This window comes from Rhodohalobacter sp. 614A (assembly GCF_021462415.1).
In the GTDB taxonomy this organism is placed as follows: domain Bacteria; phylum Bacteroidota; class Rhodothermia; order Balneolales; family Balneolaceae; genus Rhodohalobacter.
Genome location: NZ_JAKEDS010000003.1, coordinates 173,015 through 230,390, shown reverse-complemented (window position 1 = coordinate 230,390; position 57,376 = coordinate 173,015). Strand labels below are relative to the sequence as shown.

At 41.5% G+C, this 57,376-nt stretch carries 58 protein-coding genes (2 of these 58 cut by a window edge); 22 read left to right on the top strand and 36 right to left on the bottom strand.

What is annotated here, in order from left to right:
* A protein-coding gene (locus L0B18_RS14815) for a hypothetical protein (RefSeq protein WP_234572576.1) crosses the window boundary here: on the bottom strand, positions 1-2,030 show its 5' portion. Its footprint begins 463 nt before the window's first position; 2,030 of the gene's 2,493 nt are visible here — the first part of the coding sequence; the start codon lies at positions 2,028-2,030; the stop codon falls past the left edge of the window.
* Between the two features lie 161 nt (positions 2,031-2,191).
* On the opposite strand from L0B18_RS14815, the gene L0B18_RS14810 reads away from it, so the two are divergent.
* On the top strand, positions 2,192-2,845 hold the full coding sequence (locus L0B18_RS14810) for an ECF-type sigma factor (protein WP_234572575.1): 654 nt from the start codon (positions 2,192-2,194) through the stop codon (positions 2,843-2,845).
* A gap of 46 nt (positions 2,846-2,891) precedes the next feature.
* A complete protein-coding gene (locus L0B18_RS14805; protein WP_234572574.1) occupies positions 2,892-5,444 on the top strand; it encodes a serine/threonine-protein kinase in 2,553 nt (850 codons plus the stop codon).
* Between the two features lie 31 nt (positions 5,445-5,475).
* Here L0B18_RS14805 and L0B18_RS14800 read toward each other — a convergent pair whose 3' ends face one another.
* From L0B18_RS14800 to L0B18_RS14770, 7 genes are all read right to left on the bottom strand, one after another.
* Positions 5,476-6,087, bottom strand: coding sequence for a CPBP family intramembrane glutamic endopeptidase (locus L0B18_RS14800; RefSeq protein ID WP_234572573.1), 612 nt, complete (start codon positions 6,085-6,087; stop codon positions 5,476-5,478).
* An 11-nt stretch (positions 6,088-6,098) separates the two neighbouring features.
* The gene (locus tag L0B18_RS14795; RefSeq protein ID WP_234572572.1) at positions 6,099-7,211 is read right to left on the bottom strand and encodes a Gfo/Idh/MocA family protein; all 1,113 of its coding nucleotides are present in this window, start codon (positions 7,209-7,211) and stop codon (positions 6,099-6,101) included.
* Between the two features lie 58 nt (positions 7,212-7,269).
* The gene (locus L0B18_RS14790) at positions 7,270-8,265 is read right to left on the bottom strand and encodes a putative nucleotide-diphospho-sugar transferase (RefSeq protein ID WP_234572571.1); all 996 of its coding nucleotides are present in this window, start codon (positions 8,263-8,265) and stop codon (positions 7,270-7,272) included.
* Positions 8,262-8,990 (bottom strand): sulfotransferase domain-containing protein, encoded by a 729-nt coding sequence (locus L0B18_RS14785; protein ID WP_234572570.1) that lies wholly within the window; start codon positions 8,988-8,990, stop codon positions 8,262-8,264. Before L0B18_RS14785 ends, L0B18_RS14790 begins: the two co-directional genes overlap by 4 nt.
* 133 nt (positions 8,991-9,123) lie before the next feature.
* The gene (locus L0B18_RS14780) at positions 9,124-10,071 is read right to left on the bottom strand and encodes a response regulator (protein ID WP_234572569.1); all 948 of its coding nucleotides are present in this window, start codon (positions 10,069-10,071) and stop codon (positions 9,124-9,126) included.
* A gap of 231 nt (positions 10,072-10,302) precedes the next feature.
* Positions 10,303-10,557, bottom strand: a complete 255-nt coding sequence (locus tag L0B18_RS14775) for a hypothetical protein (protein ID WP_234572568.1) — start codon at positions 10,555-10,557, stop codon at positions 10,303-10,305.
* A gap of 235 nt (positions 10,558-10,792) precedes the next feature.
* On the bottom strand, positions 10,793-11,443 hold the full coding sequence (locus L0B18_RS14770; RefSeq protein ID WP_234572567.1) for a phosphoribosylanthranilate isomerase: 651 nt from the start codon (positions 11,441-11,443) through the stop codon (positions 10,793-10,795).
* 98 nt (positions 11,444-11,541) lie between these two features.
* On the opposite strand from L0B18_RS14770, the gene L0B18_RS14765 reads away from it, so the two are divergent.
* Together L0B18_RS14765 and L0B18_RS14760 are read left to right on the top strand one after the other, a co-directional pair.
* Positions 11,542-12,066 carry a hypothetical protein gene (locus L0B18_RS14765; RefSeq protein ID WP_234572566.1) on the top strand — a complete coding sequence of 175 codons (525 nt, stop codon included), beginning with the start codon at positions 11,542-11,544 and terminating at the stop codon, positions 12,064-12,066.
* A 124-nt stretch (positions 12,067-12,190) separates the two neighbouring features.
* Entirely contained in the window at positions 12,191-13,324 is a 1,134-nt protein-coding gene (locus tag L0B18_RS14760; RefSeq protein ID WP_234572565.1) for a M23 family metallopeptidase, read from the top strand.
* Positions 13,325-13,488: 164 nt separating this feature from the next.
* On the opposite strand, the gene L0B18_RS14755 is transcribed toward L0B18_RS14760, so the two are convergent.
* The 5 genes from L0B18_RS14755 to L0B18_RS14735 form a co-directional block, all read right to left on the bottom strand.
* On the bottom strand, positions 13,489-13,830 hold the full coding sequence (locus tag L0B18_RS14755; RefSeq protein WP_234572564.1) for a hypothetical protein: 342 nt from the start codon (positions 13,828-13,830) through the stop codon (positions 13,489-13,491).
* A 136-nt stretch (positions 13,831-13,966) separates the two neighbouring features.
* Entirely contained in the window at positions 13,967-14,884 is a 918-nt protein-coding gene (locus L0B18_RS14750; protein WP_234572563.1) for an alpha/beta hydrolase, read from the bottom strand.
* Between the two features lie 60 nt (positions 14,885-14,944).
* Positions 14,945-15,505, bottom strand: a complete 561-nt coding sequence (locus tag L0B18_RS14745) for a DinB family protein (RefSeq protein WP_234572562.1) — start codon at positions 15,503-15,505, stop codon at positions 14,945-14,947.
* A gap of 115 nt (positions 15,506-15,620) precedes the next feature.
* Positions 15,621-15,770, bottom strand: a complete 150-nt coding sequence (locus tag L0B18_RS14740; protein WP_234572561.1) for a hypothetical protein — start codon at positions 15,768-15,770, stop codon at positions 15,621-15,623.
* Positions 15,771-15,800: 30 nt separating this feature from the next.
* Positions 15,801-17,309, bottom strand: a complete 1,509-nt coding sequence (locus tag L0B18_RS14735; protein WP_234572560.1) for a S41 family peptidase — start codon at positions 17,307-17,309, stop codon at positions 15,801-15,803.
* A gap of 82 nt (positions 17,310-17,391) precedes the next feature.
* Here L0B18_RS14735 and L0B18_RS14730 point away from each other — a divergent pair, with 82 nt between their 5' ends.
* Positions 17,392-17,814: a hypothetical protein gene (locus L0B18_RS14730; protein ID WP_234572559.1), complete on the top strand. Its 423-nt coding sequence runs from the start codon at positions 17,392-17,394 to the stop codon at positions 17,812-17,814.
* Between the two features lie 36 nt (positions 17,815-17,850).
* Here L0B18_RS14730 and L0B18_RS14725 read toward each other — a convergent pair whose 3' ends face one another.
* The 3 genes from L0B18_RS14725 to L0B18_RS14715 all read right to left on the bottom strand — a co-directional run bounded on the left by L0B18_RS14725 (position 17,851) and on the right by L0B18_RS14715 (position 19,266).
* Positions 17,851-18,237: a hypothetical protein gene (locus L0B18_RS14725; RefSeq protein ID WP_234572558.1), complete on the bottom strand. Its 387-nt coding sequence runs from the start codon at positions 18,235-18,237 to the stop codon at positions 17,851-17,853.
* Positions 18,238-18,257: 20 nt separating this feature from the next.
* Complete coding sequence (locus L0B18_RS14720; protein WP_234572557.1) at positions 18,258-18,773, bottom strand: hypothetical protein; 516 nt, start codon at positions 18,771-18,773, stop codon at positions 18,258-18,260.
* A gap of 109 nt (positions 18,774-18,882) precedes the next feature.
* Positions 18,883-19,266, bottom strand: coding sequence for a VOC family protein (locus L0B18_RS14715; protein WP_234572556.1), 384 nt, complete (start codon positions 19,264-19,266; stop codon positions 18,883-18,885).
* 211 nt (positions 19,267-19,477) lie between these two features.
* On the opposite strand from L0B18_RS14715, the gene L0B18_RS14710 reads away from it, so the two are divergent.
* Positions 19,478-19,804: a phage integrase N-terminal SAM-like domain-containing protein gene (locus tag L0B18_RS14710; protein ID WP_234572555.1), complete on the top strand. Its 327-nt coding sequence runs from the start codon at positions 19,478-19,480 to the stop codon at positions 19,802-19,804.
* Positions 19,805-19,818: 14 nt separating this feature from the next.
* On the opposite strand, the gene L0B18_RS14705 is transcribed toward L0B18_RS14710, so the two are convergent.
* Positions 19,819-20,256 carry a hotdog fold thioesterase gene (locus L0B18_RS14705; protein WP_234572554.1) on the bottom strand — a complete coding sequence of 146 codons (438 nt, stop codon included), beginning with the start codon at positions 20,254-20,256 and terminating at the stop codon, positions 19,819-19,821.
* A 153-nt stretch (positions 20,257-20,409) separates the two neighbouring features.
* Between L0B18_RS14705 and L0B18_RS14700 the strand changes: the two genes are divergently transcribed.
* The 6 genes from L0B18_RS14700 to L0B18_RS14675 all read left to right on the top strand — a co-directional run bounded on the left by L0B18_RS14700 (position 20,410) and on the right by L0B18_RS14675 (position 29,650).
* Positions 20,410-22,215, top strand: coding sequence for an AMP-dependent synthetase/ligase (locus L0B18_RS14700; RefSeq protein WP_304622021.1), 1,806 nt, complete (start codon positions 20,410-20,412; stop codon positions 22,213-22,215).
* 52 nt (positions 22,216-22,267) lie between these two features.
* Complete coding sequence (locus tag L0B18_RS14695; RefSeq protein ID WP_234572553.1) at positions 22,268-24,628, top strand: 3-hydroxyacyl-CoA dehydrogenase/enoyl-CoA hydratase family protein; 2,361 nt, start codon at positions 22,268-22,270, stop codon at positions 24,626-24,628.
* A gap of 102 nt (positions 24,629-24,730) precedes the next feature.
* Positions 24,731-24,994: a four helix bundle protein gene (locus L0B18_RS14690; protein WP_255695678.1), complete on the top strand. Its 264-nt coding sequence runs from the start codon at positions 24,731-24,733 to the stop codon at positions 24,992-24,994.
* A 32-nt stretch (positions 24,995-25,026) separates the two neighbouring features.
* Positions 25,027-26,211: a thiolase family protein gene (locus L0B18_RS14685; RefSeq protein WP_234572551.1), complete on the top strand. Its 1,185-nt coding sequence runs from the start codon at positions 25,027-25,029 to the stop codon at positions 26,209-26,211.
* Between the two features lie 157 nt (positions 26,212-26,368).
* Positions 26,369-27,220, top strand: a complete 852-nt coding sequence (locus L0B18_RS14680; RefSeq protein ID WP_234572550.1) for an SDR family oxidoreductase — start codon at positions 26,369-26,371, stop codon at positions 27,218-27,220.
* 114 nt (positions 27,221-27,334) lie between these two features.
* Complete coding sequence (locus L0B18_RS14675) at positions 27,335-29,650, top strand: S9 family peptidase (RefSeq protein WP_234572549.1); 2,316 nt, start codon at positions 27,335-27,337, stop codon at positions 29,648-29,650.
* Between the two features lie 21 nt (positions 29,651-29,671).
* Here the strand turns inward: L0B18_RS14675 and L0B18_RS14670 are convergent, their stop codons facing one another.
* The 5 genes from L0B18_RS14670 to L0B18_RS14650 form a co-directional block, all read right to left on the bottom strand.
* Positions 29,672-30,523, bottom strand: coding sequence for a hypothetical protein (locus L0B18_RS14670; RefSeq protein WP_234572548.1), 852 nt, complete (start codon positions 30,521-30,523; stop codon positions 29,672-29,674).
* Positions 30,524-30,600: 77 nt separating this feature from the next.
* Entirely contained in the window at positions 30,601-30,783 is a 183-nt protein-coding gene (locus L0B18_RS14665) for a PspC domain-containing protein (protein WP_255695677.1), read from the bottom strand.
* Between the two features lie 190 nt (positions 30,784-30,973).
* Complete coding sequence (locus L0B18_RS14660; RefSeq protein ID WP_234572546.1) at positions 30,974-32,743, bottom strand: M56 family metallopeptidase; 1,770 nt, start codon at positions 32,741-32,743, stop codon at positions 30,974-30,976.
* 3 nt (positions 32,744-32,746) lie between these two features.
* Entirely contained in the window at positions 32,747-33,124 is a 378-nt protein-coding gene (locus tag L0B18_RS14655) for a BlaI/MecI/CopY family transcriptional regulator (RefSeq protein WP_234572545.1), read from the bottom strand.
* A 111-nt stretch (positions 33,125-33,235) separates the two neighbouring features.
* On the bottom strand, positions 33,236-33,739 hold the full coding sequence (locus L0B18_RS14650; RefSeq protein ID WP_234572544.1) for a cytochrome: 504 nt from the start codon (positions 33,737-33,739) through the stop codon (positions 33,236-33,238).
* A 160-nt stretch (positions 33,740-33,899) separates the two neighbouring features.
* Here L0B18_RS14650 and L0B18_RS14645 point away from each other — a divergent pair, with 160 nt between their 5' ends.
* Genes L0B18_RS14645 through L0B18_RS14635 form a run of 3 tightly spaced genes read left to right on the top strand, consistent with a single transcriptional unit; the run spans position 33,900 to position 36,014 of the window.
* Entirely contained in the window at positions 33,900-35,111 is a 1,212-nt protein-coding gene (locus tag L0B18_RS14645) for a 2'-deoxycytidine 5'-triphosphate deaminase (RefSeq protein WP_234572543.1), read from the top strand.
* A 2-nt stretch (positions 35,112-35,113) separates the two neighbouring features.
* Complete coding sequence (locus L0B18_RS14640; protein ID WP_234572542.1) at positions 35,114-35,314, top strand: (2Fe-2S)-binding protein; 201 nt, start codon at positions 35,114-35,116, stop codon at positions 35,312-35,314.
* 4 nt (positions 35,315-35,318) lie between these two features.
* On the top strand, positions 35,319-36,014 hold the full coding sequence (locus L0B18_RS14635; protein ID WP_234572541.1) for an RsmE family RNA methyltransferase: 696 nt from the start codon (positions 35,319-35,321) through the stop codon (positions 36,012-36,014).
* Positions 36,015-36,066: 52 nt separating this feature from the next.
* On the opposite strand, the gene L0B18_RS14630 is transcribed toward L0B18_RS14635, so the two are convergent.
* The 8 genes from L0B18_RS14630 to L0B18_RS14595 all read right to left on the bottom strand — a co-directional run bounded on the left by L0B18_RS14630 (position 36,067) and on the right by L0B18_RS14595 (position 44,954).
* The gene (locus tag L0B18_RS14630) at positions 36,067-37,947 is read right to left on the bottom strand and encodes a S41 family peptidase (RefSeq protein ID WP_234572540.1); all 1,881 of its coding nucleotides are present in this window, start codon (positions 37,945-37,947) and stop codon (positions 36,067-36,069) included.
* Between the two features lie 151 nt (positions 37,948-38,098).
* Complete coding sequence (hslU, locus tag L0B18_RS14625; protein WP_234572539.1) at positions 38,099-39,514, bottom strand: ATP-dependent protease ATPase subunit HslU; 1,416 nt, start codon at positions 39,512-39,514, stop codon at positions 38,099-38,101.
* Between the two features lie 3 nt (positions 39,515-39,517).
* On the bottom strand, positions 39,518-40,072 hold the full coding sequence (gene hslV, locus L0B18_RS14620) for an ATP-dependent protease subunit HslV (protein WP_234572538.1): 555 nt from the start codon (positions 40,070-40,072) through the stop codon (positions 39,518-39,520).
* Between the two features lie 35 nt (positions 40,073-40,107).
* Positions 40,108-41,850 carry an Rne/Rng family ribonuclease gene (locus L0B18_RS14615; protein WP_234572537.1) on the bottom strand — a complete coding sequence of 581 codons (1,743 nt, stop codon included), beginning with the start codon at positions 41,848-41,850 and terminating at the stop codon, positions 40,108-40,110.
* Between the two features lie 389 nt (positions 41,851-42,239).
* Positions 42,240-43,508 carry a UDP-N-acetylglucosamine 1-carboxyvinyltransferase gene (gene murA, locus L0B18_RS14610; protein WP_234572536.1) on the bottom strand — a complete coding sequence of 423 codons (1,269 nt, stop codon included), beginning with the start codon at positions 43,506-43,508 and terminating at the stop codon, positions 42,240-42,242.
* The gene (locus tag L0B18_RS14605; protein ID WP_234572535.1) at positions 43,501-44,010 is read right to left on the bottom strand and encodes an acetyl-CoA carboxylase biotin carboxyl carrier protein subunit; all 510 of its coding nucleotides are present in this window, start codon (positions 44,008-44,010) and stop codon (positions 43,501-43,503) included. Before L0B18_RS14605 ends, murA begins: the two co-directional genes overlap by 8 nt.
* Positions 44,000-44,272 (bottom strand): hypothetical protein, encoded by a 273-nt coding sequence (locus L0B18_RS14600; RefSeq protein WP_234572534.1) that lies wholly within the window; start codon positions 44,270-44,272, stop codon positions 44,000-44,002. Before L0B18_RS14600 ends, L0B18_RS14605 begins: the two co-directional genes overlap by 11 nt.
* 169 nt (positions 44,273-44,441) lie before the next feature.
* Positions 44,442-44,954: a hypothetical protein gene (locus L0B18_RS14595; protein ID WP_234572533.1), complete on the bottom strand. Its 513-nt coding sequence runs from the start codon at positions 44,952-44,954 to the stop codon at positions 44,442-44,444.
* A 102-nt stretch (positions 44,955-45,056) separates the two neighbouring features.
* On the opposite strand from L0B18_RS14595, the gene L0B18_RS14590 reads away from it, so the two are divergent.
* Genes L0B18_RS14590 through L0B18_RS14575 form a run of 4 tightly spaced genes read left to right on the top strand, consistent with a single transcriptional unit; the run spans position 45,057 to position 47,931 of the window.
* Positions 45,057-45,398, top strand: coding sequence for an arsenate reductase family protein (locus L0B18_RS14590; protein ID WP_234572532.1), 342 nt, complete (start codon positions 45,057-45,059; stop codon positions 45,396-45,398).
* Positions 45,364-46,194: a DUF3108 domain-containing protein gene (locus L0B18_RS14585; protein ID WP_234572531.1), complete on the top strand. Its 831-nt coding sequence runs from the start codon at positions 45,364-45,366 to the stop codon at positions 46,192-46,194. The genes L0B18_RS14590 and L0B18_RS14585 overlap by 35 nt, the downstream gene beginning before the upstream one ends.
* Positions 46,190-46,630, top strand: coding sequence for a dUTP diphosphatase (dut, locus tag L0B18_RS14580; RefSeq protein WP_370647599.1), 441 nt, complete (start codon positions 46,190-46,192; stop codon positions 46,628-46,630). The genes L0B18_RS14585 and dut overlap by 5 nt, the downstream gene beginning before the upstream one ends.
* 23 nt (positions 46,631-46,653) lie before the next feature.
* Positions 46,654-47,931: an MFS transporter gene (locus L0B18_RS14575; protein ID WP_234572530.1), complete on the top strand. Its 1,278-nt coding sequence runs from the start codon at positions 46,654-46,656 to the stop codon at positions 47,929-47,931.
* Between the two features lie 9 nt (positions 47,932-47,940).
* On the opposite strand, the gene xrtX is transcribed toward L0B18_RS14575, so the two are convergent.
* Positions 47,941-48,486, bottom strand: coding sequence for an exosortase X (gene xrtX / locus L0B18_RS14570; protein WP_234572529.1), 546 nt, complete (start codon positions 48,484-48,486; stop codon positions 47,941-47,943).
* A 123-nt stretch (positions 48,487-48,609) separates the two neighbouring features.
* Between xrtX and L0B18_RS14565 the strand changes: the two genes are divergently transcribed.
* Both L0B18_RS14565 and L0B18_RS14560 read left to right on the top strand, forming a co-directional pair.
* Positions 48,610-49,650 (top strand): vWA domain-containing protein, encoded by a 1,041-nt coding sequence (locus L0B18_RS14565; RefSeq protein WP_234572528.1) that lies wholly within the window; start codon positions 48,610-48,612, stop codon positions 49,648-49,650.
* Between the two features lie 13 nt (positions 49,651-49,663).
* Positions 49,664-50,425, top strand: a complete 762-nt coding sequence (locus L0B18_RS14560; protein WP_234572527.1) for an HAD family hydrolase — start codon at positions 49,664-49,666, stop codon at positions 50,423-50,425.
* Here L0B18_RS14560 and L0B18_RS14555 read toward each other — a convergent pair.
* Positions 50,414-51,205, bottom strand: a complete 792-nt coding sequence (locus L0B18_RS14555; protein ID WP_234572526.1) for a copper resistance protein NlpE N-terminal domain-containing protein — start codon at positions 51,203-51,205, stop codon at positions 50,414-50,416. The genes L0B18_RS14560 and L0B18_RS14555 overlap by 12 nt on opposite strands.
* A gap of 40 nt (positions 51,206-51,245) precedes the next feature.
* Positions 51,246-51,734, bottom strand: a complete 489-nt coding sequence (purE, locus tag L0B18_RS14550) for a 5-(carboxyamino)imidazole ribonucleotide mutase (protein ID WP_234572525.1) — start codon at positions 51,732-51,734, stop codon at positions 51,246-51,248.
* A 239-nt stretch (positions 51,735-51,973) separates the two neighbouring features.
* Between purE and L0B18_RS14545 the strand changes: the two genes are divergently transcribed.
* A complete protein-coding gene (locus L0B18_RS14545; protein ID WP_234572524.1) occupies positions 51,974-52,999 on the top strand; it encodes an LLM class flavin-dependent oxidoreductase in 1,026 nt (341 codons plus the stop codon).
* Positions 53,000-53,068: 69 nt separating this feature from the next.
* Here L0B18_RS14545 and L0B18_RS14540 read toward each other — a convergent pair whose 3' ends face one another.
* From L0B18_RS14540 to L0B18_RS14530, 3 genes are all read right to left on the bottom strand, one after another.
* Positions 53,069-53,563 carry a YciI family protein gene (locus L0B18_RS14540; RefSeq protein WP_234572523.1) on the bottom strand — a complete coding sequence of 165 codons (495 nt, stop codon included), beginning with the start codon at positions 53,561-53,563 and terminating at the stop codon, positions 53,069-53,071.
* Between the two features lie 116 nt (positions 53,564-53,679).
* The gene (locus L0B18_RS14535; protein ID WP_234572522.1) at positions 53,680-54,168 is read right to left on the bottom strand and encodes a GNAT family N-acetyltransferase; all 489 of its coding nucleotides are present in this window, start codon (positions 54,166-54,168) and stop codon (positions 53,680-53,682) included.
* Between the two features lie 10 nt (positions 54,169-54,178).
* Positions 54,179-57,376 carry the 3' portion of a T9SS type A sorting domain-containing protein gene (locus L0B18_RS14530; RefSeq protein WP_234572521.1) on the bottom strand. The gene runs 1,017 nt beyond the window's last position, so the window shows 3,198 of its 4,215 coding nt (coding positions 1,018-4,215); its start codon lies off the right edge, out of view; its stop codon occupies positions 54,179-54,181.

Sequence of the window (57,376 nt, the reverse complement as noted above, 5' to 3'; positions counted from 1 at the left end):
ACTTTCGTTTCCCCGAAAAGCACTAACACCGGGGTAACAGCATCGACAGTACAATCGTAAAGGCCATCCTGAGCACAGACCGCATCTTTAAAAGAGGATCGGGTAGCCCAGTCTAATTTTACTCCAAGAGTTGGTGGATTGAAGCGCAGTCCGGAGGAGGGAAATTCATCTATATGATAGTTTTGTACGGGATCTCCATCAGTTTCCGGGGGAGATGTCGGTTGAAATTCAGATGCTTCTTCCGGTGTTGTTTCCTGGGTTGGTTTGGGTTCATCAGGATTTTCGGATGACTCAGGAGCAGCTAACGGTTCAATATCCAATAATTGATCGTAAGTGGTAATCTCGCCCCGGGCGATCTCCTCCGCATTTGTACGGCATTTATTTAAACACTCTTCGAGAAGATCTTCCAATTCATTTTTGTGGTTATTAAGTTGACTAAGCAACTGTCTGGCATCCCCAAGATTTGTGTTAGCCCGGTCAAGGTTTTCTTTGGCCTGACTTGCAGCTTCTTCGGCATCTTCAACCGCTTTTTCAAGTCGCTCTTCAGCTCTCTCTTTTGCCTCTTCATGTCTTTGAGGATCTCTTTGATTTTCCCAGTTTTCCATTGTCTCTTCGGCATTTTGTTCATCATTCATATAACGCCGCCAGTTTTCTCTGGCCATTTCTTTTTGAACTTCCAAGTCTGTAGTTGAAACCCGTCTGCCATTGCTTTCCACCCAGGCTTCTGGATTACGAAAATCACGCAGTTTATTTCGGGCTTGTTCAGCTTTCTTATCAGCATTTTCAACCTCTTTTTCTGCGTCTGTTACTGCATTCTCCAAGTCAGGGATCTTCTGTTCGTTCTCCGTAATTCTTTTGGTTACGGCCTCGAGATTCTGCCTGATTGGATCACAGATCGGGCATGTTCTCATTATTTCCCGGGCTTGCTGTTGAAGCCGCCTCTGTTCTTCTTCATATTTTTGGCGCGCTTCTTCCTGTCGCCGCTGTGCTTCTATTTCACGCTGACGTTTTTCCTGTTCCCATCGCTGTTGTTCTTCTCTTTCAGCACGCTGCTGTTCACGTTCTCTTTCTTCAGCAAGGCGTTTCTCTTCCTGAGTTGTATCAGGCGTGTAGGTTTTGGGCGGGGGAGGCGTCCGGATCGGATCTTTTACTTGATGCCATAGTGCACTTGAAGACGGTATAGCACGCGTACCGCAATGGGTTACTACATTCCATGTATTTGTCATCTGTGGACTGGAACCGAACCAGTTTCCGAGAAACGAACGAGATTTTACATGGCCTGTATTGGGATATAGCGGGGCAAAATCGTTATGCTCTGCTGCTTCCAGATTTCTTTCACGAAATGTATCGAGTATTTGATTGATACTTTCTGTGATGTAATCACCAACGGGTTGTCCTAAAGCAACCCCGTAGCCAAATCCACTTAGAAATCCACCGGCTGCTGATCCGTATCCTAATTTTTCAAAAACTTTTTCAACCCCTTTTTCCGCGAATTCCTTTGCTTTATCCTGAACTTTGCCTTCTATTTCATCTTCAACAATTTTCTTTATTTTTTCGACAACCTCATTAATTTCTTCAAGGCTTGAACTGTGCGTGGTTGATAGAACCCTGCAGGAACAATCCGATAACCGGATGCTATAGGGGCGTGTGGGGAGTTCCTTTCCATGATCAAAATTTCCTTCAAAACGTCCTCCCTTAGTGGCAAAGCGTGCCTGATTTCCATTATTGTAAAAAATGGCGACGTCACAGTTTCGGGGATTTCCTTCTGTATCAACAATGGTGAAAATCTCTTTCTTGATGATGTCAATTTCAGCCTTTTGATATTTTTCAATGAGATCTTTCAGCGTTTGAGCGTGCTCTTCTATTTTCTCTAAAGCAGATTCTTCGTCACCGTCTTGGGCAAAAACATAAAACGGAGACAAAAACAAGGCCAATAGAACGACAAAAACCTTAAGCTTCAAGCATTGAAAACAAGTGGAGGGATGGGCTAAAAAGCCGGACTCAATTTCTTTCTTTTTTAATGTATTCACGTGACCAAGAAATTTTAGGCGTTTGAGTATTTTTTCTACTTGGTTACGCCGGAAAAAAATCTAAAGTGATCATATTTTCTTTATAAGAATTTGATCTCCCATCTGTTGCTATTTTGGCTTTCCTTATTATTTTAAAATGGTTAAACAGAAAGGGATGTGAGATGGTGGGATCAATGGGTGGTAACAGATCAAATTTCGGCAATACCGCATATTCTAAGCAGGCAATTACTCAGCTCATAAAATCTGCTCAATCCGGCGATAAAGAGGTGGTAAATCAATTACTGCCTCTTTTGTATGATGAGATGCAGTCCATGGCCCATCAAAAGCTAAGGTTTGAAAGAAACGGCCATACATTAGACACCACTGCATTGGTTCACGAAACCTATTTTAAACTGGTAAATCATAACGAAGTCGAATGGCAAAGCCGGGCTCATTTTTTGGCGATATCAGCTCTGGCCATGAAGAGAATTCTCATCAACTATGCAGAGAAGAAAATGGCAGCCAAAAGAGGAGGTGAATTAGCAAAAGTTGAGCTGGACGACGTTGAGGGACAAATCGAGAATATGAGTGAAATGATGGCTGATGAAATTTTAGCCCTGAATGAAGCTCTGAAAAAAATGGAAGAGTTTAACCAAAGAGGAAGCCTCGTCGTGGAATATCATTTTTTTGGCGGACTAACGTGGAACGAAATCTCTGAAGTGATGGGAATCGCACCGATTACGGTTCGGCGCGCATGGAATGTTGCAAAGCTCTGGCTGAGAAGGGAGTTGAAGGAGACAAACATGCCGGGTTTGATTGTAAAAAGGCAAAAGTAAGAATCACACCTCTTATCAGAGGATTGTAAAAGCAAACCCTTTAGATATGAAACCTGAACGCTGGAAAAAGATCGAAACTCTGTGTCAGAAGGCTATGGCTCTTCAGGGGAAAGAACGAACAACCTACCTTCAGAACTCATGTACGGGTGATCTTGATCTTTTCGAAGAAGTCATGAGTTTACTTGATCAGGAGGAATCGACGCTTCTTGAAACTCCTTTCGTAAAAATTGAATCGTCAATGCTGTTTGCGAATGATAAGAGTGCTCCTGATGAGATGATCGGTCCCTACAAACTTATCCGGTTATTAGGCACTGGCGGAATGGGAAATGTATATCTGGCGGTGCGAAATGATGAAGAGTTTGAACGGTTTGTCGCTTTGAAAGTGATAAAAGAGGGGGTTATATCTGATGAAGTTTTGTCACGATTCATAAGTGAACGGCAAATTTTAGCCTCGCTTAATCATCCTCACATATCCAGGTTGTTTGATGGCGGTACAACGGAGAAAGGATTCCCGTGGTTTGCTATGGAGTATGTAGAGGGAACGCCAATCCCAGATTACTGTAAGCGCCATCATTCCAGTCTTTCCGAAAAACTTAACCTTTTTTTGAATGTCTGTGCTACCGTCCAGTATGCACATCAAAACCTGGTGATTCACCGCGATATAAAACCGCCCAATATTTTAATTACTGAAAACGGCCAGCCAAAATTGCTTGATTTCGGAATAGCAAAACTCATGGATCTGGAACAAGATCCAAGGGTGACTCAATATCAAAACCGGTTGATGACACCCGAATATGCTTCTCCGGAGCAGGTTAAACACGAACCGGTTTCTACAGTCAGTGATGTCTATTCTCTTGGCGTTTTATTATACGAACTTCTTACAGGAGAGCTTCCCTATCATTTTGAAAAGCGAACACCTGCACACATTGAACATGTGATCTGTAACCAGGAACCGGCGAAACCATCAGGTGTTTCGGGAGATCCCAATTTAAAAGGAGATCTTGATAACATCATATGGAAAGCGTTGAAAAAGAATCCGGATGAACGATATTCCTCGGTGGAACAATTTGCCGAAGATATTCGAAGATACCAAAAGGCACTGCCGGTGATCGCGCGTAAAGATTCGTTGGCATACCGCTCCAGGAAGTTTTTGCGACGCCATACATGGAGTGTTGGGGTTTCGATAGTGATGACGCTTCTTATTCTGACTTTTGCTACAGTTACCTACATTCAATCGAGAACCATTGAAGCAAGAGCTGTTGAAGCAGAAAATCAGAGAGACCGAGCCGAAGAAATAAGTGATTTTTTGGTTGATTTGTTTGCTTCTGTGGATCCTTCTGAAGCCCAGGATGAATCATTGACTGCTATCGAACTTCTGCATCGTGGCGCGGAACGGGTAGAAACCGAGCTTTCTGATCAACCCGCTCTTCAAGCTAATCTGTTTCTTGTAATCTCGGATGTTTACGAAAGCCTTGGCTTGTTTGACGAAGGGATTGATCAAGCAGAACGTGCACTTGCAATTCAAAAAAAACTGTATGGAGATACACATCCTGAAGTGGCAACAAGTTTAAATGCCATTGGTTGGATAAACCATGAAAAAGGTGATTTTGACAAATCGGATTCTTTGCTTCAAACAGCCTTGGCAATGCGATATGATTTATTTGGAAACGATCATCTGGATGTAGCTCGGACACTCAACGATTTGGCCGTTTTAAAACAATCTCAGGGAGATTTTACGGCAACAGATTCACTTCTCGTTCAGTCACTCGAAATTCGCAGAAACCTGCTTGGGGATGATCATGAATCTGTTGGAATCACGCTTAGTAATTATGCTGCTCTTCAATATGTAATGGGAGACCTTGAGGGAGCAATCGAATCGATGGATGAAGTATTGCGAAACTTCAGAATTAATTTTGGAGAAAAGCATTTGAGAATTGCCGTGGCTTTGAACAATCTCGGTGCTTTTTTATCGGCCAATTCAGAATTGGATAAAGCCGAAGAAGTCTATCGCGAAGCGTTGCAGATGCGGTATGATCTTGTGGGAGAGGAGCATCCTTCGATTGCTTTCAGCCTGGCACATTTGGGAAATCTATTGCGTGTAAAAAAAGAGTATGATGAAGCTGAAGAGATGATTCGAAAATCTCTTGAGTTGCGGATTAAACTGCTTGGGGAAGATCATGTAGTTGTGGGGCACAGTTACAGGGCTTTGGGAAACTTATATTTTGAGAAAGAAGAGTATGATGAAGCTGAGAAATACTTTGCCCTTGCTCTGAATACCTTTCGCAATCTGTTTCCTGAAGGCCATACGGATAATGCAGATGCGCTGCATTTGTTAGGAGAAGTATACCTGAAGATGAACGATCCATCGCGGGCTGAACCTGTTTTTCGTGAGGCAATGGAAACAAGGATTAAATTTTTTGCTGATGGAGATACACGAACAGCCGATTCGATGATCAAACTGGGTGTTTCTCTGGTTGACAGAGGTGAGTATATTGAAGCGAAAGAACTTCTGATAAACGGTATTGACATCATCAATCATTCCGGAAGAGACATGGCTCAATTAAAAACACTCGCAGAAGAAACGCTTGCGGGACTTTGATTTCGAGATAGACCGAAAGATTCAAATAAGCTTATCCTTCGATGACTTCCTTTTCTGATTCAATATCGTGTTTGATGCCATAGAGCACGACAACATCATAAATAAAATGGGCAGCAATGGCCGAAATCAAACCGAAATAAATAAAAAGCAGGCCCAGAACCATACTGAGTCCCAATGTAAAGAGAGAATAGAGAACATGAGTTGTTGATTGAACCCGGATGTAGCCGTGAATGCCGATGAAAAGGATTGATGTCCACCAAATACCAATCAACGGCTGGATAGCACCACGAAATAGAATTTCTTCAGAAATCCCGGCAATCAGGGACACATACATAATTTGGGCCGGCGACAGCGATAATTCTTTGATCTGTCGAATAATGGCATATTCGTCCAGGATTTCCTTAAATGATTGGAGGCGAATCATCAGAACTCCAGCCAACCCGATAAGTGCGCCGCTTCCGAGCCCGATTGCTGCTTGGACAAGAATATTGGAACCCCGGAAAAAGATGGCTGCGAGGTGACTTTCCTGTATAAACAGGATGATCAGGTTCCCGATAATAACCCAAATAACTCCGGATAGAATAGAAATGACGACTAATTTTCTGCCATCAATAGGTACTTCATTTTCAGAAAAATCTGACATAAAATGATTCTCTAATTATTCAGAATGATTGTTTCTCCTGATTCAGCCGACTTTTTTGCGGCTTCTAAAATTTTCATCACAATCATATTATTTTCAAGTGAAGACAAATCAGAATCTTTAATTATTACATCTCCTCTGACAACTGCAGCAAGATAACTAAAGGGATCGTTATCGGGATAATTGCGAGGTTCGAGAGAAGTTCTTTGAACCGGTTCTTCATGCGTTCGTGTTTCCATTGTTACGCTGTCAAGTGAAAATACATAACCTGTCTCGCCATAAACATACATATCTTTCCGACTGAATGGCCAGTTCCACGATGCCTGGATTATTCCCTGTACACCAGGATACGTGAGAATAATGGTCGCCTCATCATCCACCTTTGGGTATACATCCGGTTTATGAGTCTGGGTTACTGCGGTGACGGAAACCGGTTCCTGCCCATCCATCAACCACGTTATTAAATTAGCTCCATAGCAGCCAAAATCCATAATAGCTCCACCGCCATTGAGAATAGGATCTGTCAACCAGGATAGAAACTCATCACTAACGCCAATTTCTTTTGGGCCTTCATGCCCGTCGTTAACCACTACTTTTCTGATGTTACCGTAATCACTGTCATCTTCAAATAATCCTTTTACTTCATGATTACTCGCATACCATGTTGTTTCGTAATTGGTAATGAGATGGATGTCATGCTCCTCGGCAAGCTGTTTCATCTTTATAGCATGGTCAAGATTCACGGCAAGTGGTTTTTCAACCATCAGATGAATTCCCATCGGCGCAACTGTTTCAGTAAGTTTTAGGTGATCGAATGTGGGGCCAAAAGCGGTGACTGCTTCGGGCCGGGCTTGGTTTAGCATTTCGGAAAGATCAGTGAAATGCAATTCCGGGTCCAGGTCATACATCTCTTTATAGCGCAGCCAGAGTTCTTGATTTGGCTCATAAATCCCAACGATCATAATATCATTTTGATCATTCTCCCGACCAAACAGCCAATGGACATGATCGTGAGTTAAACCGGCTACTCCAATTCGGACAGGCTCGTTTTGTGCATTTGATGCGGTTGGATGGATTCCCATTAAAAAAATCAGGATAAGACAAAAGAATAAAATTTTGGAATACATGGGTCTGAATAGAATTTAAGTATGATTTCAAATGGAGTGTAAAACAAAAAATGCAGTATCACCACAATTTACTATCAAGGAGATGTTTGAAGCTATAATTAAGAGTCCGTTGTGTGTCAAGAACTTTCGTGAACGTATTCGGTTTTCTTAATACTCCAAATTCAGAAATTTTTTTATTGATAATGCGTCCATTTGCAGTTGTGTTAAGTAATTCTTCAATGGGATTCCGGCCATTATTATTTCTGAATTCTCTATGGTAATGTAATGAGCTCAGATTTTTAAAATTCTCAACGAGATCATCAGAATATGAAGGATTGATAAAAGAAAATATCTGATGGTTTAATGTGTCTTCCAACATTTTAACATTCAATTCCATTTGAGATATGGTTGCAGACAAAGTGGACTGTTCTACAAAAAAAAGACCGTGGTTTGGCTTTAACCCGGTTCGCATTACTTTCAGAAAATTCTCTTTCCATTTGTTGAACAGATTGAGTTGCGATTTTACAACCACGTGGCCGCTATTATAATATTCGAGGATTTCTTTATTGTCGCCGGTAGACCGAACTTTTCTTTCTACTTTCACGTCCAGTAATTCGTAGAGTTTGTTCCAGTAATCTGCATTTTCATCATTTGGATTTTCAGTACCAATATTTTTGCTGTCAACCGGCCGAATGATCAGATCATTGCCATGAAATTGGACTAGTTCAGTCGGCTCTTTCAGGAAAAAAATATCACTGTCGAGAAAGATCAAGTTTTCCGCTTTTGTATGGGTTTCTCGGTGGGCTGAGGCCAGCGGTTTATTGGCGAGAGGGTAATCTGCAAACTCTTTATTAAGCACGTCATCAATAATTTCAACCTCATATTTTTCAAAAAACCGAACGATTTTACGGCTGATCTTATGATGCTTTCGGGGTTGATAACTGAATATGGGGAGATCACGAAATTTGCCCCCAAAATTCCTGACAGACCAAACCAAAAGTCTGGACATCGCTTCAAGGTTGCCCTTTTCGGTACAAATAATAATTTCAGTATTCGGCAAAGCCTTTTTGCTCATTTTTTGATCTTTTCCTCATACAAACGCTTCATTTTCCTTCTTGATTTGAAGATTCCATAAATGACGTAGAACCTGGAAAAATGGAGAAATCTCTTTAAAATATTCGTCTCTTTTCCCTTCCGTATTTCAATATCAGGAATTTTGCTAAGCTCATTTTGAAACTTTCCATACATATTTTCGAGTTGACGGAGTGTTTCGCTGGAGATTTCTTTTTCCACAGAATTTCTCACTTTCCTTTCGGGAAACATTTCAAGAGCGGATTGTGGCAGTTCTAAGAAATCAAAAATAGCAGGCAGATTTTCATAAAGTGTTTCATAGCGTATAAACAGGATTGGATTCAAGCTCGTGCTGCGATACCAATTATAGAAATGGTTACAGAAACCAAACCTGTCAACGCCCTCGGTTGCATATTCCTCAAGGGTCATGGATTCTGGTATTGGAGAATTTATATTCGATCCCTGTTGAATTTTGATGGAGTGTAAATGATGAAAATTTCTATTGAACAACGAAATGGTCGCATGGATTGGATCACCAAACAAATAGATAAATTTCTGGGACGGTTTGATGGAAACAGGAGGGTAAGCGGTGTGCTTCAGGTTTCCCGTATCATGGAGGTGATTAATAGTTCTGAATTGTGACAGAAACTCCATAAAAAATGTTGTTCCGGCGCCTCCATACGAAGTAACCACCACATCCAAATTTGCAGGTACCAGAAATGCCTTCATCAATCCCTATTCCCTATAAGCCTCCATTTGCATGAAATGTACGTTCAAATTTGCCAATAAAAAAAGCTTAGCGAGTATTCAAAGGGGAGAGGAGTGGTAACGCTGTCTGGAAAACAGTTCTCTTGTCAAAAGTTTAAGCCTTATTCGAGTACAATTTTTGATAAAGGCCCCAAAGAATGGTACCGGTTTGAATTACAAAACGGGATAACAATTTATATTCTTTCGTCGTGAAGACCCGGTTTCTTTTTAAGATAACAAACCCGAACAGTGGAGTTTCTCCAGGGATAACCATGCCATTCGTTGTGAAGGTTTCTTTATCAATTTTAAAGAGAGGAATGCCAATTTCTGAACTCAATCCCAGCTCTTTGGATGTATCCGCAAAGACACCTTTTTTCTCGGAACGTGGATTATTTGTCATGTAAGGCCGTTTAGTTCGGGCCAAATCGCGGAAAGCTCGCTCAGACATCAATTCGTTTGGGCCGAAATTCTCGGGCTGTCGGTCGCCAATAGAGAGAATCAGGCTTGGCTTCGAGCTCTGAATTTTCCAGAATGATATGTAATCAATATCAAAAGAATTCATCAGTCCCACGGCAAGTTTGCGGCAGGCAGAAAAGAAATCACCATGAATGGACTCGGTCATGATTTTCTTGATGATCATCTTAAAGTCCTGCTTGTACCGTGTGGACATATGAAACTGCTTGCCTTCTTCGAGAAGGTTTGCTTCCAGCCGGAGAATGAACTCATCTTTATTGGAGAAGACAAATTCCTTGGACACAAAGTCTACCGCTCCAAGTTCTTTCGCTTTGATTTCTAATTCCTCGGTCGCTTTTCCAGTCATAACCATAACCGGGATACTTCGGAGCGCAGTGTCGGTCATAATCGATTCCAGAAGCTCTATACCGGAAAGCTGCGGCATTTGAATATCGAGCAATACAAGATTGATGGAGTGTTCAGCAATAAGGTCAATTCCTCTTTGGGCATTCTCGGCGAACATAAGCTTAAAGTCTTTGCCGAGCATAGCCTTAAGCAATACATGAGTGGATTTCTCATCATCAATAACCAAGATAGTTTGCTGCTTCATGTAGAATCGACTTTGAACCTTGCTAAATCTTATAAAAAAGCTGGCGTACGTGTTTCGCTAAATATATTAAAATTTTTTAAGCCACCGTGATCTTATTTCCAAGAATAAGATTGTTTTCTTTAATAAATGTTACATATAAAAAACGAAGATCACTGTCATCCGAGTATATACAGCCAACCTGTATCTTTCTGTTAAATAAATCAGATTGGTGATGACGAGATCAGTGATTATTTACGCTCTCTTAACCCACTTCATCATACTTATTTTCTTTGAAAAATAAAATTCATTAAGCACTTTTTTTGGGCTCTGAATCTTTTGACAAATCCTTCTTACAGATAGAGTAGCGGACTTCAATACTTGCAAAAAGTTCCGAAATAAATTTCTTCGGAAGTCATAATAATCCAAGTTTTCTAAATTGTTTTCCTCATCATTTTGTTGATCAGCATTTACTTCAAGAGGATAGAAGCTACGTGTTTTTTGATTCATGTAATGGGTATGTCTGGTAATTTATTGATTAAAGATTTAATCGAATCATTTTATGTACTGAAGTAGGCTCAATTACCATAAAAGGAGGGAGAACTTAACTTATTTAAGTTAGAATGAATACAATGAATAACGATCTAATTATTTGTTGCTCAATATGTTGATGTGTTTTATATAAAATAAATATAGATCATACCTTAATTATTTAAGTGCTAGAGAAATGATAATTTATATGCATCTATTTCATTATCATCGCCATAAATTTTTCAAGTTTTTGTGGATCTAGTGATCCGTTTGTGCGAACTCCACTACACACATCCACGCCAAAAGGCTGAACGGTATCAACCGCATTTTTTATATTTTCCGGATTTAAACCACCGGCGAGAAAAACAGGAATGGGTGATTGGTCTACAATTTTACGGCTGACCTTCCAGTTATGGACCCGGCCGGTTCCGCCAAGTTCTTTTATTTTCAAATTTGGGTTCCCACTGTCCAGCAGTAAGGCGTCGGCTTCATCAAAGAAAGATGCGGCTGTATCAATAGACGTTTCATCAAGTACATGAATCACCTGAACACGTTTTACATTTGGCAGATTGGCTTTCAGATATTCATGGGTTCCTCTTTTTGGTGTATCCACAATTTGGATGGTATTTGTAGCCGTTCTCAAATGATGTTTTACGATTGAGGGACCATCTGTTTCGCTCGTTAAAAGAAAAGTAGCTATTGGTGGAGGTACTTGGGCGGCGATCTGCCGGATGTTTTGGTCATCGATACATCCGGGCCCGCTTGGCATTTTGCCTACCAGCCCAATGGCAGAAGCCCCAAAATCGATTGCGAGTTTAGCTTCATGCTCAGATGAAATACAGCAGATTTTAATTCGGGGTTTCATGATTTAATAGATTGTCTTCGTCACAAACAATTCGGATTGAGGTGATGAATATTTACATTTCTAATTGTCATTTTATGATATCCACAAAAAGAGATCTTATGAAATATACATTTTTGTTCCTCGCCTTAAGTTTTGGTTTATCGATACAATGCCATTCTCAAAACGTAATGGATGATCGTGAACCCTCCGAATATTTTGATTTTTGGGTGGGGAAATGGAAAGTAAGCTGGGAGGAAGGCAATGGAATGGGTAAGGGTACAAATCACATCGAAAGAATCTTAGATGGTACAGTCATTCGGGAAAATTTTAGAATATTGGAAGGACAGAATACCGGATTTCAAGGCACCAGTATTTCTGTTTATCAACCAAGACTGAACCTATGGAAACAGGTCTGGGCCGACAACCAAGGCGGCTATTTCGATTTTACCGGTAAAGTTGACGGCGAGAAACGGATCTTTCAAACGGAAATTTCTGAACGTGAAGATGGCAGCAGAATCACTCAGCGGATGGTTTTCTACGATATCACAAATGGTTCTTTGACGTGGGATTGGGAGTCCTCAACAGATGGCGGTGAGACATGGACATTGAACTGGCGCATTTTCTATGAGCGAATGGATGAATGATGCAGTTCATTCCGAATATGACCACATATCTCATTGATCTGCTTTTTGACGGATGTATTGGAACAAGAGAGGCTTCATTCGGATTTAAGTGGATAGGATATCTGAAACTTATGGCCCATTATGTATGCTGTCCAGTCGTTACTTATTTCTATTAATTCTCGGTTTGATTCTGTTGGTTTCCTCGTGTACCAGGATTAAAGACCTGATTAATCCGCCTTCACCGAGAGAGGTTTACTCCCGGGAGTTCAATGAGAATCATCCGCAATTCAATGAATGGCAAAGAGCTTATGAAAGGAGTCTGGGGGATAGCCTTAAAATTTTGCCACCCTATTGGGAAATCGGCCACTTTCAAAGAAATGAGATCAATGTTTACAGTTATGAAATAGATTTGGAGCATGGAGAAATATTTCATTTTGAAATGGCGGCAGACTCTGTGAATGCCCGGATCTTTGTTGATTTTTTCCGTCAGACTGATGACAGTTTGAATAGCTATGAACTCGTAAAACAAAATGGGCCGGATGACAGAATGGTCCGTTTTGAAGTGAAGGATACGGGTATCTATAAAATACTGGTTCAACCGGCGCTTGATGTTCAAACCCCGTTTCGCATGCGGGCGTATACTCAGCCGTCATACCTGTTTCCAGTAGCCGGACACAGCAATTCGGCAATCAGAAGTTTTTGGGGTGATCCGAGAGATGCAGGACGAAGACAACATGAAGGCGTTGATATCTTTGCTCCGCGTGGCACTCCCGTTGTTGCTGCGACAAACGGGCGCATTCGTTATACAGGAGAACGCGGTTTGGGCGGAAAGCAGGTATGGCTGCGAACGGAATTGTTTGGCGGAAAATCTCTCTACTATGCCCACCTGGACAGTGTAGCGGTATCCGGTTCAGGAAGTGTGGATGTGGGTGATACGCTGGGATTTGTCGGGAATACGGGCAATGCCAGAACGACGCCTCCACACCTTCATTTTGGTATCTATGGGCGTGGCGGAGCGGTTAATCCTATGCCATTTATTTTTGAGAGAGAGCTACCAGAAATTCAAGAACTGGCCGATGAAACCGGTCAACGGCAACTGGTCGTGAATTCAGCTGTTGCCAACTTGCGGACAGCAGCATCTCTCGATGGATTAAAAATAGGAGAAGCCACCCGGGGTGATACTCTGCATGTTCTCGGACACGCCGGAAACTGGAGGCACATAAAAACTGAGCAGCAGATGAAAGCCTACATTCACGAAAGTTTGGTTCTTCCACTTTAAAGAGAAGGTTTAATCCCTGAAGATTCTTACTAATGAGATGAAAGAAGTGGATAACGTTTAGTAATTTTTTCCGTTGATCAAGCTATGGATTGCTTCGCTTTGCTCACAACGACTTCTTTTTTCATAGTTCTGTTTTGTGAACGTTCTGCTTCCATTCCCATCAATCAGTACTTCTTAATTCGAATAAACTCAATCTCGGGGAATGTAACTCCCCAACCCCTGACTGTTTCTTCTCCGGTTAACTTAAAATCGGCTTTAATTATCACTTCATGTTCTCCCTCGTCCAGATAATCGGAGTAGTCATCCGGTTCGCCCGGCGCGCCGTACTCCACCTCATCAACAATAAAAAGCATCCCGGCACCATCAGCAGCGGGTGGTCCATTCCAACTTAGCGTACCAATTTGATTACGGAAAACATCCTTTGAAGATTTTACATTCGTAGTGCTGCAAGCTGAAAAAAGAAGTGGGGCAACAAAAAGAATCAAAGCTAAAACTGTAGATTTCATACATGCTATTTTTTAGGTACTGCCAGATTGTTATTCTGATATTATATTCTCAATCATTCATGTCATGAGCATATCTTATCTACATACACTCGATGATTCTCAGATACCTATCCAAAACCTTTGTGAATCAACCTGTTTACTTATCCACATATTGCAACCAATCGTAAAGCCGGTCGGTCCAGCCTTGCAGATGTCCCTTGCCGAGACCTAATGCAAATCCGTGTCCACCTTCTGGATAGATATGCATCTCTGATGAAATTCCGTTCTCATTCAACGCTTTATAAAACATCAGGCTGTTTTGAACAGGTACAGCGGTATCGTCGGAAGCATGAATAAGGAACGTTGGGGGAGTCTCTTCTGTAACCTGCGTTTCATTGGAGTAATATTCAATCATTTCGTCGTCAGGATTATCGCCCAGTAAATTATTCAGGGAGCCCTGGTGTGTAAAGGATTCCTTCATTGTAATCACGGGATAAACCAAAATCATAAAATCGGGCCGGGCACTCATCGTATCGATAGAATCTTTATCGTCGATCGTCTCTTCACGGTTAAAATGTGTGCCAAGGGTAGAGGCCAGATGTCCGCCGGCCGAGAAGCCCATCACACCAATTTTATTTTCTGAAAGATTCCACTCTTCTGCATTTGCGCGAACAGTTCGTATAGCCCGTTTTGCATCCTGCAATGGAGCCTGGTGTGGAGTGACCACAGATCCTGATATTGGCAATCGGTATTTCAAAACAAAAGCAGCAATTCCTTTAGAGTTTAACCATTTGGCGATGTTCGTTCCTTCCCAGTCGTATGCCAGAATCCTGTATCCACCTCCGGGACAAATTACAACAGCCTGGCCTGTAGAATGCCTCTTGGTAGGTAGGTAAATCTCCAGTGTAGGTACCTGAACTTGTCCAATTCTGAGAATATCATTTATTTCGTGGATTTCTGTTTTGTCCGTTTGTTGGGAATTTGGAATCTCATCCGGCCAGAGCGGAAGTACTTTTTGGCCGTATGAAATATTGAAAGCAAAAAGAAAGATCAGGGACAGAGTAATTTTTTTCATATTTATAAATCGTTTATTGTTATCCACCAATAAAGAAAAATAAACTCAAAAACACATCTCCTAATCATCATAGATTGCACCTTTGGGATATAAATCCCCTTGTCCATTTACGTCACAAACCGAGGATTTCTTTGCTTTTTTGATCAGTTTATAGGCCCAGTCGTAATGGCTGGATGTTGCTGACACAAGGTAAGCTCCCAGAGATGTAGAGCCGGTCCATCGATAATGTTTCTTTTCAAAAAGTTCATTATCTGTATGGTGTTCAACAATTTTCCGGATTTCTTGATATGATTTATCCAGCGCCTTCCGAATGTTTTCCAAATCAGATGTATTATAATTTTCCCAGATTTTCTTATTCAATTCAGGAAGGGTTTTCCAGGTGAATCCTTTGGCGGGCATATCCGGTTTCTTGTGTTGCATGCCAACGCTGTACCATTCAAGAAACATCAGGTGCCATTCGTGCAGGTGGGCAAGTACATCACGGATATTTCGATTCATCGTACCTTCGGGAAAATCAGCGTGCTTTTCTTCGTCAGAAAATGAATCGATGTAATCATTTAGCTTTTGATAATTCTCTTGACTGAGCTTCAACAATTCCTCTTTGTTCTTTGGCCTTGGCATTGTTCTACCCCTCTCAATTTTGTTGTGATTAGAACGTCTCCTCCGTTTAAATTACATAAAACCCGAATAAAAAGGGCAGACGGAGGATGATTTATGCCAAGTGAATTCTCTTTATCTACTCTGCGGAATCATCATTCAATCCGAGATTTTTTATCTCTTCTGGCAGGATATACATCTCTTTTTCATACTTGCGCAAATCGCGGCTGTCTTTGAAAGCTTCTCCCCGGAAATTGTGTGGTTTCGTTTGGTGAAATTCGAGTTCCAAAGAGAGGGACTAATGCTATTGGAAGAAAACTTATTTTTTTAATTTTTTGAGATCTTCTGGAGAAATATACATGCCATTAGTCGCTCTGTTATTTTCCGTACTAAACTGGATGGCTTTTCTTCTGAATTGGGTCTGAGCTGTTTTTGCAATGATACCACCATTAATGTCCGTCAGCGCTGTGCCTAATAACGGTTCATTTTCATCGCCTAAAGGAGGGAGATTTTCCAGATATTCATATTCTATAACTTCATAATCAGGCAAAAAGCCTTCACCTTCAGATTCTCCATTTCTGTTTACCAATTTCCCCACAATCGGTTGTAATGCATAGTTATGAGTAGGATTGATATTTGCACCCTCATGATATGGCACATCAGAATCAAATAATGTTAATGAAATATCATCTTTGCCAACTGTTTGATCGCCGATCACAATCACATCGATATAAGCCCGGAGGCTGTTAATGACCGATTCACTTGCAGAGGCCGTTCTGTAACTGGTGAGAACATACAGGCGGTCTAATGAAAGTTTGTTGATCGGAAAGGTCGCGTCTGTTAGGTTCCCTTCAGAATCATAAATAGGGCCTTCGTCTAAAAAGCTGACTACTTCCTGATAAAGGGGATTCCGTTTTGAATTAAAGCTGTAGCGTCCGAATTCATTTGAACTTCCAAGGCCTGAAATCATAGATGTCAGTAGCTGGCTTGTAGTCACAGCTCCACCGCCGTTATACCGAAGATCCAGAACAAGTTCGTCAATTCCTTGGGATTTAAATTCCCCAAACACATCATTCAGGTCCTGATGCGAATTTCTTTGAAAGGAATTGTACAGTAAATAACCCACACTGGCTGCTCCGGTGTTAATCACTTTTGACATATAAATGGGATCTTCGAATACATCCCCAGCCTGAACGGTTTTTGTTTCTCCATTGGGGGTGATGACACGGTTATTGTAATCGGCAAGACCGAGTTCAAGACTGCTTGATGAAAGAAGGTTTCCGTAATTATTCCTGTTTAATCGGGTTCCGTTAATGTGGCTAAATACATCTCCCCGTTCGATTCCGGCAGCTTCAGCCGGTGTATCAGGAATTACATATTGAACATAGCCGAAAATTTCAGTTTCACCTTCAAATCCAACCAAACCGTACTCAAATCCGAAATTGTATGACTCGCCCTGTTGCTGGGCCAGAAATACCTTATAATCATCTATAAAAAATGAAAAATCGTCTTCACCAAACTGTGCTAATACTGCCTCGCTAAAACCATTTTCTTTATTGAATTGTAAATCTTCGAACACACCTTCGGGATGGTTAAAATCCATCAAATAATTGTGGTAATCCTGTTCATTTTCAAAAAAGCTTTTATTATCACTTAGCTTTGGCACTTGTTCCTGCCAGTAATACCAGTAGTTCATGGCTTCCCACACAAATTGTTTTTCTTGGGGAGCTTCTTCAATTTCATCATCTGAGCCGGTTGAACTGTCTTTACAGCTGAGTAAAGTTGAGAGAAAAAGGAGGGCCAGTGAAATACTAAAAACTTTTTTCATACGATATTCTTTTATTATCTGTTGATGATGTAAGGATAATATGATAGAACAATGAGAGTTCAATTCACATAATTTAAAACTTATGAGAGTCATCTTTATTACTATTATTTCATTTGTAATAATTTTGTTTGGCTGTTCAACCGCCAAAGAAGCGTCTATTGAGGGGCTTGAAGTCATTCAGGCAAATTTCAGGCACTGGAGCGAAGCACCGCTTGTACAGTCCGATGTGCGGGAAAGGGGGACGGATCTTGCATTAATTGTAAACGGTTTGCCCGACGGGGCGAACCCGGAGTACATTATTTTCCGAAAGAAAAAATCTTTTCCGGCAGAAATTACCGATACCACTGAAAATGGTGTGCGTATACAGGCGCGAATCATTATGAGGTCTTCGGTGCTCGCTGAAACTTCAGAAACCGTGGACAAATCTGACCGGCTTGTGTTTAGAAATGCAGATGGTAAATCAAGCTACATCGAAATTGAAGAGTGGTCTCGTATGGACGAATGATCTCCTGAGAAAGGGGTTGTCATCCATTTTGCCGGTTTATGCCGCAGAAGTAAAGTTCATTCGTATAAATGCTGCAGCTAAAAAAGTGTATAACATGGCAACCACCATCAGGAAACCAAACTGATCGGCATCAAATATAAATCGGATCAAGTCCAGCGCTGCAATGAAGTGAAAAACCATATTTCCGAGAAGAATTGGTTTGCCGTAAATACCGCCAAGAATGGCATTTCTGCCCATATAATTGATGAGTCCCAAGCCAAATAAGGCGCCACCCAAAAGTTGAAAGGCTAAAACTCCGGCCTCTGTTTCAGAGGCCAATCCAAGCCAACCTCCAATTTCCTGGGGGAGAAAAGTTAACACTATTCCCAGGATTCCATTCAGAATCCCGCTGGCAACCATAATTCCTTTGTTGAATTTTTTCATATCTATAAAGCATTTTTTGTTCAGAAAGCAGAACGATCCGGAAATTTTGAGGAAATAATCTGAAACGTTCCATTAAACTTATCAAGCGTAAACTCATACCTCGCCGATGAGGCTCTGTCCTGGTAAAGAGAAGTGATCACTTTCACATTCCCGTTGGTCTCTTTTTCCAGGATTTCCAGGTCAATTGAAATACCCCGTTTTGTGATATCTGATTTATGAACGATGGGTGCACTAAATCCATACGTTTTTGTCGAAGAAGAGAGGGGTTCTACGGCTGGGTAATGGTTATCAAAGCTACTCAAAATGGCTGGGGATGGATCCGAACCGGAAATGCCAATAAAGAAATAGTCTGTTTCTATCTGTGAATGATTGGAAAGATAATCGACCAACATGGATAAGACAGACGTTTCAATCTGATGTTGTTCCTCTGTACTTAATTCTAACTTCAGGTTAAAAACGTAGACTGAGCCGATGATTCCAACGAGTGAAAGTGAAAGAATCAGGAAGTTTTGAGCTTTGATATTTTTATACCACATCAGACTGAAATCATTTTCTTGAACGCAAATGATTTAAATAATCATCACAATTCAACTTAATTTGAGATATCGAGATTTAAAAATAGCAGCTATTAAAACAAACGTGCACTTATTTCCCGGAATGCAAAGCCATGCGATTGCCTTCGGTATCTATAAAAAGTGCCATGTAACCCATCTCCGGGCTGATTTGAGTTTTTGGCCTCAGGATTTTGCCGCCGGCTTCTTCGATTCGGCCAAGTTCAATATCCACATCTTCGGAAGAAAAGTAGATAAGAACTCCGTCCTTGGTGGGGGTGTATTGTTCGTGATGAACAAGTGATCCGCCGGCGCCCTTTATGTCGTCATCCCATTGGAACCATGCCATATCAAAATCTCCCATGGTATTTCTGGAAAGTTCACAATCAAATACAGTTTCATAAAATTTGATCGCTCGGTCCATGTCCTGGGTAGGAATTTCAAACCATCCAACTGTAACTGCTTTATTATTTTTCATGATTTTAGATGTGTTAAAGTCATTGCGAGCAAGTGAATGTGCACGACAGTTCCGAATTGTTAGCTTGAGATTATTTCGTTGTGTTCGTAATGACGAGTGATTGTTTATAGAACTGAAGTAAATACTACAGATTTAGCGAAAAAAACAATCACTGAAAATTTTCTGTAAGGGATTCGTGAAATCCGGTTCATACAATTAAAAAGGAAATTTTATGAACCGAGCGCTTATTCTTTCCAAACTACGCATTGAAATTCGCCGCAAAGAGGCCGGCTATCCAACCGAGAGAACCATGATTCGTGTAGCACGCCATTTCATGGACAGGATGTCATTAACACATGCTTCCCAAATTAGAGAGTGGCATAAAGATCTCTTCCTCTCTCAATTGAAGAATGATGAAAATATTTCTGATGAAGAACTCCTGCAAACAAAATCATCACTTTTGTTTCTGTTTGAGAAAGTGTTGAAACCGTCTAGTTCTTTTATTCAGCCCAATGAAGAAGCAGAAAGAGAGCCCGGTGTATTCAGAATTACCGGATAAAATTTGATTAGTCTTCAGGCCTTTCTTCTATTCACGACGGCAAGCGTACAGCGAGAAATGCTTACCAGTTTTCCATCCTCGTTTTCAATCCGGGTTTCCCAAACCTGTGTTTGAGCTCCCCGGTGAATTGGTGTTGAAATACCCGTTACTTTTTTACCGGCAGTCACCGGACGCACATGGTTGGCATTGATTTCAAGTCCCACGACAATTTTGTTTTCATCGCTCAAATTCAAATATCCACCTACGGAAGCCAGTGTTTCAGCTAAAGCAACCGAAGCGCCGCCATGAAGAATTCCCATCGGTTGAGTTGTGTTTTCATTTACGGGCATGGTAGCGCGCATTTCAGAACGGCTCACAACAATAAATTCCAGCCCCAGGGCATGAGCCATGTTTTTTTGTTTCTTCTTAAAAAAGAGATCAAACTTTTCTCTGATTTCGTCTTCGATTTGCATTGGCCAGTCGTCTATTTACACATTTCGATTAAGCGTTGACAAAACAAAAAATAAACTTTTTTTGTAAGAAATTTTTAAAAGTCTGAACAAAATGTTACTTATCGGGTAACAGTGTCAACCAACCCCTATTCACTAAAAAAGCGGTTTCATGTCATGGATTCTGATAAACATACACTGCCGGAGATACTTTTTAAAGGGCTAGGAAAGTATCCTGAAGGGATGATTTCATCCACGAAAAGAAAAGGGAAATGGAAGGAAACCGACATATCGGAATTCAGAACAAAAGTGATCCATTTTGCTCTTGGATTGTATGATTTGGGAGTCCGCGCCGGTGATAAAGTTTCTATACATGCCGAGAATTCCACCGAATGGTTGATCTGTGATCTTGCCATTTTGTCCATCGGTGCGGCTGATGTGCCCATCTATTCCACTCAACCCGGTGAACAGATTAAGTACATTTTGCAAAATTCGGATACCGTTGTTCACATTGTATCTGACGATGAGATTTTTGCCGAGACAAAACCTCTTATCAAAAATGTGGAATCGGTAAAAGCTGTCATCTCTCTTTTTGGCACCAAGCATAAAAAATTAAAATCCTTCGATTCTATCTTAAAAACAGGGGAGAAACTTCAGCAGGAAAAACCGGATCTGTTTGATAGCCTGAAGTCTGAGGTTCAACCGGATGATTTAGCCACATTAATATATACTTCCGGCACAACCGGAATGCCGAAAGGAGTGATGCTTACGCATAACAACATTGCTTCGAATGTGTTGGCTTCGATGGATAAACTTCCATTTGGTGAAGAGGAGTTTCATTTGGAACCGGTGATTTCGTATCTGCCGCTTTCTCATGTGTTTGAGCGGATGATTGATTACATGTATATAACCATGGGGTGCAGGATTTTTTACACGGAGAACATTGAAGAAATCCGGGATGATTTTTCATATGCGAAGCCTTTTTTCCTGGCTACGGTCCCGCGGTTACTCGAGAAAATTCAGACGGGCGTAAAAGTAAAAGGACAGGAATTTTCCGGGATTAAGAAGAATATCTATTATTGGGCAATCTATCTCACGGAGTCTTATGATCCTGAACATCCTCCAAAAGGTATATCTGCTATAAAGCATAAGATTGCAGATAAGTTGGTTTATAGTGAAATCAGAGAATTGTTTGGCGGCAATTTACGAGGTGCCGTTAGTGGAGGAGCCGCACTATCACCTGAAGTGTTTAAATTTATGAATGCCATCGGGTTGGTCTGTGTACAGGGTTACGGTTTGACTGAAACTTCGCCCGTGATTACCGTGCAAAAACCGGGCGAGATGAGAATCGGTTCTTCCGGAAAACCCCTTCGCGATGTGGAAATTAAAATTGCTGAAGACGGAGAAATTCTTGCCAGAGGTCCTAACATTATGCAGGGATATTACAATAACAAAGAGAAAACTGACGAAGCGATTACTGAGGATGGATGGTTCAAAACGGGTGATGTTGGAAAAATTGACGAAGATGGTTTCCTGTATATCACAGATCGTAAAAAATCCATGTTTAAACTTTCGACCGGGAAGTATGTGGCTCCTCAAAATATTGAGAATCAATTGCTGAATTCCGGTTTTATTGATCAGGTTGTTGTGATTGGCTATAAACGAAAATTCTGTTCGGCATTGATCGTGCCGTCATTTTCAAATGTGAAAAGGCGCTTGAAACGAGATGGACATGAACTCTCTGAACCTATTTCAAAAGACAATAGAGTTCGGACATTAATTCAGAAAGAAGTGGAGAAGGCCAACCGACACCTTTCGCCGTGGGAAAGTGTTAAAAAGTTTGTAATCCTTGATCAGCCCCTGACGGTTGGCAATGACGAACTCACACCAACAATGAAAGTAAAGCGTGATGTTGTCAATGAGAAGTACAGTGAACAGATTGAGTCGATGTACGAAGATGAGGATGGGAATGGAGATGAGTAATTCTTCCCAGGAAGTGATTTTAATACAAACATTTTAGATTGACTATTCAAACATGCACAAATACAATATCCAAAATGTAGTTATTCTTGGAGCCGGCGTAATGGGAAGCCAAATTGCGGCCCACTGTATCAATGCCGGTTTGAAAGTAAAGTTACTCGACCTGAAATCTGATGATCCCGATCTGCCGAATAAAACGGCCGAAGAGGCGATTCAAAAACTTCAAAAAATGAATCCGGCGCCGCTCGCAATATCAGATTGGGCGGACAGAATCACACCTGGAAATTTTGAGGATAACCTAGAATGGATCTCTGAAGCTGATTGGGTTTGTGAAGTGATTGTAGAGCGGATGGACATCAAAAAAGAGATGATGTCTAACATTGAAAACGTTCGAAAATCTGATACAATTGTAAGCTCTAACACATCTGGCTTGCCTATTTCAAAAATTGGAGAGGATTGTTCGGAAGACTTCAGAAATCATTTTTTGGGAACACATTTCTTTAATCCGCCAAGATATATGAAACTTCTGGAAATCATTCCTACGAATGATACCTCCGGGGAAGTGGTAGAATATATGACCGGTTTTTGTGAGAAGATTCTTGGCAAAGGCATTGTTCAATGTAAAGACACACCAAACTTTATAGCGAATAGAATTGGTGTGTTTTCAATGGCATCTATCATGCCCTGGTTTTTTGACGGAAAGTTCCGAATTGAAGAGATTGATGAACTGACAGGAACTCTGACCGGATATTCTAAAGCCGCCACATTTCGAACAGCCGATATGGCTGGATTGGATGTGCTGAATCACGTTGCTGAAAATCTACTTCCGGCTGTGCCAAATGATGAGAGACGAGAGATTTTTGAATTGCCTGAATCTTTCAAAAAAATGGTAGAGGAAGGTGCTCATGGAAATAAAACCGGAAAGGGATTTTATAAGAAAACGAAAACGGAAAACGGTACTGAGTATCATGTAATTAATCCGGATAGTTTAGAATATGAACCTCAGGAAGAGACTACTTTTGATTCAGTTAAGGAGGCAAAGAAGAAGTATAAAACATCAGAAGAGCGACTTAACTATTTAGTCAACCAGGATGATGAAGTTGGAAAATTCCTGTGGGAAATTCATTGTGATCTGTTGCTTTATGCAGCAAATCGAATTCCGGAGATTACGGAATCTGTTGAATCGATTGATCGAGCGATGCAATGGGGATTCAATTGGGAATTGGGTCCGTTTCAACGATGGGATGCCATTGGCGTACGGGAATCGGTAAAACGAATGATCTCAGAAGGCCGGGACGTTCCTGATTCCATTCAAACGATGTTAGACAACGGTCGTGATTCATTCTATGAAAATGGGACCGTTTATAACCTTGTATCAGGAGAAGCAGAATCCATTCCGCCACCGGCGAAAGATGCAATTACCGTTAATATTCTAAAAAATCAAAATAAAGAGATTTGGGGGAATAAAAGTGCCGGTTTATATGATATGGGTGATGGAATTGCCCTGTTTGAATTCAGAACCAAACAGCAGACACTTGGATTTGAGTTGGTTCAATCGGTTGAGAAAGCGTGTGAAATTGTTAAGGAAAAATTTGAAGGATTAGTTATCGGTCATGACAACGAGAATTTCAGTTACGGTGCTAACCTGGCAGAGGCTGGTCAGGCATTGAAGGACGGAGATTTTGCCAGAGTGAAAGAAGCTGTTGAAAATTTTCAGAGAGTAGCGGTCGGACTGCGATATCAACCTTTTCCAGTCGTGGCTGCTGTGTCCGGAAGAACTTTTGGCGGCGGTGTTGAATTTATGATGCACTGTGACAAAGTTGTGGCCCATCACGAACTCTATGCCGGACTCGTGGAATTGGGAGTTGGGTTGATTCCAGCCGGCGGAGGCACAAAGGAATTGTTGCTTCGGGCTATGGAGAAAGTTCAGGAATCCGAAGATGCAGATCCGTTGCCATATCTAAAGCATGCGTTCAAAACTATCGGGTTAGCGAAAGTTTCTGATAGTGCACAAAAAGCAAAAGTGCTGGGATACCTTAGATCGTCAGATGCGATTGTGATGAACCGTGACTTGATCCTGAAAACAGCAAAAAATCATGCAAAAGTATTGGCTGATCAGGGATATTGTCCGCCGGTTGAACCCAAAGTTAAGCTCCTTGGAAAAACGGGCTTTAGTGTATTGAACATCATGTTGTATATCATGAATGAAGGAAATTTTGCAACTGAATACGATAAAGTATTGACAAGAAAAGTTGCCAACGTTTTAACAGGTGGCGATATCAGTGAGGCTCAGAAAGTATCTGAATCAGCCATCTTAAACCTTGAAAGAGAAGCGATTTTGGATTGTTTTCAAGATGAAAGAACCCATAAGCGAATGGAGCATATGTTGAAGACGGGAAAACCTTTGAGGAATTAGTTGAAGGCAGTAGATAGTTTTAAGTAGATGGTAGATAGTTTTAGTAAGGATTTGGTCGAACTTGGTTCATACAGATGTAAATATGAATCAAATTAAAATGAAATGTATGGAATTGTTTCTCAAATGAGACGATCTGTGGTTTCAATCAGTTCAAATATCGCTGAAGGCGCTGGGCGACAATCAAAAAAAGAATTCAAACGATTTTTGAATATTTCAAAAGGTTCGAGTTATGAATTGGAGACTCAACTTACTATTTCAAAAAATCTCGGCTTTATCAAGCAAGATCAATTTGAAGAGATTATACAATCCTTGGTTGAACTGCATAAAATGATTCACGCGCTGATTAAGACTCTCAACAAAAATTAGTCTATCTACCATTTACTTAAAACCATGTACTCATGAATAACGATGTTGTAATCGTAGCTGCCAAACGAACTGCCTGTGGAAAAGCGAATAAAGGATCACTTCGGTTTACTCGTCCCGATACGTTGATGGGAGAGGTGATTAAGGATTTGATGAAAAAATCGGATAATGTTGAGCCCGACATGATTGATGATGTCATTGTTGGATGCGCATTTCCTGAGGCATCACAGGGCCTAAATATTGCCCGGCAGTGTGCGTTACTCGGCGGACTTCCTGATTCGGTGCCTGGAATGACCGTAAATCGATTTTGTTCATCCGGACTCCAGACAATAGCGATGGCTGCTGAACGAATTATGGCAGGCGGAGCGGATATTATCATTGCCGGTGGTGTGGAGTCGATGAGTTTGGTGCCAATGGGTGGATTATCATTTCAACCGAACCCGGAGCTCGCGGAAGATCATCCGGAGATCTATATCAGCATGGGATTAACGGCAGAGAATGTGGCTGAAAAATATGGAGTAAGCCGGGAGGATCAGGATGAATTCGCGTTTAAGAGTCATCAAAAATGCATTAAAGCTTGGGAAGAAGGTTATTTTGATGACCAGATAACACCGGTTGAAGTTACTCATAAATTTGTAACAGCCGATGGAGATGTAGAAGAGGAGAATTTCACGTTCCAAAAAGATGAAGGTCCGCGACCGGATACGAATCTTGAAGCCCTGAACGGATTACGCCCTGTTTTTAAACAAGGCGGGACCGTAACACCGGGAAATTCTTCGCAGATGAATGATGCCGCAGCAGGAGTGATAGTAATGACTCTCGAAAAAGCCGAAGAACTTGGGTTGACACCCATCGCGAAATATCACGGATTTTCTGTAGCCGGCGTCGCACCTGAAATTATGGGAATTGGGCCGGTCGAGGCGATTCCGAAAGTGTTAAACCAAACGGGAATTAAAAAAGAAGAGATCGATCTGATTGAACTAAACGAAGCGTTTGCAGCTCAATCCATCGCTGTGATTCGTGAGACTGGTTTGGATCCCGAAAAAGTGAATATCAACGGCGGAGCCATTGCAATGGGTCATCCTCTTGGTTGTACAGGAGCAAAACTAACTACACAGATTCTTTATGATTTGAAGCGACTGAATAAGCGTTTTGGAATGGTAACGATGTGTGTAGGCGGTGGAATGGGCGCTGCCGGAATATTTGAGAATTTAGATTAGTAGATAGTTTTAAGTAGATGGTAGATAGGTGAGACTAGCGTGTGCGTCTTGCTCGCGTTCGGAAAAACATTGGTCACAAGCGAGATACTTGCGCCATCCCATTTTTCATTTATAATAAAATCTATCTACTTAAAACCATCTACCTAAAACTAAACCCATGTTTAAAGAAGACACTCTCGACGGTAACACAATTCTCATCACTGGGGGCGGAAGCGGACTCGGCCTATCAATGGGAAAGAAGTTTGCAGAATTGGGCTCCAATATTGCGATTTGCGGCCGCACGGAAAAGAAGTTACAAAATGCGGTTGAAGAGCTCTCAGAATTCGGAACGGATGTTCAATATTATGTTACCGATGTCCGGGATTATGAAGCTGTAGGAGAGATGTTTGAAAAGATCGTAGATGATTTTGGAGGGATCACCGGCTTGGTTAATAATGCTGCCGGAAATTTCCTCAGCGCTTCTGAAGATCTGACTCTAAATGGATTTAAGACTGTTGTTGATATTGTTTTATATGGGAGCTTTAATTGTACGCATCATTTTGGCAATTACCTGATCAAACAAAAAGAAAAAGGGAACATTCTAAATATTGTGACGACCTACGCGGAAGATGCGGGCTCCGCATTTGTATTGCCATCGGCTTGTGGAAAAGCCGGCGTGTTAGCGATGACTCGATCACTCGCCTTTGAATGGGCTGAGTATGATATCAGGGTAAATGCTATAGCTCCCGGTCCCTTTCCCACAGAAGGGGCGTGGACGCGTCTTTTCCCCACAAAAAAAGCAGAGAAGAAATATCTGGACAAAATTCCAGCCGGCAGATATGGCAATCACGAAGAGCTCGCAAATCTCGCTGCTTTTTTGATGAGTGATATGGCGCCCTACATCACAGGCGAAACAGTGACCATTGATGGTGGCGAAAAACTCTCAGGTGGTCAATTCAATTTTGTGGATTCCCTGATGTCCCGTAGCAAACTCAAATCTATTTTTAAAATGATGAAAAAGATGGGCTGAAGTTTCAGTTTATTGTATTTGGATAAACGGCGCCGATAACCCGAAAAATTTACTTATCAAGAGAGTTATAATTTCTATATTCAGCTATTCTTTCATCCGAAATCTATTGAAACCATGCTTTCAAATTTTTTTTCATCGTTGGGTTATTCATTTTTTGGTATCCTGTTATTACTGTTTATCCCCGGAACAGAACCTGATGAAGTAACTGTTGACGATTATAAACGAGCAGAAACCTTTCTTTCAAGTCACACAAACCCACTTGTATATCATGAAATCTCTTCACAAAAATGGACAGATGATGGACGTTTAATCTATCAAAAATCTGTAAAAGGTGGTTTTGAATTTATGGTAGCCAATCCTGAAAGTGGAGAAAAAAGATCTGCTTTTGATCATGATAAACTTGCGGAAGCTATATCTGAAACTGGCCAAAATGATGTGAATCCGTTGCAGCTTCCATTTCGTGAATTCAGTTATTCCGATGATCATCAATCAATACTGTTTTCTGCATTTAATCAGGAATATTCATGTTCAATCGGTGATTACAATTGTAGAGCAAAAGAATCAGAGCAAAAAGTGAATCGGTTTACGGAAAATCTTTCGCCGGATGGGAAAAAAGCAGCTTTTATCCGAGACTATAATCTTTGGATTCGGGATGTCCAAACAGGAAAAGAGACTCAGTTGACATTTGACGGGGAAAAAGATTACGGATACGCAACAAATAATGCCGGTTGGGTAAAAAGAGATAACCCGGTTTTGTTATGGTCACCGGACTCCCAGCGAATTGCCACGTTCCGGCATGATGGTCGTGAGGTTGGAGAGATGTATCTGGTGAGCACAGAAGTAGGACATTCAGAACTTGAGCAGTGGAAATATCCCTTACCCGGTGATGAACATATTTTTATGATCGAGCGGATTGTGATAAACCTGGATGGCTCCAAACCGGAAATTGTCCGGCTGGATATGGAACCGGATGCTCACCGGTCGACAATAACCGATCATATCGCTGGATGGGACGGAACTTTTTTAGATGTGGAGTGGAGTAAGGACAGCCAAAATCTGGCATTTGTCTCTTCTTCAAGAGATCACAAGATTGCTCACCTGAAAACGGCAAATCCGGAAACTGGAGATGTTCACTCTGTTCTTCGGGAAGAAGAGGACACATTTTTTGAATCCGGGATTAATGACATTAGTTGGAGATTGCTAGACACTTCAAATGAAGTGATTTGGTTTTCTCAACGGGATAACTGGGGACACCTGTATCTCTATGATCTTCAAACCGGTGAATTGAAGAACCAGATTACGACAGGGGAGTGGAATGTCCGGGAGATCCTTCATATCGATGAAGAAAAAAGAAAGATATATTTTATAGGTTCCGTTCGTGAGGAGGGAGATCCGTACTTCCAGTATTTGTATAGCATTCATTTTGACGGGAGTGATTTAAAACTTCTAACCCCGGAACAAGCCAATCATGACATTACATTTTCTGCCGAATCTGGTTTTTTTACAGATGTGTACTCCACTCCAGATACGCCACCTATTTCACAGATTCGGGATTTGGAGGGGAATAAAATGATGGACCTTGAAAAAGCAGATATTTCAGATTTAGAGGCAACCGGCTGGCAGCCTCCAATTCCGTTCAGCGTTAAGGCAAGAGACGGTGAAACCGATTTATATGGATTGATGTACAAACCCACCCATTTTGATGAATCTAAATCGTATCCCATTTTAAACTACTTGTATCCGGGTCCGCAAAGTGGAAGTGTTGGAAGCCGATCCTTTCGGGCGTCTCGCAGCGATAAGCAGGCTTTGGCAGAATTGGGCTTTATTGTAGTTGAAGTAGATGCGATGGGCACACCGGGCCGATCGAAAGCCTTTCACGAGTTTTATTACGGCAACATGGGAGATAATGGAATTCCTGATCAGATCACCATGATCAAACAGCTTGCTGACCAACATCCGTGGATGGATATTGACCGTGTTGGAATTTTTGGTCACTCGGGAGGAGGTTTCGCATCCACTCGGGCCATTCTTGAATATCCGGATTTTTACAAAGTAGCTGTTTCCGGTGCAGGAAATCATGACAATCGAAATTATGAAGACGATTGGGGCGAAAAATGGCAGGGACTCCTCACAGAAACCGAAAACGGTACAAATTATGATAACCAGGCGAATCAGCTTTTGGCTGAAAACCTGAAAGGAAAATTGCTCATTACTCATGGAACAATGGACAATAATGTGCCGCCTTACAACACTTTGCTGGTAGTTGATGCCTTGATTGAAGCAAATAAAGATTTCGACCTGATATTATTTCCGAATCGCCGCCATGGTTTTTATAGTGAACCATACATGATGCGAAGAAGATGGGATTATTTTGTGCGCCATCTCAAAGGTGTTGAGCCGCCAAAAGAGTTTGCCTTTGGTAGTGAGTAATATCTCTTTTTTTTGAAAAAGTCAGTCTTTTTCCATCAGAGATTTAATCTGATCCAATGCATTCGCTGTACGTAATGCATCATAAGGAGAGAAAATGGTTTCCTGCTGAAGCTGGATTGATTTTATAAACTGCACAACCGACCATTCAGCTGTATCTGTAGGATCAAATTTCTTTTCCTGGATTGTTACGCGGTCCATATCATTTCCCCTGTAAATCCTCACTTTTTGTTTGGTAACATCACAATTTGCCATCACCTTACGATTTGAGAAGATTCTTTGATGGACTTCTTTTTCTGCGGATGCGAGAAATTGCATGGAAGCTACGGCCGCATTTTCAAACCGAAGAGTTAAATCCAGTCCCAATAAACTTCTCTGAATAACAATTGGCTTCACTTCATATCGATGAATATTTCCGCCCATCCATTTTATAATCAGCGCCAGTTCATCTGTCCACTGGTGGTGAAATTCATCTTCAGAAAGTACCCGGTTATTCAATGGCACACTTTCTTTTTTGATTTGAATTAACTCGGGTTTGGAGACTTCCTTCTGAATCCAGTTCATTGATTCGGAAAGAGATGGCCAGTGTGTAAACTGTACATTTACATGAGCCTCTTCAGATACGTGATATAATTTCTCAAGAAGGGCTTTATCAGTTGGAAGTTTTGAAATCAGGTAGGTATGATTTCCACCCTTTACGGAATGGAGGAGACGCTGGAGATTTTCTTTTGAGTCGTCAATCAGTAAAACGGCATCCAGACCGGTACTATCAGACAGAGACGTTGTTATGGTAACTTCTTTTACAACAGATAGCTTGCGTAAATGCTTTTCCCAAGCTGAAGCTCGTTCACGCTCACCCACAATGGCAATCTTCATAGGCTGGAATAATTATTAAATGCCGTTTAGAGGAAGATGGAGAGGAGTGACCAGTATTCCAAATAGTCAGTAAAAAATTAATCCGGCATAATGAGTGCAAGGATGAAATAAATGAGAACCATAGTTCCGAAAGAAGAGAAGACTAAAATCAAAAAGATGATACGGATAATCGTTGGATCCCAATTGAGATATTCAGCAATCCCGCCACAAACACCGGCGATCATCTTATTCATTCGTGATTTTCTGAGCTTGGCTGGCATATGCTATATACTTCGAAGTTTTATAAAATGCATTTCTAATGCCTACGAAGTTCGTAAATCAAAGTTTCAAAAAGAATAAGAAAAAGATTTTTTAAAGCGGGAAAAATAAAAAAGGCAGAATTCACTTTTGTGAATTCCGCCTGTTTCCGTAAAGCTATGGCTCAGCTTTCGGTTAAAGAAGATGTTGCGTTCATTGATCTGCGGTCAATACCATTTCAGAATTGGAAGGTGTGATTAAACTTGAAGTTTCGCTGTTTGTAGGTGGTTCCGGTGTGGGTGTGCTGCTATTTCCGTTTCCATCCAAGCGGAAAAAGATAGGAAGTGAAAATTGAACACGAACGGGTTTTCCGTGTTGATAGCCTGGTTCAAATTTTGCTTGTCTGACGACTCTCAATGCTTCAGCATCAGCGCCGGCACCAATGCCTCGAATTACTTTTGCATCTTCCACATCGCCTGCTTCATTTACCACAAACTGAACGTATACCCGGCCTTCAATACCTTTTTGTCGTGCTTCTTCGGGGTACTGGACGTTTTTCATGATTCCTTCAAGCCCGCCTTTTAGTTGAGGCATGTCTTCTACAACTACAAAGTAATCTTCTTTGTCAGATATTTGCGTTGGAGGAGGTGGGGGAGGTACTTCCTGTGGTTCCATTCCCAAAACACCAAGGACAGTATTATAAGATTTAGGATCCGGCTTGGTATTTATAACGATCACACCTTTAGAAGCGCGTTCTCCATATTTTTCTATGGCCATATCTCCTTTAAAAACTTCAACGGAATGAATGTGCTCCGGTTCAAGAAGATTTAATTGTTCAAGCGCTTCTTTGTGACGTTCGGACTGCTCTTCATCTCCCATAAAAATCAAAACCTGATGGTATCCTCTTTCTCCCGTTTGGTCGATATCGGTCATCAAATTGAGATCTTCTTCATCAAAGACTTTATTGGACTGCATGTCGGTACAAGACATGGCAACCGCCGTTGAAAGAATGATGAATGCAAATATGGCTATGCTCGATCGTTTTGGGATCGGGCGATTTGGTTTTTGTTGAGTGATCATTTGTATCCTTTTTTTTAGGTTGGATGATTCCTGAGCCATATTTACAGAAAGTTCTTTATTAATATTCGGCATGGGCAGCAGTTCCAGAAGGAGTGAGGCATACTTTTTTCTTGAGACAGAATTATTGGAAAGTACAAGGCTGTCACACCGAATTTCGCGATAATCAATCAGTTCGCGTTTTAATAAATGAACAAAGGGATGAAACCAGAAAAAGATCTGAGTGAACGATATAATTACATTTGACAGAAAATCATTTTGAATGATATGTGTCAATTCGTGCCGCAAAACAAGGTTCAGTTTTTCTTCATCTTTTTTAAGAGAATTTGGGAGGAGAATTACCGGGTAGTTTATACCAAATGTTACAGGGATAATTTCCTGTTCAAGGAATGCAATTTGAATGTTTTTCTCAGTTTCAGTAATTAAAAGCCGGTTATTGAAGTCCAGTTTTTTCAGATTCTGAATCGGGAGAAAATTGCATTTGGCTTTTAAACGAACAAGCTGAAACCATTGCTTAATGTTTCTGACAGCGAATAAAATCAATCCAATTGAAAAGAGTAGAAAAACAGCAGAATAGAGAACTGTGGTAGTAGAAATTGAAGACGAAGGAGTAGATGAAATGGTCAGCTCAAACGGCGCGGTAACAGAAATAAATGTGAGACTTTCAGAAGGCGCCGAAAAAATGGTCCCTGCATATTGGATCACTCCAAGAGCTATAAATCCCGCGGGCAGCGCAAATAAAAGCGCCAACCGGGAGTGATATTGATATTGCGGATGAGTTCCCCGAACGATTCGTAATGCCAGTAAAATCAGTCCACCCAAAACGGTCCAAATTAACAACGGCAGCCATGAAAATTGAATGATCTGCTCGCCTACCTCGGCAATTTGTTGAATGAATTCTACCATCGTTTAGTCCTCAAGCTTATCAATCATATTTTTAATTTCGCGTCTTTCTTCTTCTGACAAATTTTCATTTTGAACCAGTGTTTGGACCAAGTCTTTTGGAGATCCCTGAAATACTTTATCAATAAGCCTGTTGATTAAGCTGTAACGAACCTGGTCGGGTTGAACTGCAGCGCTGTATATATAGCTCAAACCGTCTTTTCGGTATTTTAAATACTCTTTGTCAGCCAGGTTTTTCATAATTGTCATGACCGTTGTATAGGCAACTTCACGATATTCCAGGATTTTTTCCCGAACATCAGCAACGGATGCCTCACCCAAATTCCATACAATATTCAGGATTTCCATTTCTGTTTCGCCAAGGGGATCAAGTGGTTTTCTCATATCGAATTCTTTCTATTATAACATTAGTACTAATTAAATAGTAATAGCAATGAAAGTCAAGAAGCAATTTTTAAAACAATTAATTTTCTCTCAATAAGAAAACTGCCATGTTCAGAGAAGCAGAACTTCTTTTTCAATAAATGCAAGTAAAGCGTCAGCTTCATCAAAAAAGGGGAGTTTTGATGATGTTAGCGATTGAAAGAAATTCAAATGAGATTTGCTGACTTTTGTAAAGAGCACAGACTTCTTATGTTTGATAGCAAGAGCCGCTTCCGATGCTGTCCCCAAACCCATTCCACAAACAATCACCACATCGGCTGTGAGAATATTTATGAGATTTCGAGCACTGCCAACACCCGTTATAATTGGTATCGATACATGATCGGACATTCCCAAATGGGAATCACCCGGTAGCACTCCCATTACTTCACCACCGGCTTCAGCGGCACCTTTGGATGCAGCATCCATCACGCCAGCTTTTCGTCCGCCGGTTAACAAAATCCAGTTCCTCTTCGCTATATGACTGCCAATTATTTCAGCCTGATCAAGTACAGTGCGGTCATTTGGATTGCCAGGGCCCATCACACCAATAATCGGTTTTCCGGATTTATTCATTTTCAGGAATTTGATTTGAATTCATGTGCAGAATTATAATAGAAAGTACTGACATCATAAGTTTAACTTTAAAAGTTCACTAATCCAGAAAAAGCTGAATTCCGGTCTTTAAAACAGCGCATAAATTGTTAACTTCGCAAAGCAGAAAAAATATAATAGCATGAGTGAATCGATACGCGAAGTTACCTTAAGAACGAAAGGAATATTACCTGTTCAAAAATTAAAAATATTGGCCGATGCCGGGATTATTTCCGGAGTAGATGGTTACCCGATTGAAGAAAACCAGTTTCAACCAAACTCAATAGATTTACGACTGGGACAAAAGGCATATCGGGTGCGCAGTAGTTTTCTTCCTGAAAATGAAACGGTTGAGGAAAAGGTTGAGAAGCTTCATCAGTATACATTTTCCATAGAAGATGGCGCTGTACTTGAACCGAATTGTGTCTATATCATTCCTTTGCTTGAGGAAGTTCGGCTGCCTCATTCTCATTATTCAATTCAGAAAAATCTGTTCAATGAAAATGGATCTGACGAGTTACGCCTCTATTCAGAAGAGAATCTGACAGCTAAAGCCAATCCCAAAAGTACCACGGGCCGGCTTGATATTTTTACAAGAGTCATCACGGATTACTCTCACAGATTCGAGGAAATTGAACCGGGATATCACGGGAAATTATACCTTGAAGTGGTTCCGAAATCGTTTCCGATAAAAGTAAGAACCGGCCACCGGTTGAATCAGCTCAGAATTCGTCACGGCCATACCGTTTTAAGTGACCAGGATCTTCTACGTATTCATGGAAGTGATCCGCTTTTGTTTGATGGCGATGGAAATCCATTGCCGCTTTCCTCCCTTAAAGTGAATAACGGCCTTTTTATGAGTGTAAACCTGCGGACTGATGGGGATGATATTTTGGGATATAAAGCCAAAAAGCATCGCGATCTTATCGACCTGGATAACATTAATCATTACGAAATTGACGATTTCTGGGAACCGATTTTAGCCCGGGATGATGATCATCTGATACTTGAACCCGAAGCGTTCTACATTTTTGCTTCAAGTGAACGATGCCGGATTCCAAAGCATCTTGCGGCCGAAATGATTGCTTATGATACAGGTTCTGGTGAGCTCAGAACTCATTATGCCGGTTTTTTTGATAGCGGATTTGGAGGCGAAGTGAGTGACAAGGGTGCACGTGCCGTTCTGGAAGTTCGCTCACATGACGTTCCGTTTTTGATTGAACACGGCCAAACTTTTTGCAGTATGAAATTCGAGCCAAATACAGAAATCCCTGACTTCATTTATGGTACGGACATAAAAAGTAATTACCAGGGGCAGGGACTTAAACTTGGCAAGCATTTCAAACAGCCGTAATAATGCCAGTCGATCGTTGTATTTGTCATAAGATCAGTTTTGCTGATATCAAACGGATTACAGAATCAAGAGGGTTGACTACTTTAGAGCAGCTGAGAGCTGAAAAAATTTGCAGTACGAATTGTAAGCTTTGTGGTCCCTACATCAAAAAGTTATTGCAAACCGGAAGAACTTCTTTTGAACCGATGGTAAATACGGAATAAATACATGAATCTTTTTTTTACTGATTCAAAAGACATTCAGCCCAAAAGTTTAATTGTGAGAGGGCAAGAAGCAGATCACATTACAAAAGTCCTCAGGCATTCGATAGGGGATACTGTGTTTGTGACAGACGGAAGAGGAAACTGCTATAAATGCCAAATTAATGATTTAAAAAAAAGTACAGTTTTTCTGGATATCAATGACACCAAAAAAGAGCCTGTGAAGAAACCACAGGTGACGCTGTGTTTGGGAGTTATAAAAAAAAGAGACCGCCTGGAATTTGCAGTTGAGAAAGCAGTGGAACTTGGAGTATCCAAATTTATTCTCTTTAAGGGAGAACATAGTCAAAAAGGAAATGTAAGAGAAGACCGGTTAGAGAGTACGGCCATTGCGGCGATGAAACAGTCACTTCGTTTTTATTTGCCGGAGATTATTATTGAAGAATCTCTGGAAGATGCTGTCTCAACTCATTCTGGCGATTGTAAGATTATTGTGGCTGATGAAACGATTGATGATAGCAACCAGGAATTCAACGAAAGCCAGGAATATTTCTTAATTGTAGGGCCTGAGGGTGGTTTTTCAAATAGCGAGCGGGATTTCTTAAAAACTATTAAAGCGGATTATTATTCACTGGGAGAGAAACGGTTGCGAGCAGAAACGGCTGCAATCGTTATGGTAGATCGCTTTGCCAATCAAAAATAGAAAAGGCCCGAATAGGAATATTCGAGCCTCACAAAGTTCGTTTTAAATTCTTTTAGTTATTGTACAGACTTGTGCTTCCAGTCTGTGTTTCAACCAGAATATCGAGGTTTTCGGCAGCTTCCCAAAGAGTCATTGCTTCTTTGAGCTCAGCATTGAAATGGTCATTAATGATTGGATAAAAGTACTCCATACCCCAAACCTGGTGAGCCACTTCAGCTTTCATTCGTGCGAAAAGATTGGGTTTGAGCTTATTATACTCATCAATCGAAATTTGTAAAGAATCGTCTTCAACAGTGATCTCTTCGGCTTCTGCAGTTAAAACCATTCCCGCATCTTTCATCATGCCAAGAAATTCCTCCTGAGTTTCTCCACTGAAAGTAAAATTCTCACGGAATCCCTGGAAATCGTCTTTCCACTGTGTTCGAAATTCTTCGCCGTGTTTATCCAGGTAATTTCTAACAAAGTCGAAATTCACACGGTTTTGAATCATGAAACCATAAAGGTAGGATACACTGTCTCGCTGAACAATGATATCCGGTACAATTCCGCCTCCTCCAAAAACATCGCGGCCGTTTTTAGTTTTATAGTGGAGAGAATCGGGTACCTGTTCTTTAAACTGGATAGCATCCATGGATGCATTTTCTTCGCGGTGGCTAATTTCGTAGGCGTATTCTTCGTTTCCATTATCGAAAGGTTTTTGAATCAGTCTTCCGGAAGGGGTGTAGTAACGAGAAATGGTAACCCGAATATTACTCTTGTCAATCAATTCATATTGTTGCTGTACGAGTCCTTTACCAAATGTTCGTTGCCCAACAATGAGTCCGCGATCCTGATCCTGGATAGCTCCGCTAACAATTTCACTCGCAGAAGCCGATCCTTCGTTTACTAAAACGATAACCGGCATATCTTTTAATTCGCCATTTTGACGGGAGAAATATTCTGCATTAAACCGCTGATGGCGGCTCTGTGTTGAAACCAGTTTGGTACCTCGGGAGAAGAATTCTTCTGAAATGGCAATTGCCTGGCTTAAGTAACCACCCGGATTATTTCTCAGATCGAGAACGATACGTTCCATTCCTTTTTCATTAAGCCTGTCTACAGCTTCGAGAAATTCCTCATGAGTAGTGGCCGCAAACCGGTTGATTTTAACATAACCGGTTTTGGTATCCAGCATATAAGATGTATCTACCGTGGTGAGAGGAATATCATCCCGTACAATAGTGAAATCCATCTTTTTGGGATTGCCCGGCCGATGAATGGTTACTTCAACTTCTGTTCCTTTTTCGCCCCGTAAACGGCTTACAACTTGTTGATTACTAAAGCCGATAGCGCTGGAATCGTCAATGGCAGTAATCCGGTCTCCGGACATAATTCCCAATTGATCGCTGGGGCCACCGGAAATGGCAGTAATCACTGTAATGGTGTCTGAAATTACCTGGAACTGAATTCCAATTCCCTGGAATTTGCCGGCAAACTCTTCCTGTATATGCTCACTTTCTTCAGGTTCGATATAAACAGAATGTGGGTCAAGGGTTGAAAGCATGCCGCGAATAGATGCTTCCACCAACCGCCCCATATTTTCTTCAGGATGATTGTTTGCTATATACAAATAAGCCTTTTCATAACTATTGTAAGAGTCTCTAAGGTTATCGATTTCTCCAATTGCAGTGGTATCCAATGGCGTACCCAGAAGATTAATGGTTGAATCTTCAAGGGATTTTACCATTGAGACCAAACTGGTTTTATAGAGTGTCTTAACATCCGTATCTCCGTAGTAATTATCGACTACACGTCGCTGTGCCTGAAGATATTTGTGCAGGTTTTCCTGGTGTGAGTCATTTCTGACAAGAACACTATCGATACCAGCGAGCCAAACAGCAGAAAGGATAAGCAAGACGACAAGCTGCGGAGCAATAAATTTTTTCACGGACATATGGGACTTATGATTGTTGTTTCTTTAATCAACGGAAAATCGATTCCAAAGATTATACTAATTGAAATTTCTAATTGCCATTCATAATTATTACTAGCAAAAGATATTAAAAAAGTTTCGTTGCTATGGTTTATGGGCTTCAGCCTTAATGTTAAAGAATGTAATGGCTGAGGTCTTTATTCTTCACTAGCCCATCTAATTGCTTATGTACATAGGATTCATCAATGGTAATATCACCACTTCCGATATCGTCGGGTACCGCAAACAGAAGTTCTTCAAGTAGGGAGGAGAGAATGGTGTGCAACCGTCTGGCTCCAATGTTTTCCACTTCCTGATTTACCTCTGCGGCAATTTTGGCAATTTCTTTCACGGCTCCTTCAGAAAATTCAACTTTTACTCCCTCAGATTCCAGCATAGCCTGGTACTGTTTTGTGAGAGCATTCTTAGGTTGAGTAAGAATATTGAAAAAGTCTTCTTCTGTAAGTGAATTCAACTCAACCCGAATTGGAAATCGTCCCTGTAATTCAGGAATCAAATCCGAGGGTTTGGACACATGAAATGCACCGGATCCGATGAACAGAATGTGATCAGTTTTAACAATTCCGTGCTTGGTATTCACCGTGCTTCCCTCAACAATCGGAAGTAAATCGCGCTGAACACCTTGCCGGCTTACATCGGCAGATCCTCCGCCTTTACCATTGGATGAAGAGTCGCTGGCTACTTTGTCAATTTCATCAATAAAAACAATGCCTTGATTGTGAACCCGTTCGATGGCTTCCTGAACGGCTGCTTCGTGGTCGATCAGTTTTTCAGATTCCTGTTCAATCAATACTTCACGGGCTTCATGAATGGGTAAACTGCGTTTTGTCTTTTTCCCGCCTTTAGAGAGATTTCCCAGCATGTCCTGCAAATTCATTCCCATCTCTTCCATTCCCTGCGGCCCAAAAACCTGCATCATCGGGGTTCTGCTGGAACTTACCTGGATTTCAATATTTCTGTCTTCGAGCTCACCGTTCTTCAGTTTTTCGCGGAATCGTTCGCGTGTCCGTTCATTCAGTTCAGCATCAGAAGCCTTGTCGGCATTAAATCCAACTTCATTCTGTCCGGATGAAGAGGTGCTTTTACTTTTACTTCGAACCGGGGGAATGAGAATATCCAGGATTTTTTCTTCTACAATTTTTGCAGCTTTTTCTTTTACCCGTTCCTGCATTTCTTCTTTCACCATATTTACGGCGAGGTCAGTTAAATCTCGAATCATGGATTCTACATCCCGGCCTACGTAACCGACTTCTGTAAATTTCGAGGCTTCTACTTTTATGAAAGGCGCACCGGCAAGCTTGGCAAGTCGTCTTGCAATTTCAGTTTTACCAACGCCGGTCGGCCCGATCATCAAAATGTTGTTGGGAATGATTTCATCCCGGATGTCGGGATCAGATTTGAGTCTTCTCCAGCGGTTTCTGAGAGCAATGGCTACAGATCGTTTCGCTTCTTTCTGCCCGATAATATACTTATCAAGCTCCTCGACAATTTGTCGCGGTGTTAAATTTTCTTGTTGAATAACTTTCATGAACTACTCTTCTTCAATTTCTAAAATGGTCAAATTATGATTCGTGTAGATGCATATATCGGCCGCAATATTTAACGACTTTTCAACGATTTCTTTTGCAGATAATTCTGGTGCATTTTCTTTTAATGCCCTGGCAGCAGCCAGTGCATACGAGCCACCGCTTCCGATGGCCAGAATCTGATGATCTGGTTCAATCACATCACCCTGGCCTGAAATAAGCAGGGATTGTTCTTTATCCATCACAACCAGTAATGCTTCAAGTTTCTGCAGAAATTTATCTTTTCTCCATTCTTTGGCCAGCTCTACGGCAGCCCTTTGCAGGTGGCCGTTGTAGCTGTTCAGCTTTTCCTCAAACTTTTCAAAGAGTGTAAATGCATCTGCTGTTGATCCTGCAAATCCAGCAAGGATCTTGCCATTTTGCAGTTTCCTGACTTTTTTTACCGTTCCTTTCATAACGGTTTTATCGAGAGTAGCTTGTCCGTCGCCACCAATGGCAACTTTTCCATTATGAATCACTCCCACAACGGTTGTTGCGTGAAGATTTTTTAAACTGTTCATGATAATTGTTTATAAATAAATTGGAATTTCTTTTTTTACCCGTAACTTTTTCTTTTGGGGCGCGGGGGCAGATTTGATCGTTTGTTGGCACTGCTATTGCCTCCATTTCCGTTACGGTCGTCTTTTGAGTAATAGTCCAGAGTGTTGTTCTCTTCACTCTCTGCTTCTTCAAGCTGGTCTTCGTGAGCATCCAAAATATCGTCGATGGATTGCCCTTGTAGCACAACATCGGTGATTTCAAGGTCTGAACCGGTCAGTGTTGCTTTGAATTCATTTAAGGAAATGGTTTCATCTGCAATAAAACTGATCTTCATTTTATATCGGAGTATCCATTTCCAACGCTGGCTGAAAAATCCTTTACAGATAAACGATCTTAAATAAGGATTTACATAGATATCAACTGCACGGTATTCTGTGCTATATTTAAATTTGCTGATCCAGCTTTCTATATCTGTTACAATGGTGTCCTGGCTGACCACGCTTCCGGTTCCGCCACACATTGGGCATACTTTTGAGACTGAATTTACCACGCTTGGCCGGATTCGCTGTCTCGTGATTTGCACGAGTCCGAAATCGCTCATGCCGATTACATTGGTTTTTGCCTGGTCTTTTTTGAACTCTTTTTTGAGCTCATCGTAGATTTTCTTCCTGTTTTTATTATCGCGCAGATCGATGAAATCCACCACAATAATTCCTCCAATGTCCCGGAGCCGTAACTGCTTGGCAATTTCCCGAGCTGCTTCAAGATTGGTTTTCAGAGAGTTGTCTTCCTGACGTTCCTTTGCCGCGTACGGACCTGAGTTAACATCTACCACGTACATGGCTTCTGTCTGCTCAAAAATCAGGTAACCACCGGATGGCATTCGCACCCGCGGCGAGAAAATCGAGTTCACATCATGGCCAATATTTGTATGGTCAAATATGTGATCTTTACCTTTGTACAGTTGAACCGAAGGCAACATCTTCGGCGCAATTTGAGATACATAGCTTTTAACTGATTTATAAAGCTGATAATCATCAATGAGAACTCTGTCGTATTGCTTTGCAAAAAGGTCACGAATCAGGCTTTCTGTGATGTCCAGGTCTTTGTAAAGAAGGGTAGGGGCTTTTGCATTTTCGAGTTTGTTAAGGATGCGTTCCCACTTTTTGAGGATGGTTCGCATATCATCCTCAATGGCTCCCTTGTCCTGGTTTTGGGCGACCGTTCTAACAATCACTCCAAAACCTTCTGGCAACATTGAGCCGACAATGCTTTTCAGCCGTCGCCGTTCTTTCCCATTGTTTATTTTCTTTGAGAGAGCGATATATTCGCCCATCGGTATTAAAACCAAAAAACGTCCCGCAATGGTAATGTCGGTAGATACACGCGGACCTTTTGATCCTATCGGTTCCTTGACAATTTGTACGAGCAAATTTTGGTTATTTTTCAGGAGTTTGCCAGCAAGTATCTGCTTGTCGTTATTCGATAGTTTATTAAAATTGGACAGTTCTTTTTTGGCAGACTGAGAAATACTGTTCTCTCCATTGAGCATCATTAGATATTGCCCAAGGTGATCTCCGGCATCAGAGAAGTGAAGGAAAGCGTCTTTTTCCATGCCCACATCGATAAAAGCGGCACGGATACCACTCATTACTTTATGAACTCTCGCGATATAAATATCGCCAACAGTACGCTGGTTTTCTTCAGATTCTATAAATAACTGCGCAAGTTCCCCGTTTTCTAAAAGTGCCACACGGGTTTGTTTGCCCGACGAGTGGATTATAATTTGATTTTTCATGTAAGAAATGGAATTTCATCAGCAACTCGCCAAGCTTCTCTTTCACCACAAGCAGGAGAGTTTCCATACTGTGAGGAGAATAAAAAATCATCTGGTAATTATCATTCATAAAAGCAGTGCGAGCTGCCACATCGTTATAATTCTTGTTATAAAATGAATAGGCTGTGTGAACGCCTTGACAATTCGAAATGTCAGCAGTTTCTGCTGAGCGACAGATCGCCCGCAGAAGATAAAGGAAAGGGTTTAAAAAAAGGTGTAAATGCTTGATAATGCTTGTCTTAATATTCATCTTGGATACAATTCACACAATATTCACGATAAAGCTAATATAGTGTAAAGTTAACTAATTATTAAATATCGAATGAATTTAAAAGAAGACAGATATGGATTTATTGATCTGCTCTTGTGATAGATGCTCCTACGCTATTCAGCTTTTTTTCTAACTGCTCGTAACCCCGGTCAAGATGATACACGCGCAGAATTTCGGATTGTCCCTCTGCTGCCATTGCAGCTAAAACCAAACTAACGCTGGCACGAAGATCCGTACTCATTACGGATGTGCCGGTCAGCTGGGTTGGCCCCTGAATGGTAACTTTATTCTTTTCGACAGAGAGTTTTGCGCCCAGTCTTTTCAATTCCGGCACATAACTAAATCGATCAAAATAGATGGTATCGGTAACGGTGCTGGTTCCTTTTGCCTGTGTCATCAAAGTGGCCCATTGAGCCTGTAGATCGGTAGGGAAGCCGGGATATATTTTTGTTTTAATAGATACCGGATTAATTCCTCCGTTGGTTTGAATACGAATATCAGACCCTGATATTTCAAAGTGCACACCCAGCTTTTTGAAATATGTGGGGAATCGTCCCAAATCTTCCGGTTTACAGCCGGTTAAAGTCACATCCGAGTCCGGATGCATGGCAGCTGCAATCATATAGGTGCCGGTTTCAATACGGTCAGGATCATTGGAAAACTCAACTCCTTCAAGTTTATCTACTTTTTGAATCGTCAATGTATCTGTACCAATTCCCTCAATATCAGCGCCCATTTTTTTAAGCATATTGCAGAGAAGTACAACATCCGGCTCTTTTGCAGCATTTTTAATCACAAATTTTTTGGCTCGCAGAACAGCCCCTAAAACCAGGTTAATCGTAGCGCCAACACTGCTCGGTTCAAGCGTAAACTCGCCGCCTTCCACCGAGTTGTTATCGATGGAAGCATGTACATATCCCTGCTCAAGTTCAATATCAATCCCCATCGTTTCAAATCCTTTCAGGTGAAGATCTACGGGGCGGGGTCCCCAGGCGCATCCTCCCGGCAGGGAAACTTTCGCCTCACCGGCTCGGCCGATTAATGCACCAAGCATATAAAACGATGCCCGCATTTTTCGAACCAGATCATACGGAGCTTCAGTATGATTCAGAGTTGTAGGGTCTATACGTAAAGTATTTTCACTTTCATTAAAGTCAACTTCGGTGCCCGTGCCGCGAATTACGTCGTTAAACGTATAAATATCCTTTAGCCGTGGGACGAGATGAATAGTTGAAGGTGAGTTGCCTAATAAAGATGCAGCCATCAGGGGGAGGGCTGCATTTTTTGACCCGCTTATTGGAATTTGTCCTTTGAGAGGTGTGGGTCCTTCGATGATAAATTTATCCACTGGGTTCTATGTCTATCAGTAATTGATTTTTTTCTACGTTATCTCCTTGTTGTACATGCAATTTAGAAACTACACCATTTGTGGGAGATTTCAATTCGTTCTCCATTTTCATTGCTTCCAGAATCAAAACCGGCTGCGCTTCTTCAACGCTAACTCCTTCAGTTATCAGCAATTCAAGAATTTTGCCCGGCATGGGAGCATTTAAACTTCCTGCCGATGCTGCGGCCCCGGAATGGAAGCCAAGTTTTTCGAGCAACAGATCCTGCTCATCTTTTACAGTAGCTTCAAAATAACTGCCATTGATGGTGAACGAAATGTTATGTCCATTCACTTCAATGTTATCGATTTTATAAAGTTTAGTTCCCGTTCTGAATAACATTCTCCCGGATTTTTGAACAATCACTTCTAAAGGGATTGTTGTATCGTCAACTACAGCTTCAGTCTGTTGATCATTAAGCTCAACATTGAATACATCACCATTTATTTTGCTTTCAAAATGCATAGTTCTGGATGCTTTTTAGTCCACGTTTAGTAGCCTTAAAAGAGAATTGATCGATGTTGTCGGAATCGTAAAAGGGAGAAACGCTTTTGGTCAGATCTTTTTCATACACTTCAATAAATCCGTGGTTGATCAATTTGATAAGATCATCCCGGATCGATCCATAGGTTAGCCCCGTCTCTTCTTGTATATGTTCGAATGATTCCGGAAAGATCAACTCTTTGAGTATCGATTTCTCCGAATCGGTTAATTTACTTTTAGGCATACTTAAAAATAGATTCTCTGTAAACGAATGACAATCAAAAAAAGAAATATTTATCTGATTTTAAATGAGCGAATAAAATAACCAGACAGGAATTTCTAAACTGCAATGTTCGATGAATGTTTTAGCTTGATGTTCAGCTTCCTAAAAACAGATCAGCGGGAATAGAATTTTACTCAATTTTAATATCTCCGTAGCTGATAATATTTCCGCGATCATCTTCAATAATAATCCTGTATAGTCCGACCGGATTTTGTGGAAATTGCGCAATGTCTAATGGATCTAAAGAGATTGTATTCAAGCTACTATAAACAGTCATGTCCGGAGAGACAGGTTTTACAGTAGTTCTATCATATAAAGCTAATACTCGAAAACCTGAAAGGGCACCGGTATCGGTTACAAAGAAATTAATCGTCAAGCGCTGATTTGACAATAGAGCATTAGGGAAAGGTGGTTCGTCCATATAAACAAATCCTTGGAAAAAAGGAGCAATTCGCCAGTCGTCGGGATCGGTATTATTGTCAACAATTTGTCCGTTATTGTCAGTTTGGGTAAAATTTTCGGGTAAGCTGATGGCCTGTTTCTCAAACTCCCGTTGGTCATCACTTTGGGTGCAGGAGATCATCAAGAGAACAAAAAGGGAAACAAAAGCAACGGTTATTCGGTTCAGTTTTGGAGAAGACAAAATGATGAAAGATTGATTAAATGTGAGAAACAATGATTAATTCCGGTTCAAAAAAGCCGGTAAAAAGTTGTATTTTGAAGTTTAATGTAATTTAAAATTTTTATGATAGAAGTTTACGGAATCAACAACTGCGATAAAATCCGAAAAACCAAAAAGTGGTTGAAGGAAAATGATATTGAGTTTGAGTTTTTTGATGTAAAAAAAGAGCCCCTTTCACGCGAAGAACTGGAGGAGTTTGTTCACCGTGTTGGCCTGGATACTCTGGTCAATAAAAGAGGAATGAAATGGAGAAAGCTGGGTTTAAAGGATCAGGACTTAGGTGACGATGAACTTTTTGAAGAGCTTCTTAAGAACCAAACAATGATAAAAAGACCCGTTTTAATTAGCGGAGAAGCAATTTTGGTAGGGTATGATGAGGACGCGTTTGAAACATTTGTTGATTAAATCCGGCATCTTATCCTTTTTGTGCCTGTTCCTGATTACGCCTGATCTCTCAGCGCAGTCGGAGTTTACTTTTCAACGAGACGAACCGCCCACGATGCAGATGATGCTTGATGCGAGAGAGGTGTTTCGATACGAGGTTACTTACGGTTGGTTTACGCTCGGGTGGATTGAGGTAAAGCTTTTGCCGGACACTACTTATGAAGGGCAGGAAGTGTATCACCTGCAAACAATGATGGAATCAAACAGCAAGAATATTTTAATCGGCGAGAAACTGGTGAGCTATGAAAACCTCTTTCAGTTCAATGAAAAGTGGCCATACAGTTTTATTTTTTGGCGGAATGATTTCCACGATGATGAGCCAAACAGCGTTCGAATAGTTTTTGACAGAGACAGCAGCAAGGTTCGGTTTTATGAACACGGAGAATTCATGGAATCGCTCGATCTGGTTGAACCGGCCAGTGGCGGGGATACGATATTTTATTACTCAAGAATGTTTGCCGGAGAAGAAACTCCCTACGAACTGCCCGTGTATATTGAGAATGAATTGGGATATGTGAGATCTCAAAGCAGCAAAGAAACGGATATGCGGGAATACGAGGCATTCGATGAGCCGGTTGAAACCTATTTAAGTAATGGTCATGCAGATATTGACGGGCCGTTTGGGTTCCGCGGAAATTTTAAATCATGGTTTTCTACGAGTGATTTACGTGTGCCGTTAGAAGCCCATGTGAAAGTGATTTTTGGAAATGTTAAAGTAAAATTAATCTCATACAGCCGAGAAGGAGGCAACAATTAAAGTTTTTTTTCAACAACTGGAACACGCCGATGGTTTACCCTTACCCGAGTACGAAACCGAAGGCGCAGCCGGGTTTGATTTACGGGCGGCAATCACCGAACCTGTAACTCTGGAACCGGGCAAACGCGCTCTCATTCCTATTGGAATAAAACTTGCTCTGCCAAATGGCTACGAAGCACAGATCCGTCCAAGAAGCGGCTTGGCGTATAAACATGGTATCACAATGCTCAACTCTCCCGGCACTATCGATTCTGACTACAGGGGAGAGATAAAAGTGATCGCGATTAATCATGGCGAGGAATCGTTCACGATCAATAGGGGCGACCGTATTGCACAAATGGTTATTGCCCAGTTTCAACAAATTGAAATCCAAAAAGTGTTTGAACTCCCTAAAACAAAACGCGGAGACGGTGGCTTCGGAAGTACCGGAGTTTAGCAGAATTTTCTGATCAAATCTGAGTGAAAGAGAAGTTACAGCCATACATAGATCTTATAGTGGGCAATAGAAACTACCGCAGGCTGTGGCTTGCCCAAATTATATCCAATTTTGGTGATTGGTTTGGCCTTCTTGCCGTTTACGCATTGATTCATACTTATAGCGGTTCCGAACTGCTTTTGGGATTGATCATTGTAGTAAAAATGCTCAGCCTTGCATTTTCATCTCCATTGGCCGGGTACATCACAGACCGCTTTAACCGGCGGCAGCTTATGATTTTATGTGATGTGGTACGGGGCCTTCTAATATTGGGTTTAATCTTTATCAACTCTGCTGCATTGCTGTGGCTGGCGTATGTTTTAACGGCTATTCAAATGGTTTTTTCAGCTATTTTTGAGCCGGCCAAAACATCATCCATACCCAATGTTACCACGGCGGAAGAGCTGGTAAATGCAAACATTCTCTCGGCAGCTTCCTGGAGTATCATTTTTACGACAGGAATGGCCATCGGAGGTTTTGCCACGGCTTATTTTGGTACAAATTTGGTTTTTGTGATCAACGCAATCAGTTATGGAGTCTCCGCTTATTACATTTACAAGGCAGATATTCCTCAGGTTGAAATGAGTGCAGAGGATAAACGAAAATACAGGAATCCTCTCACGGGAATCACGGAAGGTTTTCGCTTCCTTAAAAACAACGGTTCGGTACTTCGTCCGGCATTAGCCAAAGGTACTTTTACGATGTGTATTGGGGCACTCGTTTACATGCTGATTATTGTCGCAGAAGATGTTTTGTTGATGGGAAGTGTGGGACTCGGAATTCTGTATGCGGCCCGCGGAATAGGTACCGGAATCGGCCCTGTTTTAGGACGGAGACTTTTCAGACAGGAAAGTAGTTGGGTACGGGCTATGGGACTTTTTATGATTTTTTGCGGGTTGATGTACTGTATAACAAGCTGGCTCAATTCAATTATTTTTATGAGCCTTTTCGTATTACTCGCTCACATGGCATCCGGTTCAAACTGGGTGATGAGCACGGTTCTTCTTCAACGGAGATCGCCGGATGTTTTCAGGGGAAGGGTTTTTAGTACGGAATGGTTGTTATTTACACTTGCACAATCGGTTTCCGTGACCGTTGCGTCTTTGATGCTGGAGTTTGAGTGGCTCACTATTCGTGAATGTATGCTCGCTTTTTCTATCCTGTTGATTATATCCGGCTCGTTCTGGCTCACAAAAATTGCCCCAAAAGAAAAAGATACTCCGGATGATATTCTGGACGGATTTCAATACAGACCGTCTTAAAACCCGAATTTATGCGGGAGCGGAAGTGACTGGAGATCTTTTCTTTCCGGAATTTACCGTATCTCCAAAATTTGCCCATACCATCCAAAGAATAAATATGACGATATAGAAAATGGCGGTGGTAGAATAATCGTGTGTAAATTCAAATCCCTGGGGCCAGTACTCTTGAATAAAACACAAGCTTACAATTCTGGCTACATTCACGAGATAAATGATTGCAATCCCGAAAATGGAAAAATAAACTCGCGGCATCCACGCACCGGGATAAGCGAAAATAAATCCAAGAAAAAGACCAATCGCAGCAATGCCGTTGCAGCCATCTACAATTTCAACTCCTGGGGCTCCCGTAATACCGACAACTCGTCCGTATAGAAAAACTTCCTCACCTAAAAAAGTGAGAATTCCGGCGCTTACGGAGGCAATATTTTTTGATAGCGGGACGTCAATGTAGCCATTGGGCAAAACCCACAATTCGTACACAATGTACCATACAAGGTAAATGCAAAAAACCTTGAACAGGAAAATGGCGATGTCGGATTTTAAAAAAGATTTCATTGCGTAAATATAGCAGGATCTGATCGATTCTCTTAGAGTTTGTAAATTAAAAATCCCTGGCAAAAGAAGCCTTACAAAAACAGGAATTAATGTTATCTTTTGAACCTAAATTAATTGCTACAGATGATCTGGGAAGACAGTTTATATTTATGGTTTTTATTGCTGATTCCACTTCTTTGGGGTGGCTACTGGTGGTATAAGCGCCAACAAAGCCAGCGCAGGTCCGCATACTTTGATGACCGGCTTGTAAAACAGCTCAGGAAAAATTTTTGGCAAACGGGGGATAAGGTTCGTCTTATCTCTTTTATGATAGCTACTCTCTTTTTTATTGTGGCACTTGCCGGGCCAAAAATCGGTACCGAAGTTCGGGAAGTGCAGCGAAAAGGTGTAAATATGATGGTAGCCCTTGATCTTTCTGCCAGCATGAATGCGGAAGATGTACGACCAAGCCGTCTTGAAAAAGCAAAATTTGAAATCAACAGGTTGATCAATCGTTTGCAGGGCGACCGTATCGGGCTGCTTGTTTTTACAGACCAAGCATTTCTGCAAGTGCCATTTACAACGGATTATTCGGCTCTTCGGCTGTTTATTGATATTGTGAATTCCGAACAGATGCCGTCAGGCGGAACCAATTTTAGTGCAGCAATGGAAACGGCCCTTGAAAGTTTTAATTCTCTTGAAGAACAGGAGCAAGGCAATGCATCTGATGTGCTTTTATTTGTGGGCGATGGCGAAAACCACGGAGGCGGATACGATTCGCAACTAAACGCTTTGGTAGATAATGGCGTGATTATTTTCTCGGTCGGTATTGGAACCCCAAATGGCAGTCCAATTCCGGTTTATAATGAAAACGGAACGCTGGTTTCATACGAGAGAGATTCGGATGGAAGCACCATTAATACACGCCTTGAGTCAGAAGCTATGCAGGATATTGCTAATGAAGGTGGCGGAGAGTATTACGAAATACGATCAGGGAGTGATAATATTGAACCTTTCTTTTCGAAACTGGATGAACTGGAACGGGGAGAATTTTCAAGCCAGGAATTTGCTGATTATAAAAATCAGTACCAGATATTGTTGGTTGTGGGATTATTCTTTTTGATGATTACGCTGTTCTTCCCTGAAACCAAACCTAAAATGCTTGAAAAAAAGCAGGATAATTGAGAATTGATTTCCTATGATTAAACTTTTTGTTACCGATCTTGACGGGTGCATTTCATATCCATTTAGAACTCCGAAGTGGGAAACCGTCAATATAATCAGAGAGCTCAATCTAAAAAGCCGGGTTGATGAAAATATTCCTCCTTTAACAATTTGTACGGGACGCCCGTATCCTTATGCCGAAGCCGTTGCACAATGGCTGGATGTAAGAATTCCATTTGTTTTTGAAAGTGCAGCACTTTACATCTGGGAGGGAAATAAGATTGAAACCGCATTGGAGAGTCACGATGGAGCCCTGGAACCCATTCGAAAAATGAAGCAATGGCTCAAAGAACTGCTTCCTTCTTTTCCCATCGCACAATTGGAATTTGCGAAAATGATGGATGCCGGAATAGTCTGTCCGGATCTTGAAACGGTGAAGGCAATACATGAAAGAATCCGCGAAAAAGTTTCAGTTGATTTCCCCGATCTGGAAATTCACACGACTGATGTATCTGTAAACGTGCTGATGCCCGGGAATAACAAACTTCAGGGAATGAAACTGTTGGCCAATAAACTGGGAATATCACTTGATGAGATCGCTTATATCGGGGATACAAGCGGTGATATTCCGGCTCTGAAAAATGTAAAATTGGCATACTCTCCCAAAAACGCCATTCGTGCGGTAAAGGAATGTACCCACACTTTTGAATCAGAAACAACGGATGCTGTTTTGGAAGCCTATCAACAGATTATTGAATTGAACCGGGAGCATTCAGCCAAATCCTCAGCGGTCTAGGAAAAGTCCACAACCGGCAAGTGTATCCGTTTTTGCTGGAGCTAAAACTACAGATACGGTTTGAGGGAATAAATAGCCGCTCATTGAATCCTGGCAATAGTTGTCCATCACTTGAATAGTGATTTGGCCAGAATCTGAGTTTCCTTCAAAAATTATTTGATCAGTATTTCTTGTGGAATCCGTCTTCTCAAAATGCTGAGAGGAATCTGGTGTCTCGAAAATGAAGTTATTCATTGAATCCATTTTTACCGACCAGAATGGTTCATTTCCACCGGCATAAAAAGTAAATCCCTGTTTTGCCAGTTTTTGATGATGTTCATGAATTGATGATTGGTCGCCGGTTCGTTCTAATACGTACATTTCGGACAGATTCCCGCGAATGGGTTGATTGTTGTTGTCCAGAAATGTTAAGGTTTGCGGCCCGATCAGGAATTTTTTCCCAAAGTTCTCATTGTTGGGTTGTAAAAGTGTAAGGGTATCTCCATCAATTTTCCACGTCCCGGTTCCCTCAAATGCTGATGGAGATCGTTCCTGATAGCGCAGAATTTCAATGAACTGGTCTTTTTCAATGATGAGGTGATAGTCAATCCCCGGGCAATCTGCACAAGGAATTGTTCCGGTATACATGGCCGGAAGATTTATATCCGGCAATTTCTCGTTGCCGCTATTATTTTCCGAAGTTTCAAGCTGCCCGTTTGTATCACAGGAAATGACGGCAAACCCACAAATTATGCTGATAATGAATAATAAATGGATGCGAAAGTAAACTGTTTGCTTCATAAGGTTATAAAACAGTTTAATTACCCGAAGGTTTCTTGTCCTATGTCAGGTTTTCAGTTTTCTTGAGGGATTCTTCAGCCATCTCCTGATGGTACTTCTCCAGTTTATCAGCTACATCAGAGTCTTCACTTCCAAGAATTCGTGCTGCCATCAAACCTGCATTTTTAGCTTTGCCGATAGCTACCGTTGCAACAGGGACGCCGTTTGGCATTTGTACGATAGAGTAGAGGCTGTCAACGCCACCCAGGGCGGTGGTTTTTACCGGTACGCCAACGACAGGGAGGGTTGTGTAAGCGGCTAACATTCCGGGAAGATGAGCCGCCCCGCCGGCTCCGGCAATAATCACTTTTAGTCCGCGATTGCGCGCTGTTTTTCCATAATCAGCCATTAAATCCGGAGTTCTGTGGGCTGAAACCACACGTTTTTCAAACGAAATTCCAAATTGTTCCAATATTTCGGCGGCTTCCTTCATGGTAGGCCAGTCACTATCGCTGCCCATTACAACTCCAACAATCGGTTTCTCTGACATATCAAAAGATTACATGAATATTTCTAAACAAAAGATTTACTAAAGATATTGATTCTTGAACTATTTCTCTGATTTTTGAATTGCATATTATCTCGTCAATATTTTGTTTAATATTGAACGATTTGAATCGCTATTTTGATTCATTCAATAATGGATTTTAAAAAGTCATTGTGATCCCGAAGCCTAATTAATACTATAAGATTGCTTTCTTTCACAATGGCCTGATAATGATTTGAAACATGGAATTAGGACTATATACTTTCGTCGAAAACACTCCGGATTCAGAAACCGGGCAACTTCTTCATCCTTCAGACAGGTTAAGTAATCTTCTTGAAGAGATAGAGCTGGCTGATGAATCCGGTCTGGATGTAGTGGGAATTGGAGAGCATCACCGGGAGGAATATGTTTCGTCTGCGCCTTCGGTTATTCTGGCGGCAGCGGCAGCCCGCACAAAAAACATTCGGCTTTCAAGTGCTGTAACTGTTTTGGGATCAGAAGATCCCGTGCGTGTTTACCAGCAATTCTCTGCACTGGATTTGCTTTCAAAGGGGAGGGCGGAAATCATGGTTGGCCGGGGATCATTTATTGAATCATTTCCACTGTTCGGGTACGATTTGAATAATTATGATGAACTTTTCGCCGAGAAATTGGACCTTCTGCTAACTCTGCGAGAGAATGAAACTGTGAATTGGAGCGGGAAATATCGTCCATCCATTTCCGGAAGAAATGTTTATCCACAGCCAATACAATCTCCGTTGCCGGTTTGGGTGGCAGTTGGCGGTACTCCTCAATCTGCTTACAGAACGGGTGCTTTGGGTTTGCCGATGGCACTTGCCATCATTGGGGGACAACCGGCACAATTCAAACCTTTTGCAGATTTACATGCAAGAGGAGCCGGGGAAAACGGACAGGAACCCCAGGCTCTGAGTATCAATTCGCATGGTTTTATTGCAGATACCTCCCAGGAAGCTGCGGATATTGCTTTTCCCGCATTCAAACAGGTGATGGACAAAATAGGAAAGGAGAGAGGTTGGTCGCCCATGAGCCGGCAACAATTTGACGCCTCTATCGGACTTCATGGAGCAAATGTTGTCGGGAGTCCTCAGCAGGTGATAGACAAAATTCTTCACCAATATGAGATTTTTGGCCATGATCGTTTTCTCATTCAGATGAGTGTAGGCAGTATTCCTCACAAAAAATTACTCCGATCTATTGAGTTATTTGCTACAAAAGTGGCACCGGCTGTACGAAAAGCAATTGGATAGTCATTGTCTTTTTTGTTCTGAAGAAGTCCCTTGAAGAAGCCTCAGCCAGGAAGTATAATTTCTACAAAATTACGGATTCTGCTTGCTGATCTGTTCGTGAATCTCATTAATTTTCATCAACGCGGCTGAGCCGTACCACGGATGCAGTTCCATTTCTAACGCGCCTGCCTGGATTGCCGGATCGGTCTCGGTTAATTCTCTGGCTTCTTCAACGGTTTTAACATTGAAAACATAAATTCCCCGAACATCTCCGCGATCCATGAAAGGTCCCGCTAAGACGAGATCTCCATCTTCTGCCATTCGTCGAATATTTGCGAGGTGTGCTCTTTGTAATTCCATTGCCTGAGTAGAATCCGCACTTGGGTTTGGACCGGCTTTCAGAAACGCCATCACATATTGACGCATCCCGTAGTCATCAGCCCCAACTTCATTAGCCAACTGTTCATTAAAAACTGTTTCGAGTGAATCCTTTGGCATGGAAGAAGACTCTGTATTTTGATTATCGTTTCCAGAGCAATTAGCAATAAGAAAAGCCAAACCGAGGAGAAGGAATAATTTTTTCATCAGGAGAAATTTTGATTGTGGTTAGCAGATTGTACTATTTCATGAACTGAAAATCCATGAAATTTTGACGAATTTTACAATCATTCGTTACCCGTCAGAATCAAAAAGAGAACTCATTATACGCTGTGATAAGAGGCTTGTCGGGCGATAATTTTTTCCATTCGGAAATTTATTAAACAAACACCTCTTACGATAATCTCTTGTTTTTTCTTAGATGTGAAACCCATTTTCAGAAAAAACGGTTTGGCTGTGATACTTACTTCCACATACAACTTGTTCAGACCTTGTTTTTGTGCTTCATTTTCGAGACCGCTATAGAGAAGCTTTCCGACTCCCTGTCCCTGAAAATCTTTATGGCAATAGAAACAGTCGATGTGCCCGTCAAAATCGAGCTGGGCAAAACCTGCAATAATTCCTTCAGATTCGGCAACCAATGTAAATTTACTTGAACATTTGGCGTTCCAATCACGAAAGTGGATGTCATCCGGTGCCCAGACTTTTACTTGTTCTTCAGTATAATCACCAAGATTTACCGTGCGAATGGTATCATGGAAGAGTTGGGCAATTTGGTCTGCATCTATGGATTGAAATCGACGGATGTTCATTTTCAGTTAACTACTTGAGCATCAGCATTTTTCGTGTGACAAGCTTATCATCTGTAATCAGCCTGTAAAAATAGACGCCGTCTGCCAATCCCGACCCGTTAAATTGTATGCTATGTTCACCCGCGGGTTTAATGTTATTTACCAGTACAGCCACTCGCCTGCCGGAAATGTTGTAGATTTCCAGACGTACGTTGTTTTCGGTCGGCAGCCGGTATCGAATAGTAGTTCCGGCAATGGCTTTCGAAAATGGATTCGGCCAGTTCGGATCCAGCGCTATTTCAGTAGGCGCGATGGTTGTGAAGCTCCAAATCTCACTCCAGGATCCGTCCCCATACATATTTACCCCACGGACCTGCCAATAATAGACCTGGTTATATACTAATTCCTTAGAAAGCTGGAAAGTTGTTTGATGGAGATCGGTTTGATGAAGAACAGGATTACTGAGATCTGGTTCTGTGGAGACGATTAGCTCGTAATTTTCAGTTTGTCCGGCCGGTTCCCAAACAAGCTCCGGCAAAAGCGGAATGTCATTGATGTGGTCAGCAGGAGAAATCAGGTTAACCTGGGCGGGTATGGGAGGCAGAATAGTTGTAAAATTCCAAGTATTACTCCAGGGGCCGTTACCATTGCTATTAACGCCACGAACACGCCAGTAATAGGTTGTGCTGTAATCCAGATCTTCAGAAACATTCAAGGTTGTTTCCTCAAGATTTGTTTGATGAACAACCGGATTGGAAAAATCAGGATTTTCAGAAAGCAACAGTTCATAATTTTCTGTCTCATCCGCATCCATAGATGTCCAGGTTAGCTCCGGCCGAATGGGGATATCGGTACCGTTATTGTCGGGAGACAGCAAGCTCACTTGTCCGGGAAGAGCGATGGTTGTAAAGGCCCATGTCTGGCTCCATTCGCCATTTCCCGTATTATTTACGCCACGAACCTGCCAATAATATGTAGTGTTATAATCAAGATTTTCAGTGGGCTTAAAAGTTGTTCCGTCAAGATCTGTTTGATGAATAATAGGAGCGGTAAAATCGGAGTTCTCCGATAACACCAACTCATAGCTGTCACTTTCATCATCCACATTCCAACTGAGTTGGGGTTGAAGGGGGATGTCGTGGCTTGCATTTTCAGGACTTTGCAAAACGATTTTTCCCGGAAGCGGGGTAGAAGCTGATGTTGTTGTGAAGCTCCAAACAAGACTCCAGGGACCATTCCCATCAGAATTTGTGCCCCGAACCTGCCAATAATAGGTTTGGTCAGTGTCCAGATTACTTGTCAGTTGGAAAGATGTCTGTTCTATATTTTCCTGGCGAATCAGCGGATCAGAAAAATCGGTCGATTCCGAAAGCCTAAGGATATATTGCTCAGCATAGGTGGCTTCATTCCAATTAAGAAGTGGTTTTAACGGAACATGCTGGCTGTTATTTGCCGGGCTCTGTAAAACGACTTTAACCGGGGGCGGGGTAGAAGCAGATTGAGTGGTAAAATTCCAGGTGTTGCTCCATTGTCCTGTGCCGTTATCATTCGTTCCACGAACACGCCAGAAATAGGTTTGACCGGCTTTCAGGTTTTCTGTGATTTGATAACTGGATGCATCCAGATTTGTTCGGTGAATAACCGGATCGGAGAAGTCATCTGTTTCTGAGACCATGAGGGTGTAGCTTTCTATGTTGGCATCATACCGCCAGTCTAGTTTTGGTCGAAGCTGAACATTATTTTCGTTATTGTTGGGTGAAACGAGTTCTATCTTTGCAGGAAAGCCTGAATCTTCATGCCAGCGGGCCAGGTAGCTTGCCGGTTTGCCACCGGCGTTTGTAAAATTTCCACCTACATACAAATCGCTTCCCGAAACGGCAAATGTCTGAACCGAGCCACTTACGCCATCTCCTAAAGGGCTCAGTTCCTTAGTATCAAAATTAAACTTTACAATATTATGAGCGCTTATTCCACCAGCATTTGAAAAAGATCCACCCAAAAATACTTGATTGCCCAACAAACCTATTTCATGGATAAAACCTTCAATATTGAGGTCATAAAAATTCCAGGTTTCGGTTTCTGTATTATAACGTCCTATATAATTGTTTCCATGATGATAACCCTCGGCTACAATAATATCCTTTCCTTCTAAAATAAAGTTGGTAGTAGAGCCTGGCCTTGCACCTGGTACTGCACTCCAGCTCGGATTACCGTTATCTTCTCTTAGGTTATAGCGGGCAAGATCTTCGGATTCAAAATCATCGCCACCAATATAGTTGAAGGAACCACCTATATAGAGATAGTCGTCCACAACAGCAAGACCTCGTACAATACCCTCAATGTTTTCCGGATGTTCATAGTCATAGTGATTAATTTCAGGTCCATCACCAAATCCACTCCAGGTTTCAGTAATCGTATCAAAACGGGCAATACTGTTAACAGACGACCCATGCGTTGGATACTTTTGACTAAGAACAGCCGTAAAATCACCTCCAATGATCAAGTTGTTCCCATCCTTAATCATTGTATATATAGTTGGATCACCAGGTGTATAACTGGTGTAATATCTGTAAAGCTGACCAATACTATTCCAACTGGAATTCCCAGCATCTTCTTTTAGGTCATAGCTGGCTATATGGTCAGCCTCCATACCCCCGGCTTGATAAAAAGTACCACCGACGTAAAGAACATCATCTATTATTACAAAGCAATTTACATATCCATCAACCCCATCTCCCAAGGAACTCCATTTTTGTGTATTTATATCATAACGAGCAATATTAGAAGCAGAGATTCCTCCCACTCTTGAGAAATGACCACCGACATAAAGAATATTTTCATGTACCAATAATGCTTCTACTTCTCCATTTAAACCTGTACCACCAAAAGATTTCCAGGAAAGATTTCCATTATTGACATTAGCATATGCAATATTTTCGGAAAAGGCAGAGTCTACTCGCTTAAAATTACCTCCGATAAAGAGTGAGTTTTCGGAACTCACAAGAGCCTGGATGGGGCCATCAATATCATCCAGAGATTCCCAACTTTCCTCACGTCTGTTTTCGACATAATTATAACGGGCCATATTTGATGTATTCAGCCCGCCAATGTTATTAAAACTTCCTCCAGCATAGATGTAATCTCCAATAATAGTTAGGTCGGAAATTATCCCATCCGAACTTTCACCTAAAATGCCAACTTGCCCAGTGTTAATATCATATCGGAGGAG

What these genes read in the sequence shown, in the direction of transcription:
- L0B18_RS14810 (WP_234572575.1), top strand. Translation starts at nt 2,192, where the DNA reads ATGGTGGGATCAATGGGTGGTAACAGATCAAATTTCGGCAATACCGCA.
- L0B18_RS14805 (WP_234572574.1), top strand. Translation starts at nt 2,892, where the DNA reads ATGAAACCTGAACGCTGGAAAAAGATCGAAACTCTGTGTCAGAAGGCT.
- L0B18_RS14800 (WP_234572573.1), bottom strand. Translation starts at nt 6,087, where the DNA reads ATGTCAGATTTTTCTGAAAATGAAGTACCTATTGATGGCAGAAAATTA.
- L0B18_RS14795 (WP_234572572.1), bottom strand. Translation starts at nt 7,211, where the DNA reads ATGTATTCCAAAATTTTATTCTTTTGTCTTATCCTGATTTTTTTAATG.
- L0B18_RS14790 (WP_234572571.1), bottom strand. Translation starts at nt 8,265, where the DNA reads ATGAGCAAAAAGGCTTTGCCGAATACTGAAATTATTATTTGTACCGAA.
- L0B18_RS14785 (WP_234572570.1), bottom strand. Translation starts at nt 8,990, where the DNA reads ATGAAGGCATTTCTGGTACCTGCAAATTTGGATGTGGTGGTTACTTCG.
- L0B18_RS14780 (WP_234572569.1), bottom strand. Translation starts at nt 10,071, where the DNA reads ATGAAGCAGCAAACTATCTTGGTTATTGATGATGAGAAATCCACTCAT.
- L0B18_RS14775 (WP_234572568.1), bottom strand. Translation starts at nt 10,557, where the DNA reads ATGAATCAAAAAACACGTAGCTTCTATCCTCTTGAAGTAAATGCTGAT.
- L0B18_RS14770 (WP_234572567.1), bottom strand. Translation starts at nt 11,443, where the DNA reads ATGAAACCCCGAATTAAAATCTGCTGTATTTCATCTGAGCATGAAGCT.
- L0B18_RS14765 (WP_234572566.1), top strand. Translation starts at nt 11,542, where the DNA reads ATGAAATATACATTTTTGTTCCTCGCCTTAAGTTTTGGTTTATCGATA.
- L0B18_RS14760 (WP_234572565.1), top strand. Translation starts at nt 12,191, where the DNA reads ATGCTGTCCAGTCGTTACTTATTTCTATTAATTCTCGGTTTGATTCTG.
- L0B18_RS14755 (WP_234572564.1), bottom strand. Translation starts at nt 13,830, where the DNA reads ATGAAATCTACAGTTTTAGCTTTGATTCTTTTTGTTGCCCCACTTCTT.
- L0B18_RS14750 (WP_234572563.1), bottom strand. Translation starts at nt 14,884, where the DNA reads ATGAAAAAAATTACTCTGTCCCTGATCTTTCTTTTTGCTTTCAATATT.
- L0B18_RS14745 (WP_234572562.1), bottom strand. Translation starts at nt 15,505, where the DNA reads ATGCCAAGGCCAAAGAACAAAGAGGAATTGTTGAAGCTCAGTCAAGAG.
- L0B18_RS14735 (WP_234572560.1), bottom strand. Translation starts at nt 17,309, where the DNA reads ATGAAAAAAGTTTTTAGTATTTCACTGGCCCTCCTTTTTCTCTCAACT.
- L0B18_RS14730 (WP_234572559.1), top strand. Translation starts at nt 17,392, where the DNA reads ATGAGAGTCATCTTTATTACTATTATTTCATTTGTAATAATTTTGTTT.
- L0B18_RS14725 (WP_234572558.1), bottom strand. Translation starts at nt 18,237, where the DNA reads ATGAAAAAATTCAACAAAGGAATTATGGTTGCCAGCGGGATTCTGAAT.
- L0B18_RS14720 (WP_234572557.1), bottom strand. Translation starts at nt 18,773, where the DNA reads ATGTGGTATAAAAATATCAAAGCTCAAAACTTCCTGATTCTTTCACTT.
- L0B18_RS14715 (WP_234572556.1), bottom strand. Translation starts at nt 19,266, where the DNA reads ATGAAAAATAATAAAGCAGTTACAGTTGGATGGTTTGAAATTCCTACC.
- L0B18_RS14710 (WP_234572555.1), top strand. Translation starts at nt 19,478, where the DNA reads ATGAACCGAGCGCTTATTCTTTCCAAACTACGCATTGAAATTCGCCGC.
- L0B18_RS14705 (WP_234572554.1), bottom strand. Translation starts at nt 20,256, where the DNA reads ATGCAAATCGAAGACGAAATCAGAGAAAAGTTTGATCTCTTTTTTAAG.
- L0B18_RS14700 (WP_304622021.1), top strand. Translation starts at nt 20,410, where the DNA reads ATGGATTCTGATAAACATACACTGCCGGAGATACTTTTTAAAGGGCTA.
- L0B18_RS14695 (WP_234572553.1), top strand. Translation starts at nt 22,268, where the DNA reads ATGCACAAATACAATATCCAAAATGTAGTTATTCTTGGAGCCGGCGTA.
- L0B18_RS14690 (WP_255695678.1), top strand. Translation starts at nt 24,731, where the DNA reads ATGTATGGAATTGTTTCTCAAATGAGACGATCTGTGGTTTCAATCAGT.
- L0B18_RS14685 (WP_234572551.1), top strand. Translation starts at nt 25,027, where the DNA reads ATGAATAACGATGTTGTAATCGTAGCTGCCAAACGAACTGCCTGTGGA.
- L0B18_RS14680 (WP_234572550.1), top strand. Translation starts at nt 26,369, where the DNA reads ATGTTTAAAGAAGACACTCTCGACGGTAACACAATTCTCATCACTGGG.
- L0B18_RS14675 (WP_234572549.1), top strand. Translation starts at nt 27,335, where the DNA reads ATGCTTTCAAATTTTTTTTCATCGTTGGGTTATTCATTTTTTGGTATC.
- L0B18_RS14670 (WP_234572548.1), bottom strand. Translation starts at nt 30,523, where the DNA reads ATGAAGATTGCCATTGTGGGTGAGCGTGAACGAGCTTCAGCTTGGGAA.
- L0B18_RS14665 (WP_255695677.1), bottom strand. Translation starts at nt 30,783, where the DNA reads ATGCCAGCCAAGCTCAGAAAATCACGAATGAATAAGATGATCGCCGGT.
- L0B18_RS14660 (WP_234572546.1), bottom strand. Translation starts at nt 32,743, where the DNA reads ATGGTAGAATTCATTCAACAAATTGCCGAGGTAGGCGAGCAGATCATT.
- L0B18_RS14655 (WP_234572545.1), bottom strand. Translation starts at nt 33,124, where the DNA reads ATGAGAAAACCACTTGATCCCCTTGGCGAAACAGAAATGGAAATCCTG.
- L0B18_RS14650 (WP_234572544.1), bottom strand. Translation starts at nt 33,739, where the DNA reads ATGAATAAATCCGGAAAACCGATTATTGGTGTGATGGGCCCTGGCAAT.
- L0B18_RS14645 (WP_234572543.1), top strand. Translation starts at nt 33,900, where the DNA reads ATGAGTGAATCGATACGCGAAGTTACCTTAAGAACGAAAGGAATATTA.
- L0B18_RS14640 (WP_234572542.1), top strand. Translation starts at nt 35,114, where the DNA reads ATGCCAGTCGATCGTTGTATTTGTCATAAGATCAGTTTTGCTGATATC.
- L0B18_RS14635 (WP_234572541.1), top strand. Translation starts at nt 35,319, where the DNA reads ATGAATCTTTTTTTTACTGATTCAAAAGACATTCAGCCCAAAAGTTTA.
- L0B18_RS14630 (WP_234572540.1), bottom strand. Translation starts at nt 37,947, where the DNA reads ATGTCCGTGAAAAAATTTATTGCTCCGCAGCTTGTCGTCTTGCTTATC.
- hslU (WP_234572539.1), bottom strand. Translation starts at nt 39,514, where the DNA reads ATGAAAGTTATTCAACAAGAAAATTTAACACCGCGACAAATTGTCGAG.
- hslV (WP_234572538.1), bottom strand. Translation starts at nt 40,072, where the DNA reads ATGAACAGTTTAAAAAATCTTCACGCAACAACCGTTGTGGGAGTGATT.
- L0B18_RS14615 (WP_234572537.1), bottom strand. Translation starts at nt 41,850, where the DNA reads ATGAAAAATCAAATTATAATCCACTCGTCGGGCAAACAAACCCGTGTG.
- L0B18_RS14605 (WP_234572535.1), bottom strand. Translation starts at nt 44,010, where the DNA reads ATGCATTTTGAAAGCAAAATAAATGGTGATGTATTCAATGTTGAGCTT.
- L0B18_RS14600 (WP_234572534.1), bottom strand. Translation starts at nt 44,272, where the DNA reads ATGCCTAAAAGTAAATTAACCGATTCGGAGAAATCGATACTCAAAGAG.
- L0B18_RS14590 (WP_234572532.1), top strand. Translation starts at nt 45,057, where the DNA reads ATGATAGAAGTTTACGGAATCAACAACTGCGATAAAATCCGAAAAACC.
- L0B18_RS14585 (WP_234572531.1), top strand. Translation starts at nt 45,364, where the DNA reads ATGATGAGGACGCGTTTGAAACATTTGTTGATTAAATCCGGCATCTTA.
- xrtX (WP_234572529.1), bottom strand. Translation starts at nt 48,486, where the DNA reads ATGAAATCTTTTTTAAAATCCGACATCGCCATTTTCCTGTTCAAGGTT.
- L0B18_RS14565 (WP_234572528.1), top strand. Translation starts at nt 48,610, where the DNA reads ATGATCTGGGAAGACAGTTTATATTTATGGTTTTTATTGCTGATTCCA.
- L0B18_RS14560 (WP_234572527.1), top strand. Translation starts at nt 49,664, where the DNA reads ATGATTAAACTTTTTGTTACCGATCTTGACGGGTGCATTTCATATCCA.
- L0B18_RS14555 (WP_234572526.1), bottom strand. Translation starts at nt 51,205, where the DNA reads ATGAAGCAAACAGTTTACTTTCGCATCCATTTATTATTCATTATCAGC.
- purE (WP_234572525.1), bottom strand. Translation starts at nt 51,734, where the DNA reads ATGTCAGAGAAACCGATTGTTGGAGTTGTAATGGGCAGCGATAGTGAC.
- L0B18_RS14545 (WP_234572524.1), top strand. Translation starts at nt 51,974, where the DNA reads ATGGAATTAGGACTATATACTTTCGTCGAAAACACTCCGGATTCAGAA.
- L0B18_RS14540 (WP_234572523.1), bottom strand. Translation starts at nt 53,563, where the DNA reads ATGAAAAAATTATTCCTTCTCCTCGGTTTGGCTTTTCTTATTGCTAAT.
- L0B18_RS14535 (WP_234572522.1), bottom strand. Translation starts at nt 54,168, where the DNA reads ATGAACATCCGTCGATTTCAATCCATAGATGCAGACCAAATTGCCCAA.